General features: G+C 69.3%; 39 protein-coding genes (1 of these 39 running past the window's edge). 34 read left to right on the top strand and 5 right to left on the bottom strand.

The window, feature by feature from the left end; translation table 11 throughout:
• From E1269_RS09875 to E1269_RS09815, 13 genes are all read left to right on the top strand, one after another.
• Positions 1-899, top strand: partial view of an MFS transporter gene (locus E1269_RS09875; protein WP_131893890.1) — the 3' portion only. 337 nt of this gene lie to the left of the window's left edge; 899 of the gene's 1,236 nt are visible here — the last part of the coding sequence; the start codon falls outside the window, past its left edge; it ends in the stop codon at positions 897-899.
• A 111-nt stretch (positions 900-1,010) separates the two neighbouring features.
• A complete protein-coding gene (locus E1269_RS09870; protein WP_131893888.1) occupies positions 1,011-1,748 on the top strand; it encodes a FadR/GntR family transcriptional regulator in 738 nt (245 codons plus the stop codon).
• A complete protein-coding gene (locus E1269_RS09865) occupies positions 1,748-4,510 on the top strand; it encodes an alpha-L-rhamnosidase (RefSeq protein WP_131893886.1) in 2,763 nt (920 codons plus the stop codon). The genes E1269_RS09870 and E1269_RS09865 overlap by 1 nt, the downstream gene beginning before the upstream one ends.
• Positions 4,507-5,574, top strand: coding sequence for an ABC transporter permease (locus tag E1269_RS09860; RefSeq protein ID WP_131893884.1), 1,068 nt, complete (start codon positions 4,507-4,509; stop codon positions 5,572-5,574). Before E1269_RS09865 ends, E1269_RS09860 begins: the two co-directional genes overlap by 4 nt.
• Positions 5,571-6,449, top strand: a complete 879-nt coding sequence (locus E1269_RS09855; RefSeq protein WP_131893882.1) for an ABC transporter permease — start codon at positions 5,571-5,573, stop codon at positions 6,447-6,449. The genes E1269_RS09860 and E1269_RS09855 overlap by 4 nt, the downstream gene beginning before the upstream one ends.
• Complete coding sequence (locus E1269_RS09850) at positions 6,449-7,474, top strand: ABC transporter ATP-binding protein (RefSeq protein WP_131893880.1); 1,026 nt, start codon at positions 6,449-6,451, stop codon at positions 7,472-7,474. The genes E1269_RS09855 and E1269_RS09850 overlap by 1 nt, the downstream gene beginning before the upstream one ends.
• Positions 7,471-8,514 carry an ABC transporter ATP-binding protein gene (locus E1269_RS09845; protein ID WP_131893878.1) on the top strand — a complete coding sequence of 348 codons (1,044 nt, stop codon included), beginning with the start codon at positions 7,471-7,473 and terminating at the stop codon, positions 8,512-8,514. Before E1269_RS09850 ends, E1269_RS09845 begins: the two co-directional genes overlap by 4 nt.
• On the top strand, positions 8,511-10,106 hold the full coding sequence (locus E1269_RS09840; RefSeq protein ID WP_131893876.1) for an ABC transporter substrate-binding protein: 1,596 nt from the start codon (positions 8,511-8,513) through the stop codon (positions 10,104-10,106). The genes E1269_RS09845 and E1269_RS09840 overlap by 4 nt, the downstream gene beginning before the upstream one ends.
• Positions 10,107-10,148: 42 nt before the next feature.
• The gene (locus E1269_RS09835; RefSeq protein WP_131893874.1) at positions 10,149-10,976 is read left to right on the top strand and encodes an SDR family NAD(P)-dependent oxidoreductase; all 828 of its coding nucleotides are present in this window, start codon (positions 10,149-10,151) and stop codon (positions 10,974-10,976) included.
• The gene (locus tag E1269_RS09830) at positions 10,973-11,923 is read left to right on the top strand and encodes an NAD(P)-dependent oxidoreductase (protein ID WP_131893872.1); all 951 of its coding nucleotides are present in this window, start codon (positions 10,973-10,975) and stop codon (positions 11,921-11,923) included. Before E1269_RS09835 ends, E1269_RS09830 begins: the two co-directional genes overlap by 4 nt.
• On the top strand, positions 11,920-12,849 hold the full coding sequence (locus E1269_RS09825) for a zinc-dependent alcohol dehydrogenase (protein ID WP_131893870.1): 930 nt from the start codon (positions 11,920-11,922) through the stop codon (positions 12,847-12,849). The genes E1269_RS09830 and E1269_RS09825 overlap by 4 nt, the downstream gene beginning before the upstream one ends.
• 109 nt (positions 12,850-12,958) lie before the next feature.
• Positions 12,959-13,690 (top strand): MBL fold metallo-hydrolase, encoded by a 732-nt coding sequence (locus tag E1269_RS09820; protein ID WP_203433279.1) that lies wholly within the window; start codon positions 12,959-12,961, stop codon positions 13,688-13,690.
• Positions 13,683-15,254, top strand: a complete 1,572-nt coding sequence (locus tag E1269_RS09815; protein WP_131893866.1) for an AMP-binding protein — start codon at positions 13,683-13,685, stop codon at positions 15,252-15,254. The genes E1269_RS09820 and E1269_RS09815 overlap by 8 nt, the downstream gene beginning before the upstream one ends.
• A 30-nt stretch (positions 15,255-15,284) precedes the next feature.
• On the opposite strand, the gene E1269_RS09810 is transcribed toward E1269_RS09815, so the two are convergent.
• Positions 15,285-16,325 carry a phosphotransferase family protein gene (locus E1269_RS09810; protein ID WP_131893864.1) on the bottom strand — a complete coding sequence of 347 codons (1,041 nt, stop codon included), beginning with the start codon at positions 16,323-16,325 and terminating at the stop codon, positions 15,285-15,287.
• On the bottom strand, positions 16,322-17,512 hold the full coding sequence (locus E1269_RS09805; protein ID WP_131893862.1) for an acyl-CoA dehydrogenase family protein: 1,191 nt from the start codon (positions 17,510-17,512) through the stop codon (positions 16,322-16,324). The genes E1269_RS09810 and E1269_RS09805 overlap by 4 nt, the downstream gene beginning before the upstream one ends.
• A 129-nt stretch (positions 17,513-17,641) precedes the next feature.
• Between E1269_RS09805 and E1269_RS09800 the strand changes: the two genes are divergently transcribed.
• On the top strand, positions 17,642-18,220 hold the full coding sequence (locus E1269_RS09800) for a TetR/AcrR family transcriptional regulator (protein WP_131893860.1): 579 nt from the start codon (positions 17,642-17,644) through the stop codon (positions 18,218-18,220).
• Between the two features lie 123 nt (positions 18,221-18,343).
• Here E1269_RS09800 and E1269_RS09795 read toward each other — a convergent pair whose 3' ends face one another.
• Both E1269_RS09795 and E1269_RS09790 read right to left on the bottom strand, forming a co-directional pair.
• On the bottom strand, positions 18,344-19,423 hold the full coding sequence (locus E1269_RS09795; protein WP_131893858.1) for an enolase C-terminal domain-like protein: 1,080 nt from the start codon (positions 19,421-19,423) through the stop codon (positions 18,344-18,346).
• A 5-nt stretch (positions 19,424-19,428) separates the two neighbouring features.
• On the bottom strand, positions 19,429-20,256 hold the full coding sequence (locus tag E1269_RS09790; protein WP_131893856.1) for a FadR/GntR family transcriptional regulator: 828 nt from the start codon (positions 20,254-20,256) through the stop codon (positions 19,429-19,431).
• A 387-nt stretch (positions 20,257-20,643) separates the two neighbouring features.
• On the opposite strand from E1269_RS09790, the gene E1269_RS09785 reads away from it, so the two are divergent.
• The 18 genes from E1269_RS09785 to E1269_RS09695 all read left to right on the top strand — a co-directional run bounded on the left by E1269_RS09785 (position 20,644) and on the right by E1269_RS09695 (position 53,928).
• Positions 20,644-22,821 (top strand): alpha-L-fucosidase, encoded by a 2,178-nt coding sequence (locus tag E1269_RS09785; protein WP_162606325.1) that lies wholly within the window; start codon positions 20,644-20,646, stop codon positions 22,819-22,821.
• A 38-nt stretch (positions 22,822-22,859) separates the two neighbouring features.
• Positions 22,860-24,206, top strand: a complete 1,347-nt coding sequence (locus E1269_RS09780) for a sulfatase family protein (RefSeq protein ID WP_131893852.1) — start codon at positions 22,860-22,862, stop codon at positions 24,204-24,206.
• Entirely contained in the window at positions 24,203-25,549 is a 1,347-nt protein-coding gene (locus E1269_RS09775) for an ABC transporter substrate-binding protein (RefSeq protein ID WP_162606324.1), read from the top strand. Before E1269_RS09780 ends, E1269_RS09775 begins: the two co-directional genes overlap by 4 nt.
• A gap of 9 nt (positions 25,550-25,558) precedes the next feature.
• Positions 25,559-26,455, top strand: a complete 897-nt coding sequence (locus E1269_RS09770) for a carbohydrate ABC transporter permease (RefSeq protein WP_203433277.1) — start codon at positions 25,559-25,561, stop codon at positions 26,453-26,455.
• An 11-nt stretch (positions 26,456-26,466) separates the two neighbouring features.
• On the top strand, positions 26,467-27,411 hold the full coding sequence (locus tag E1269_RS09765; protein ID WP_203433275.1) for a carbohydrate ABC transporter permease: 945 nt from the start codon (positions 26,467-26,469) through the stop codon (positions 27,409-27,411).
• Positions 27,408-28,430: an alpha-L-fucosidase gene (locus E1269_RS09760; RefSeq protein WP_131893846.1), complete on the top strand. Its 1,023-nt coding sequence runs from the start codon at positions 27,408-27,410 to the stop codon at positions 28,428-28,430. The genes E1269_RS09765 and E1269_RS09760 overlap by 4 nt, the downstream gene beginning before the upstream one ends.
• Positions 28,431-28,438: 8 nt before the next feature.
• A complete protein-coding gene (locus E1269_RS09755) occupies positions 28,439-29,473 on the top strand; it encodes an enolase C-terminal domain-like protein (RefSeq protein WP_131893844.1) in 1,035 nt (344 codons plus the stop codon).
• A gap of 35 nt (positions 29,474-29,508) precedes the next feature.
• Complete coding sequence (locus E1269_RS09750) at positions 29,509-32,646, top strand: right-handed parallel beta-helix repeat-containing protein (protein ID WP_131893842.1); 3,138 nt, start codon at positions 29,509-29,511, stop codon at positions 32,644-32,646.
• A gap of 33 nt (positions 32,647-32,679) precedes the next feature.
• Positions 32,680-35,838, top strand: a complete 3,159-nt coding sequence (locus E1269_RS09740) for an Ig-like domain-containing protein (RefSeq protein WP_162606323.1) — start codon at positions 32,680-32,682, stop codon at positions 35,836-35,838.
• Positions 35,839-35,872: 34 nt separating this feature from the next.
• A complete protein-coding gene (locus tag E1269_RS09735; protein WP_131893836.1) occupies positions 35,873-38,107 on the top strand; it encodes an alpha-L-fucosidase in 2,235 nt (744 codons plus the stop codon).
• 16 nt (positions 38,108-38,123) lie between these two features.
• The gene (locus tag E1269_RS09730) at positions 38,124-41,204 is read left to right on the top strand and encodes a right-handed parallel beta-helix repeat-containing protein (RefSeq protein ID WP_131893834.1); all 3,081 of its coding nucleotides are present in this window, start codon (positions 38,124-38,126) and stop codon (positions 41,202-41,204) included.
• A 50-nt stretch (positions 41,205-41,254) separates the two neighbouring features.
• A complete protein-coding gene (locus E1269_RS09725) occupies positions 41,255-43,534 on the top strand; it encodes an alpha-L-fucosidase (protein ID WP_162606322.1) in 2,280 nt (759 codons plus the stop codon).
• Between the two features lie 57 nt (positions 43,535-43,591).
• Positions 43,592-44,878 (top strand): ABC transporter substrate-binding protein, encoded by a 1,287-nt coding sequence (locus E1269_RS09720; RefSeq protein ID WP_131893830.1) that lies wholly within the window; start codon positions 43,592-43,594, stop codon positions 44,876-44,878.
• Positions 44,879-44,908: 30 nt separating this feature from the next.
• Positions 44,909-45,826, top strand: a complete 918-nt coding sequence (locus tag E1269_RS09715) for a carbohydrate ABC transporter permease (protein WP_131893828.1) — start codon at positions 44,909-44,911, stop codon at positions 45,824-45,826.
• A 7-nt stretch (positions 45,827-45,833) separates the two neighbouring features.
• Positions 45,834-46,724: a carbohydrate ABC transporter permease gene (locus tag E1269_RS09710; RefSeq protein ID WP_239000841.1), complete on the top strand. Its 891-nt coding sequence runs from the start codon at positions 45,834-45,836 to the stop codon at positions 46,722-46,724.
• Between the two features lie 37 nt (positions 46,725-46,761).
• Complete coding sequence (locus E1269_RS09705; RefSeq protein ID WP_131893826.1) at positions 46,762-48,402, top strand: glycoside hydrolase family 26 protein; 1,641 nt, start codon at positions 46,762-46,764, stop codon at positions 48,400-48,402.
• 55 nt (positions 48,403-48,457) lie between these two features.
• Complete coding sequence (locus tag E1269_RS09700) at positions 48,458-50,674, top strand: alpha-L-fucosidase (RefSeq protein WP_131893824.1); 2,217 nt, start codon at positions 48,458-48,460, stop codon at positions 50,672-50,674.
• Between the two features lie 149 nt (positions 50,675-50,823).
• Positions 50,824-53,928: a hypothetical protein gene (locus tag E1269_RS09695; protein ID WP_131893822.1), complete on the top strand. Its 3,105-nt coding sequence runs from the start codon at positions 50,824-50,826 to the stop codon at positions 53,926-53,928.
• A 26-nt stretch (positions 53,929-53,954) separates the two neighbouring features.
• On the opposite strand, the gene E1269_RS33770 is transcribed toward E1269_RS09695, so the two are convergent.
• Positions 53,955-54,089 (bottom strand): hypothetical protein, encoded by a 135-nt coding sequence (locus E1269_RS33770; RefSeq protein ID WP_275264236.1) that lies wholly within the window; start codon positions 54,087-54,089, stop codon positions 53,955-53,957.
• Between the two features lie 551 nt (positions 54,090-54,640).
• Here E1269_RS33770 and E1269_RS09685 point away from each other — a divergent pair.
• Positions 54,641-57,007 carry a DUF6923 family protein gene (locus tag E1269_RS09685; RefSeq protein WP_131893818.1) on the top strand — a complete coding sequence of 789 codons (2,367 nt, stop codon included), beginning with the start codon at positions 54,641-54,643 and terminating at the stop codon, positions 57,005-57,007.
• Positions 57,008-57,110: 103 nt separating this feature from the next.
• On the top strand, positions 57,111-57,671 hold a 561-nt coding region (locus E1269_RS34185), incomplete at its 3' end, for an RCC1 domain-containing protein (protein WP_420810613.1).

The following is a 57,671-nucleotide window of genomic DNA, read 5'->3' as shown; positions in this document are numbered from 1 at the left end:
GGCAGATCCTGGTCCTGCTGGCACTAGTCGGGGCCGGCAGCGCCTTGTTCCAGCCGGGCGTCGCCAGCATCACCGCGCGCATAGCTCGCGACGTGCAGAAGGCGAACGCCACCCTCCGCATCTCGGAGTCCGTGACCGCCGTGATCGGCCCGTCGCTGGCTGGTCTGCTACTGGTGGTCTCCTCACCCGCGGTGGTAGTCGCACTCGACGCGTTGACCTACGCGTTGAGCGGCGCCTGCCTGCTCCGAATCCGCTCGGTTCCGATGGGTCCGGCCGGGCGGTATGGCGTGTCGTCGTTCCGAGCCGATCTCGTCGAAGGGTGGCGGGAGTTCCGAGCCAGGACCTGGCTGTGGAGCGTCATCGTCGTCTACATGCTCTGGCAGCTGGCCGGCGCCGGCCCGGCCACGACGCTCGGCTACAGCACGATCGTCACCGACCACGGATCACCGACGTTCGGCCTGGTCATGTCGGCCCTCGGGGCGGGCAGCGTCCTTGGAGGGATCGTCGCGATCAGGCTCCGCCCGCGATATCCGCTCCGGGCCGGCGCCTTCGCCGTGATCCTGTGGACGCTCATGCCGTTGAGTGTCGCGCTCGGCCTTCCACCGCCCCTCGTCGCCGGCTGCTACGCGGTGAGCGGCGTGGGCATGGCGTTCTGGATCGTCATGTTCCACACCAGCGTGCAGACGCACATCCCGCAGGACGTTCTCGGCCGGGTGCACGCGTACGACGCCGCCGGCTCACTGGTGATGAAACCGGTTGGGCAAGCCGTGGCGGGGCCGCTCGCGATCATCGCCGGCACGGTGCCACTGCTGTTCGTGTCAGCGGCCATGGCCCTCGTCACCTGCGCCCTGCTGCTGGCGATCCCGGCCGTGCGCGACCTACGGCGTGCGAGGCGCTGAGCCAGCCCTCCGGCAGGCGGTACCAGAAGTCATCACATGACTCGCTGGGTAGAGGCTCGTTCTACATCAAATCCTTGACACTCATCATACGACTTGCGAGGATCGGCCGCGATGAGGGACAACAAGCTCAAGCGGAGCCAGGCGATCGTCGACGAGTTCATGCGCCTGATCGCTACTGGCGAGCTGGTCGAAGCGGCCGCACTGCCGACCGAGCCCGAGTTGTGTGAGCGGTTCGGCGTCGGTCGCGGTACGGCGCGGGAGGCCATCCAGGCGCTTGCGGCAAAGGGATTGGTGACCGTACGGCACGGAAGTGGGACGGTCGTGGCTCCCCGGTGGAGGCACCACCAGCTCGACCCGGATTACCTCAGGGTCAAGGGGCACGGCCAGGATCTGGCCGAGTTCGTCGTCGAGGCGCGGGAAGCCCTCGAGCCGATGATCGCTCCACTGGCGGCGAAGCGTGCCACCGACGAGGACCTGGCCCGGCTGCGACAACTCGTCGAGGAGCTGGCGAACGTCGGCGAGGGCGACCCGGAAGTGCATGCGCGGGTCGACATCGCCTTTCACGCCACACTCGCCGCGGCCAGCGGCAACCCGGTTCTGACCGCCATGCACGATCTCATCACTCAGCTCGGCCTGCGGTACCGGCGGTCCTCGGTTCAGGTACCCGGAGCCGTCGAACGGGCCGTCATGTGGCACCGGCACATCCTGGAGGCGATCGAAGCCCGGGACCCGGGCGCGGCCGCGGACGCCATGCGCATGCACCTGCGTCAGGTCAGGTCCGAGATAGAGCACATCCCCGAGCGCCTTCTCGCACGCAGTGTGGACGGCGCGGAAGGAGAGGACGCCTGATGCGTTCAGCTCACCCGGATCGCGACTCGTCCGTCAGCATCTCTCTTCACCGGCCCGTCGCCGGGCACCGGCATGACCCACTGGGCATCCCGGCGGGTAACCCGTTGCTTTCCTGGTCGGTGGGCCAGGAAGGTGAGGCCGGGGTCGCCGGTGCCTTCGAGATACGCGTCGCCGAGTCCGAAGCGGCGCTGGCCGACTCTGACCGTCTCGTGTGGTCAGCTCGAGTCACGCGGCCTTGGGTCGTCTACGACGGGCCGGCGCTGTGCTCGCGGGACCGGCTGTACTGGCAGGTCCTCGCACGGGACGCCGACGGCGCGGTCGCCGCGACCGAGCCCGCCTCATTCGAGGTGGGCCTGGCCGGCGTGGGGGACTGGCGGGGCAGCTGGATCTCGGCCGTGCCGCACCGCTTCCGGCGGGAGAGCTGGGACCCCTGCCCGTACCTGCGCCGGGCGTTCACCCTCGACGGCAGGCCCGAACGGGCTCGGCTCTACGCCACCGCGCTCGGGCTCTACCGGATGTGGGTCAACGGCGCCGAGCTCACCTCCGACGCCTTTTTCCGGCCCGGTTGGACCGACTACCGCAGGCGGCTGTACCACCAGACCTTCGACTGCACACACCTTCTCCATGCCGGGGACAACGTCATCTGCGTCGTCGTCGCGAACGGCTGGTACGCGGGGCGGGTAGGCCTACACCGTGAGCCCGGCTTCTACGGTGACCGGCCGGCCTTCCGGGCCCAGCTGGAGGCCCACGGCCCGGACGACGCCGAGACCGTGGTCGCCACCGATCGGACCTGGCGGGTCGGATACGGTGCGGTGCTCGCCACCGACCTGATCCGCGGTGAGCTCCAGGACCGCCGGCAAGAGCCCGAGGGCTGGCACGACGCCGGCTTCGACGACGGCGACTGGAATGCGCCGGATGAGCGCGAGCACCCCGAGGACGTGGTCCTCGAACCCCAGCCACACGACTCCATCCGGGCCTGTCGAATCCACGAAGGCCGGCTCGTGCACGAGCACGGTCGCGGACCGGCGGTGTTCGACTTCGGCCAGAACGTCGTCGGCTGGACACGCGTCGACTCCCCGCTGGAGCCGTCGGTCGAGCTGATCGTCCGGCATGGCGAGATCCTCAGCCCGCACCGCAGGGTGTACAGCGAGAACCTGCGGGGTGCGTTCCAAGAGGACCGATACGCCGTGGGCCACCCCGGCCCGCACCGCCTGGAGCCGTCGTTCGCGCTGCACGGCTTCCGGTACGCCGAGGTGTGGGGGCTTCCCGAGGCTCCGGCGCCGGCCGCGCCCGTCGATCCGGCGGAGCCTCAGCGCGTCGGCTTCCGCCTGCATCCGGATACGCGAGTCGTCGCCGTCTCGGTGGAGACCGGGCACGACGCCGTTGGCACGTTCGAATGTTCCGACGAGCGGCTGAACGCGCTGGCACGCAGCATCGAATGGACAGTCCGGGACAACTTCCTCGAGGTCGCCACCGACTGCCCGCAGCGCGACGAACGCATGGGTTGGCTGGGCGACGCCGGGGTCATCGCGCCCACCGCGGCGTACATGTTCGACATCGGGGCGTTCCTGGCCAAGTTCGCCCAGGACGCGGCCGACGCGCAGACCAGTGACGGGGCCATCCCGTCGTACGTGCCACCGGTGCCTCCGGCTGAGCACATTCCCGGCGCGCCGGGGTGGTCCGACGGTTTCGTCCGCCTGGTGCACCTGCTCGTCGAGCGCTACGCGGACATCGCGTCCGCCGGCCGGCTGTATGACCACGTCCGCCGGTTCGTCGACCACGTCGACCGGCACAATCCGGACGGCATCAGGGTCAACGCGGTCGGAGCCGACTTCGGGGACTGGCTGTCGCTGCCTGAGCACGACGGGCACACCATACATCCGGGGTACGAGTACACCGGTGCTTACTCGACCAGCCCCAGGCGCGTGGTCGGCACGGCCCACAGCTATCGGACGTTCGTCGAGGCAGCGGAGATCGCCAGCCGGCTCGATCGGGATACCGACGCGGCACGATATGCCGCCCGCGCCGAGGAAATCCGAGAAGCGTACCGCTCGAGGTTCGTCGCGGCGGACGGGACGATCGAGGGCGACACCCAGGCGGTGTATGCCCAGGCCGTCGGCTACGGCCTGCTGCGGGACAAGGAGGCCGAGGCCGCGGTCGAGCACCTGTGCCGGCGGATCCGGCAGGTGGGGCACCTCACCACCGGCATCCACGGCACGGGCCACGTGCTCGGCGTGCTGGCGCGGCACGGCCGAGCCGATCTCGCCGTCGACCTGCTGACGCGTGCGGAGTACCCCGGCTGGCTGCACATGCTGGCCAACGGCGCAACCACCATCTGGGAGCGCTGGGACGGCATTCGCTCCGACGGGTCGGTGGCAACCTCGGAGATGAACTCGTTCAACCACTGCGCCCTTGGCGGCATCGGCACGTTCCTGTACGAATGCCTGGCCGGGCTGGACGCCTCCGCCGTCACCTGGGACGGGCGGGTGGACGTCCGCCCCGTCTACGCACCTCACCTGGACTGGGCACGGGCGTCGTACCGGAGCCCAGTCGGGACGATCGAGAGCGAGTGGCGGCGGGACGGCGCGACGATCCACCACCGGATCGTCGTCCCCGCGACGGCTACGGCTGTCGTCCAGGTGCCCGACGCGCTGACCGTCACACCCACCCCGGCCGCAGACGGGGCGGCCGCCGCGGCGAGCGGGACCGAGTTGGGCGCGGGCCGCCACCAGCTGGTCGTCGTCCCGGGAGCCGTCCGGTGACGCGCCGCGGAACTGAGGCTGCGCCCGGGCGTGGAGCCGGTAAGCCCGCCGGCAGACGCGCTCCGGTCACCACCGCCAGCCCACGTCCCGGCGCTCTGGTCCAGATCGTTCTGAAACTGCTCCGGCTGGTCGCGGTCCTGGTCGTCGTCGGCACCCTGGTGTTCCTGAGCATGGAACTGCTCCCCGGTGGCCCCGCGGAAGCCATGCTGGGCGTTTCCGCGACGCCGGACTCGATAGCCGCCCTCGAACGGCAGCTCGGCCTGGACCAGCGGCTCCTCGACCGCTACCTGAGCTGGCTGGGCGGCGTGCTGCGCGGCGATCTCGGGCAGTCCTTCCGCAACGGACAGGACGTCTCGACCATCGTGGCGGACCGGCTGTCCGTCACGATTGAGCTGGTTGTCGCCGGCCAGCTCATCGCCCTGCTCATGGCGCTGCCCCTGGCCATGATCTCGGCGAACCGGCGTGGCAGCGTGCTCGACCGCGGCGTCGGCCTCTTCGTGTTCTCCGTTCTCTCGACGCCGCACTTCGTCATCGGTGTCGTCCTCATCTGGCTGCTGTCGGTGAACCTCGGCTGGCTGCCCGCCACCGGCTACATGCCGATCTCCGCGGGCGTCGGAACGTATCTCTCCGGGATGATCATGCCCGCCGTCGCGCTCGCCGCGGCGCCGTTCGCGCAATACCAGCGGGTTCTGCGGGCCGACCTGATCGAGACGAACAATCGCGAGTTCATGCTGGTGGCCCGGGCCAAGGGGGTTTCCCCGCTGCGCACCTCCTTCCGACATGCGCTGCGCCCGAGCCTGCTCGGCCTGAGCACCGTCGTGGGCATCACCATCGGCACCTCGATCGGTTCGTCGGTGGTGGTGGAGACCTTGTTCGGCCTGCCGGGGCTCGGCGCGGAGCTGGTCAGTGCCGTGCAGGCCCGCGACTACCCGGAAGTGCAGGGCATCGTGCTCGTGGTCGCGGCCGCGTTCGTGGTGGTCAACGCCATCGTCGATGTCCTGTACTCCGTGATCGACCCGCGGCTGCGGCAACGCCGCCGGACTCGACGGGAGGCGCTGACATGACGACCACGACGACGGCGACTGGTGGCCGTCCGGCCGGCACCCCACGAGTCCGGAAGCGGCGCGCCGGCGGCGACTGGACCCACGTCGTGGCCCTGGCCTGGCTGGGCGTCCTGATCGTGGCGATGATCGCGCTGCCGCCGATCCTGGGCCTCGACCCGCTGGCGCTGGACTCCACGGCGCGTTTCTCGGGACCTTCCGGCGAGCACTGGCTCGGAACGGACGACCTCGGCCGTGATCTGCTGGCCCGGGCCTTGGACGGAGCCCAGGTCTCCTTGCTCGTGGGGCTTGGCTCGACGGCCATCGCCGCGCTCGTCGGGGTCCCGTTGGGGATGCTCGCCGGTTATCGGGGCCGGCTCGCCGACGCGGTGGTGTCGTTCCTGGTGGACGTCTTGCTGGGCTTCCCCGGCCTGGTTCTTGCCCTGGGCTTGGCCGCGTTCCTGGGACCGTCGGTGCCGAACGTGATGATCGCCATCGCGGTGCCGCTGGTCCCGGCGTTCGCCCGGCTCGCGCGGGCACAGACCATGTCGCTGCTCACGCGCGAGTTCATTGAGGCCAGCCGGGTGATCGGCACACCAACGCTGTCGATCATGAGACGAGACATCGTGCCCAACATCACCGAGCCCGTCCTCGCCTTCGCACTGGTCAACGTCGGACGGGCGATCCTGATCGAAGGCGGCCTGAGCTTCCTCGGGATCGGCGTGCCGCTGCCCCAGCCGACGTGGGGAACGATGATCAACGAGGGCCGCGTCTACCTGACCCAGAGTCCGGCGATCATCCTCGCGCCGTCGGTGTTCATGATGCTGACCATCCTCAGCATCAACCTGCTCGCCGACCGGTACCTCCTCGACCGCACGACCGTGGCGGGAGGTTCGTGATGACGGACACTGTGACCGTTCCGCTGCTCAGCGTCGAGAACCTGAAGGTCCGTTTCGCCACCCCGGAAGGGCTGGTCACCGCCGTCGACGGCGTCGACCTTCAGCTGGGGCACGGTGAACGGCTCGGCATCGTCGGTGAGTCCGGATCCGGGAAGAGCGTGCTCATCCGCACCATCATGGGCCTGTACCGGCCCGGCGATGCGTCCATCGAGGGCGACGTCGTCTTCGACGGACGTCGCGTCCTCACGATGACGCCACGGGAACGACGGCGGATCTGGGGCAGCGAGATCGGCATGATCTTCCAAGACCCGATGAACTCCCTGCATCCGATCACGCCGGTCGGAGCCCAGATCGCCGAAGCGTTGCGGCTGCACCGCGGCATGACCCGCAAGGAGGCGGCCGAACGGGCGGTCGAGCTGCTCGACCTGGTGAAGATCGCTGATCCGCGGCGGCGTAGCCGCCAGCGCGCGCATGAGCTGTCCGGTGGCATGCGGCAGCGAGTGATGATCGCCATGGCGATGGCGTGCGAACCGAAACTGCTGCTCGCCGACGAGCCGACGACGGCGCTCGACGTCACCGTGCAGGCCCGCATCCTGGAGCTCTTCGACTCGCTGTGCGGGGAGTTCGGGATAGGGCTGATCCTGGTCAGTCACGATCTCGGTGTCGTGGGCCGGCACACCGACCGGGTCGCCGTGATGTATGCCGGCCAGGTGGGGGAGACCGGGTCGGTGCGGCAGGTGCTCGAGCGGCCCACCATGCGCTACACCGGCGCGCTCCTGGACGCCGCGCCGCGCTGGGGCCGCGACCATCAGGTGCTGCCGACGCCGATCGGTGGCCAGCCACCGAACCTGCTGACTCTCGGGCCTGGATGCCACTTCGCGCCACGCTGCCCGGGCGCCACCGACCGGTGCCGGGAGGCGCGGCCCGCGCTCGTCGCCGTGCCCGGCCAGCCGGAGCACCGCGCGGCCTGCTGGCACCCGATCGATGCGCCCGACCCGGCCGAACGGGAGGTGACCGTGCGATGAACCAGCCCCACAGCGCGGACCACGACCCGGTGCTCGCTCTCCACCACGGCCGCGTGGTCTATCCGGGGCCGGCCGGCTCGGGGTTCGAGGCGATCCGGGATGTGTCGGTGACGCTGCACGCCGGTGAGATCCTCGGCCTCGTCGGAGAGTCCGGATCCGGGAAGTCGACCACCGCTCGGGCGATGCTCGGCCTCACCCACCTGACGTCGGGCAGCCTGACCTATCGCGGGCAGGCCGTGACCTGGGCGGACCGGCGGTTCCGGTCCCGGGTGCAGGCGATCTTCCAGAACCCCGCCGGATCGTTCAACCCCAAGCGGTCCCTGCTGGACTCCGTGGCCGAACCGCTTCGGGTCTGGAAGCGCGGCACCAAGGAGCAGCGCCGGAAGACGGCTCTCGACGCCTTGGGCCAGGTCGGAATCCCGCCCGAGGTGGCCGCCCGCCGGCCGAACCGGGTTTCCGGCGGTCAGTGCCAGCGCGCCGCGATCGCCCGGGCGATCGTCCTCGAACCCGAGGTCCTGATCTGCGACGAGCCGGTCTCCGCCCTCGACGTGTCGATCCAGGCGCAGATCCTCGAGCTGCTGGCCAGGCTTCGCGCCGAGCGGAACCTGGCGATGTTGTTCATCTCCCACGACCTGTCCGTGGTGTCCGCGCTGTGTGACCGGACCGCGGTCATGTACGCGGGGGAGATCGTCGAAGAGGCGCCGACGCTCACCATCGCCAACGCGCCGACGCACCCGTATGCGGCGATCCTCCATGATGCCGCCGCGGCGGTCACCCCAGGAGCGGCTGTCGGCGAGCCCCTTGTCCCGCGAGGCGCGGCAACCGTCGACGGGCGACATCTGGCCGGGTGCCGTTTCGAGGAGGTCTGCCCCCGCGCCACTCAGCTGTGTGTGACCGACCATCCGGAGCTCACCGGGGACGAGCACGCGGTGGCGTGTCACCACCCCATACCCGTCGCTCCGGCAGAGAACGACGTGTACGTCCGCTCGCATCCGTCCGGATCCGCGGAAGGAACGACACAAAGGAGTGCAAGGCCATGAGACGACGCATTCGGTCGACATCGGTGAGGCTCGCCGCGCTCGTCATCACCGCGGCCTTGGCCGCTTCGGCCTGTGGGTCGCCCAGTCCTGGCTCCGGCGGTCCGGCGCCGGACGACCAGGGCTCTGGTGAGAACGTCCTGGTGGCGAACATCGCCGAGGCCGTGACCACCCTCGACCCGGCGCGGGGCTCGGCCAACGGCATGGCCACCGTGGGGTATGCGATCTACGACACCTTGATGAAGGTGGAGAGTCTGGGCGACGAACCCACGCCGAACATCGCCGAATCGCTGGAGCCGAACGACGACTTCACCGTGTGGACGATGACGCTGCCCGCCGGGCTGAAGTTCAGCGACGGCACGGACTTCGACGCCGCGGCGGTGAAGTTCAACATGGACCGGCACCTCGACCCGGACGCCGGATCCACGGCCGCCGCGCTGCTGTCGTCGGTCGAATCGGTGACGGCGCCGGACGAGACCACCGTGGTGTTCACCCTGAAGTATCCGTTCTCGAACTTCCCCACGGTGTTGGCGTTCGACGGATCGGGCACCGCCGGCTACGTCGCGTCCCCCACCGCGCTGGAGGAGCACGGTGACGACTACACCGCCCATGCCGCGGGTGTTGGGCCCTTCAAGCTCGAGTCCTGGGCCCCCGGTGCCGACGTCGTTCTCGTGCGCAACCCCGAGTACTGGAACCGGGACGAGAAGGAGATCCAGCTCGACCAGGTGGTGCTGAAGAACATCCAGGACGAGCAGTCCCTCTACCAGGCCATCCAAGCCGGCGACATCGATCTCGGGTGGTTCGCCGAGCCCAGCATTCTCAAGGACGCCACCACGAACGACCGCGTGAAGTACACCATGGGCGTCGGGAGCGACCAGGAAAGCATCGCGCTCAACATGACGGCCCCGCCGTTCGACGACCCCCGCGCCCGGCAGGCGGTGTCCATGGCGATCAACCGCGAGGAGATCGTCGACCTGGTGATGGAGGGATTGGCCGAGGAGGCGTACAACCTCTTCCCGGAGTCCGACCCCTTCCACAACGACGCGTCGAACCCGCCATTCGACCTCGAGGCCGCCAAGGCGCTGGTCGCAGAGTACGAGGCCGACACCGGACGACCGCTCGAGTTCACCTACGACTGCCGGCCGGACATCCGCGCGACGTCGGTGATCGAGCGCCAGCTCAGCGCGGCCGGGATGAAGGTGAGCGTGCAGAACGTCAGCGGGGCGGATCGGCTCGCGGCGTACCTCGCCGGTGACTACCAGGCCGTGTGCTGGACGATGGCCGGCTTCCTGATGCCCGACGCTCTGCCGTACCGGTTCTTCCACTCCTCCGGTGACCTCAACTCGATGGGTTTCGACAACGCCGAGTTCGACTCGTACGTCGACCAGGCGCGGCAGGTGGCCGACCCGGCGAGGCGGAATGAGCTGTGGTCCGCCGCCGACGAGATCCTCGCCGCCGAGATGCCCTGGGTGTGGACGACGTCCACACCGATCGGATGGATCTACTCGCCGGACATCGAGAGCGTCGACTTCGACGAGCCGGAACGGCTGCGGTACAAGATCCCGATCTTCGAGAACATCTCGCTGAACAGATGACGGTCCAGCCGGCGAGGACCGGCGCAAGGAGGTCAGAGACTGATGGAATGGCGCGGTCGCGTCGGTGTCGTCAGCGGCGCCGCATCCGGGATCGGACGAGCCACGGCTCACGAGCTGGCGTCGCGTGGAGCTCATGTGGCGATGATCGATGTCGATCAGGCCGCTCTTGAGGAAGCCGGGGCGGTCATCCGTGACAGCGGCTACGACGTCACGACGGTGGCACTCGATGTCAGCGACCGGCCGGCCGTCGGTGCCGCCCTGGCGTCGGTGGCCCAGCGCCACGGACGCCTCGACACCGTCGTCAACTGTGCCGTCAACTTCCTGGCCCGCGGCGTCGACGTCACGCCCGACGAGTGGGACCGGGTGCTGCGGGTGAACGTCGGCGGCATCAGCAACGTGGTGCAGGAGGCACGGCCGTACCTGGCCGGCACCGAGGGCGCGGCGGTGGTGAACACGGCGAGCATCTCCGCCCACATCGCCCAGCCACGGCGGTGGACCTACAACACCTCGAAGGCGGCGATCGTGGGGCTCACCCGGTGCATGGCGATGGATCTCGCACCGGACGGTATCCGGGTCAACGTGGTCAGCCCAGGGTGGATCTGGACAGCCGAGGTGAGCAAGGCCGCCGACGGCGACCGGGAACGCTGGGAGCCGGTATGGGGCAGGTATCACCTGCTGCGCCGTCTGGGTGAACCAGAGGAGGTGGCGAAGGCCATCGTGTTCCTCTGCTCGTCCGAAGCCAGCTTCATCACCGGAACCGAGCTCATGGTGGATGGCGGCTACTCCGCCATGGGGCCCGAGGGTCTGGGCGAGACGTCGACGTTCGCCGGCAATGCCGCGCAGGTGACGGCAGACGGGAGCGGGGCATGACCGACGGCCACTGGGTGGTCATCACCGACACCAACCTCGGCGACGGCTCCCATGAACGTGCCGAACTCGGCGACGCGTTCACCGTGACACGCCACCACGTCACCACGGAGGATGAGGTCATCGAGGTCGGCCGGGGCGCCGACGCGCTCATGGTCCAATGGGCGCCTATCACCGGCCGCGTTCTGGAGAGCCTGCCCGGACTGCGGGCAGTGGTCCGCTACGGCATCGGCCTCGACAACGTCGACCTCGAAGCCGCCCGGCGGCTCGGCATCAAGGTCGGCAATGTCGATGACTACTGCATCGACGAGGTCGCCGACCACGCGGCCGCCGCCATCCACGCGCACAGCAGGCGGCTGGTCAGCGCCGCTCGGTCATTCGCCGAGCGTGGCTGGACCACCGAGGGCATCGCGGAGCCGGTGCCGTTGCGCGAGGACGTGGTCGGTCTGGCCGGTTTCGGCCGGATCGGCCGCGGAGTTGCCACCAGGCTGCGTGGGCTGGGGTTCCCGGTTCAGATGTGGGATCCGTTCGTCACCGACGTGCCCGCCGGCATCACCGTGGCCGAGTCACTTGAGGAGCTGGCCAACGCGGCGAACCACCTGAGTCTGCATCTCGCACTGACCCGCGAGACCGAGCACGTGGTCACCGGCGCCGTCCTCGATGCCCTGGGTCCGTCAGGACACCTGGTCAACACCGCGCGCGGGGGTTTGGTCGACGAGGCCGCCCTGCTGGCCGCTCTGGAGGCCGGCCAGGTCGGTTTCGCCTCCCTCGATGTGCTGGCCAGCGAGCCGCCGACGGGTGTATCGGCCCGGCTCGCAGCCCATCCTCGGGTTCTCGTCACACCGCATGTCGCCTACCTCTCGACGGGCTCGCTCCCACAACTACGGATCCGGGCGGCGCACAAGGTGCGGGAACTACTCGGCGCCGACGACCAAGGGGTGACGGCATGAAGGCCATGGTGTTCACCCGCCCGGAGACCGTCGAGATGCTGGACGTTCCACCGCCCGAGGCGGCACCCGGTGACGTCATCGTCGACGTCCGGGCCGTTGGCATCTGCGGGAGCGAGCTCCACGGTATCGGTCCGCAGACCCTGCGCAGGCCGCCCCTGATCATGGGGCATGAGCTCGGCGGCCTGGTGGGAAACCGGCGGGTGACGGTCAACCCGCTGCTCAGCTGCGGCGAGTGTGACAGGTGCGTCGCGGGTGAGGACAACCTGTGCCGTGACCGCGCCATCGTCGGCATCGATCGGCCAGGCGCCTTCGCCGAGGCCGTCGCGGTCCCGGAACGGGCGATCCACGAGATCGACCCTGCGATGACGTTCGAAACGGCGGCGATGGTCGAACCGCTGGCGAACGCCGTCCATGCCCTTGGCCTCGCCAACCCCGACCCGTCCGACCGAATCGCGGTCATCGGTGCCGGCGCCGTCGGCCTCATGTGCCTTCTCATCGCCCGGCGCCGCTTCGCCCGGGTCGACGTGTGCGATCTCGACGCCCACCGGCTGGAGACGGCGCGGCGGCTCGGGGCGTCGAGCACCGCAACGGCACTGCAGGGCGAGTACGACGTCGTGATCGACGCCGTCGGTGCCGAGGCCACCCACCGCGCCTCGCTCGACGTGCTTCGTCCAGGTGGCACGGCGGTGTGGATCGGACTGCAGAGCCGTGAGCCCGGCTTCGACGGGCAGGACATCGTCCGTGAGGAGAAGCGGGTCCTGGGTTCCTACTGCTACACGCGGGCCGATTTCGCCGCGGCCGTGAAACTGGCGGCCGAGCTGCCGCTGGACTGGTACACCCCGTTCCCTCTCGGCGAGGGGGTCGACATCTTCACCAAGCTCATGGCCGGCACCGCCGGCGCGGTCAAGGCGGTGCTCGTCCGCTGAGGCGACTGGCCGCCACGACGAAGATGCCAACGAAAGGGCGATGATGGGTTTCGAGATCAGGCTGCTGCATGTGGGTGACGGAGAGGTTCCGGGCCCCGAGGTGTACTGGATGTCGGACTGGGACCAGTGGTGCCGGCTGGCTTTCCAGGCCTTCCTCATTCAGGGCGGCGGCGTCAACGCGCTGGTGAGCACCGGTCCGGCGGAGGATCTCACGCCCATGAACAGCCAGTGGGCGTCGTTCCTCGGGGAGCGGGCGGCCATGCGGCGTGAGCCCGGCCAATGGCTGCCCGACCAGCTGCGCGCGTTGTCCGTGGAACCGGAGGAGATCACCCAAGTGATCCTCACTCCACTCCAGCTCTACACCACGTCCAACGTCGCACACTTCCCGAACGCGGAGATCTTTCTGGCCGAGCGGGGATGGACGCATTTCCACCGGACCAAGCGGCACCCACACGACGACCGCTGGAGCTCCATTCCGCCCGACGTCCTCACGTATCTGACCCACGACGCGTGGGACCGGGTACGGCTGCTCGCGGACGAAGACGAGATCGTCCCCGGGCTGCGGACCTGGTGGGCCGGAGCGCATCACCGCGCGAGCATCGTCGTCGAGGCGGACACGGAGTCCGGACTCGTCACCATCACCGACGCCTACTTCACCCGCCGCAACCTGGACCAGCGGCATCCCATCGGCATCTGCGAGAACATCTACGAGGCGTTGGACGTGTTCGACCGGGTGAGCGAGGTCGCCGACCACGCGCTGACCCTGTACGACCCGGATCAGCTGACGCGGTATCCGGGCCGGCTGATCGGCGGGAGCACCGCCGAGGTCAGTGGTGGCTGAGTTCACGTTCGAGCCACTGACCCCGACGGCGTTCCTGCGCCGGTCAGCGGTCGTCTTCGCGGGCCGTACCGCGGTCGTCGACGGCGACCGCGTCTTCACCTACGGGGAGCTCGCCGAACGGTCGAGGGCGCTGACCGGGCTACTGGACAGTCTCGGGGTGGGCGAAGGCGATCGAGTCGCGGCGCTGTGCGCCAACAGCCACGTGATGCTGGAGCTCCATGAGGGCGTTCCGCTCCGCGGAGCGGTACTCGTACCACTCAACACACGGCTGGCCGTGGACGAACTGTGCTACATCATCCGGCACTGCGGCGCCGCGGTGATCGTGGCCACCGCCGAGTTCGCCGAGGCCGCCCGCCGGATCGTGGATGCCGCCGGCGTTCGCGCGGTGATCGCCGGCGGTCCCGACGACGAGTACGAGCGGCGGCTGGCCGTGGCGACGCCCGCGCCGATCCCCATCGCCGACGAGACGACGCTCCTGGCCGTCAACTACACCAGCGGCACCACCGGGCCGCCGAAGGGCGTGATGTACCACCACCGGGGCGCCTACCTGCAAGCGCTGGCGATGGCGTTGCACAACGGCCTCGACCCGGCCAGCCGCTACCTGTGGACGTTGCCGATGTTCCACTGCCACGGCTGGAGCTTCCCATGGGCCGTCACCGCGGCCGGTGCCACGCATGTGTGCCTGCGCTCGATCGATCCCGACGCCATCTGGGGGCTCCTTCGCCGGCACCGCATCACGCACTTCAGTGCCGCACCGACGGTGCTGTCCATGATCGCGAACGCGCCGGAGGCCGCCGGCCCGGCGCTGGAATCGGCGGTGGCGGTGACCACGGGCGGCGCACCGCCGTCGCCCACGTTGCTGGCGCGGATGCGCGAGCTGAACATGGACGTGACGCACCTGTACGGGCTCACCGAGACCTTCGGGCCCATCGCCGTCAACCAGTGGAACCCGGACTGGGATGCGGCGTCACCGGATCAGCAAGCGGTGCTGCGGGCTCGGCAGGGCGTGCCGAACGTGATCGCGAGCCCGTTGCGGGTGGTGGACGAGCACGGCGCGGACGTGACCGCGGACGCGACGACGCTCGGGGAAGTGGCCGTGCGCGGCAACGACGTCATGCTGGGCTACTACCGCGACGACACCGCGACCCGCGAGGCCACGGTGGACGGCTGGCTGCGCACCGGCGATCTGGCCGTCCGGCACCCGGACGGCTACCTCGAGATCCGGGACCGCCGCAAGGACATCATCATCTCCGGAGGGGAGAACATCTCATCCGTCGAGGTGGAACGCGTTCTGGACAGCCACCCGGCCGTGCTGGAGAGCGCGGTGGTCGGCGTGGCTCATGACAGGTGGGGGGAGGTGCCGGTCGCGTTCGTCGACCTCAAGCCCGACCGGGCGGCTGACGAGGAGGACCTGATCCGTCACGTCCGCGGCCGGATCGCCGCGTTCAAGGCGCCCAAGCGCGTCGTGTTCGGTCCCCTGCCGAAGACGTCCACCGGCAAGACCCGCAAGAACCTGCTGCGCCAGCGGCTGGTGGCCGACGTGCTTCCGGATGCCGGGCACTGACCGGCCGCTGCCGCCAGCCGACGCGTACCCCTACCACGGCCAGGATCGCCCCAGCGCGCGCAGGCCGGCCGCGGCCAGCGGAGCCACCGCGTCGCCGACCGTGTCGAATCCCGTGCCGCGCGTCAGACCCTGGCGGTAGCGGGCGTGAATGCCCTCGGCGATGACAGCGATCTTGAAATAGCCGAGCGCGACGTAGAACGCCAGCCCGGCCAGATCCCGGCCGGTCGAGTCGGCGTAGCGCTGGGCGAGGTCTGCCGCGGCTGGGAGCCGCCGGCTGGTGGAGGCTGCCGAGCCGGCCAGGACCGGTTCGAACGCCGGGTCGGAGTAGACCAGGTGCAGGCCGAGGTCGGCAAGCGGATCGCCGAGCGTGGCCATCTCCCAGTCGACGATGGCCCGCACGACGGCCGGATCCCTCGGGTCCAGGATCGCGTTGTCGATACGGAAGTCGCCGTGCACGATCGACACGGCGCATTCCGTGGGGCAGGCGTCGGCCAGCCGCGCGTGGAGAGTGTCGACGTCGTCGAGCCGGCCGGTGCTGACCCGGTGCCACTGATCGTTCCAGCGCCGCACCTGGCGGCCGAGGTATCCCTGCGGGCGACCGAAATCGGCCAGCTCGACGCTCGCGGGCTCCACGGCGTGCAGACGCGCCAGAACGTCGACGAGTCCGAAAGCGCAGCGGTGAATGTCGGCCGATGGCAGCGCGTGCAGCTGCGCCTGAGTGCGCAGGACCGGGCCGTCCACGTACTCCACCACGGAGAACGGCACACCCAGCACGCCTGCGTCGGCGAATGCGACCGCCCGGGCAACCGGCACAGGGCTATCGCCCAGCGCGGACACGACCCGGTACTCGCGGTACATGTCGTGTGCGGACGGAGTGAGGCCACCAAGCGGGGGGCGGCGCAACACCCAGGCCGTCCGCCCATCGGTCAGCCGGTACGTCAGATTGGACCGGCCGCCTTGGAGCAGTCTGGCCGTGAGCCGGCCCCGGAAGCCAGGGACGCATTCGGTGAAGTACCGTTCCAAGGCCCGCGAGTCGAGGCCGTCGACGCCGCCGGACGGGGTGCCGCTCACCCGTTCGCCTTGTCGTTCCGGTGTACGACACGCCGGGCGATGGCCCACCGATGCGCCTCTGACGGGCCGTCGTAGATCCGGAATGGCCGCACCTCCCGCAGGAACCGGCTGAGCGGCAGGTCCCCGGAGATGCCGAGCGAGCCGCAGATCTGCACCGAGCGGTCGACCACCCGCCAGACGGCCTCGGCACAGAACGTCTTGGCGATGGCTGTGGACTGTGCGGCGGCGTGGCCGTCGTCCAACTCCCAGCACGCGCGCATGATCAGTCCACGCGACGCGGCGATGTCGATCTCGTTGTCGGCGATCATCTGCTGGACCATGCCCAGCTCGGCCTGGCGCGACCCGAACAGCCGCCGCTCGCCGGCCCGGTCCACCGCGACGTCCTGGGCGCGGCGGGCGATGCCGAGCCACCGCATGCAGTGCGTCATGCGGGCGGGTCCGAGGCGGACCTGCGCGTAGCGGAAGCCCTCGTCGACCTCGCCGAGCACGGCGTCGTCCGGTACGACGCAAGCGTCGAAGAGCAACTCGATGTGGCCGCCGAAGAGGCTTTCGTCCAGCGTGTCGATGTGCCGGATCATCGTCATGCCGGGAGTGCCGGCATCGACGAGGAACATGGTGGCACCGCCGGGATCTCCTGGCTCGCCTGATGTCCTGGCCATGCAGATGGTGAATCCCGCGCCGTCCGCGCCGGTGATGAACCACTTCCGTCCGTCGATGCGCCAGCCACCGGCGACGCGCTCGGCACGGGTGGTCAGCGCGCTCGGATCGGATCCGGCGCCCGGCGTCGGCTCGGTCATCGCGAAGCAGGAGCGGATCTCACCGGCCGCCAGCGGCCGTAGGTATCGTTCCTTCTGGCTCGTGTTCGCGACGGCGTCGAGAAGGTGCATGTTGCCCTCGTCCGGTGCGGCGATGTTCAGCGCCAAGGGACCCAGCAGCGAGTAGCCCGCCTCCTCGAACACCGCGGCACGGCCCCGCATGTCCAGTCCGTGGCCGCCGAACTCGGTGCCGGCGTGCGGGGCGAAGACGCCGGCATCCTTCGCCTCGCGTTGGAGTGCGGCCCGGGTCTCCTCGGACCGGACAACGCCCTGGTACCGCTCCTCGATGGGGATGACCACGTCACGGACGAACATCGCGGTGCGCTGGGCCAGGTCGGCGACGACCGGCTCCGGACTGAAGTCGACGGCCATGTCATCTCCATTCGGCTAATTGTAATTAGCCGCACCGTACGGGAGCTGGCCAGCGATGGCAAATGTGCCGTCCACTATGGTGTAGCAGAGAGCTAGACGGAATTAGCCGGCAACTCGGCAGGGAGGACCATGGCGGACTCGTCCCGAGCGGATGACATCAAAGCTGCCGCGCTGGAGTTGTTCACCAGGCTCGGATACCAGGCGACGACGATGGCGGACATCGGTGCCGCGGTGGGAATCCGCGGGCCGAGCCTGTACAAGCATGTGGCATCCAAGCAGGACCTGCTCGTACAGATCATGACCGGCACCATGACGGACCTGCTGTCCGCGCACCGCGCCGCCGTCGCCACCACCGGCGACCCCACGGAGCGGCTGCGCAGAGCCACTGAGGCGCACGTGCGCTACCACGCCAGACACCGGCTGGAGGCCTTCGTCGGAAACCGCGAGATCCGCAACCTGGTGGAGCCCCATCGGGGCACGGTGCTGGGCCTGCGCGCGGAGTATGAGAGCTGCTTTCGTGATGTTGTCGACGCCGGCATCAGAGTTGGGCACTTTCAGGTGGCCTCGGCACGCCTGGCCTCATACGCCATCCTTGACCTTGGGATCGGCCTGTCGTCCTGGTATCGAGAGGACGGCGAGCTCACCGAGGATGCAGTGGTCTGGCAGTACAGCGCATTCGCGCTCAGCATCGTCGGCGCTTCGACCTGAACCCGGCGGCCGGGGGTGGCAGGTGGGCGCCTGACGGTCCACCCGCCGCGGCGACGACACCAAGGCTGTGCACGCAGGCTGGTGCCGGGCCCGCGCACTCAGCGGGCTGCGGCACGAGTGAGATCAGGCCGGTGACAACGTCGTGTCACTGTGCCTGCCGGCTGCGACGTTGGCGTCGTACCCAATGCCCGGCGCGGATGGTGCCCGGACCATGCCGTCAGCGCCGACAGCGGCGTCCGGGATGATCGGGTTGCCCATGATCTGGCTCTCGTAATACGTGGTGTTCGGCACCGCCATGCACAGCTGCCGCTGCAGCAGGCCGGACCCGTGGACCTCTGCGTTCATCAGGTACGCCTCGGCCAGGTGGGCGATGCGTATGGCGCCGGTGAAGCCACCCTTGAGATGCGGGCTGGTGCGCACGTAGGTGGCGCTGCCGGACGCGATGAAGTCCGCTGTGTTCATGTGTGCGCCGTCGGCGGTCTCGCCAACGAGCAGCGGCACCCCGATGTTCTCGGCCAACCAGCGGTGGGCGGTGACGTTGAACTCCCGCATCGGCTCCTCGTACCAGAGGAAGCCGGCGTCGGCCAAGGCGCGCCCGACATGGACGGCGTCACCAAGATTGAACGCCGCGGAGCCGTCGTACATGAGCGGCAGATCGTCGCCTACATGTGCACGAAGCCGCGCGACCAGGTCGCCGTCGCGGCGGGCATCACCCCACGCGTGCACCTTGACGGCCTGGTAGCCGAGGTCGAGGCATTGGTCGACGACGTCGAGATACTCCTCCACCGATCCGTAGGTGACGGTGCTCGCATACGCCGGGATCGCCTCACGGAAGCCGCCGGCGAGCCGGTGCACCGGCAGGCCGGCCGCCTTGCCGGCAATGTCCCAGAGCGCGATGTCCACCAGTCCCAACGCGTAGATCGGAAACTCCTCGCGCCGGTCCAGCTCCCACATCCGCTGCCAGAGGTATTCGCGGGAGAGCGGGTCGGCGCCGACGATCTCGTCGCGGATGACCCGGTTCACCAGGTCGGCGACGATGACCCCCCGTCGCGTGTGCGCCTCACCGATCAGGCCGTCGTCGGTGCGTAGGCGTAAGACCCCGCCGGTGACCGGCGGCTCGGAACCGGGCAGGCCGTCACGCCAGCGAAAGACCGGTTGCGCCGGGAGCTCCACGAGGTCGACAGTCGCATCGACGATGCGCACGGGCGTCACCGGTCCTCGGCGTACGGGCTCTCCGGCAGGTCGCCGGGGGGTAGATCGACGCCGAGCACTCGCCGCCGAATCTCGTGCTGGAACTGCACCAGCGCGCCGTCGATGTGCTGAGCCATGGCGGCTCCAGCACGTTCGGCGTCGCCACTGGCGACGGCATCGGCGATGTCGGTGTGTTCCTTCGCTGCCACCACGAGGGAGCCACTCTGGCCGCCGCGCAGGCCGATGGTCAGCACCTGCCGCTTGAGCTGGGTGATCACACCGACCGTCGACTCGAAGAAGGTGTTGTTGGTGGCGGCCGCGACCGCGCGGTGGAACTCCTCGTCTGCTTGCCGGAACCGGTCGAAGTCGTCGTCCTCGGCGGCATCGGCGGACCGGCGGGCCGCCCCGCGGACGGCCCGCACCTGGTGCGGCGTGGCCCGGGAGGCGGCGAACTCGCTGGCAGCCACCTCGAGCGTCCGGCGCAGCTCGAAAAGCATGCGTACTTGATCCGGATCGGCGGGCAGGAACAGACTCCAGGAGTCCGGCGCGAATCGGCCCGTTGGCTCGGCGACATGGACGCCGGATCCCTTGCGAACGGTCAGCCTGCCCAGCGCCGACAGGATCTTCACGGCTTCACGAGTGACCGTGCGACTGATGTCGAGGGTGAGCGCGATGTCGCGCTCGGTGCCGACCCGGTCGCCGGGGCGCAGCTGCTGACTGGCGATGTGCTCCAGGATCCGTTCCGCCGCGATCTCGTAGCCGGGCCGGTAGGTGGTGCCAGTTTCGGCGGGGTCGTCGCCGAGTGGATGGCCGCCCCGGCCGGAAGGGCCGCGCTCGTCGTGCATCGTTACCTCTCGTCCCGGCTCCTGCCACCATCGAAGCGGCGGCGAGCCTGTTGGCACCCAGCCCACTGAACGTGGACAACCATCATATAAGACCTGCGGGCTTCACGCGAACAAATCCTATTTGTTGGGCAGTTGACAGAATGCCAACTACGACTGCACACTTCTGGCCATATGAGATGCGATCGCCACGCTCAATTAAGTGGTACTGATGGTGTCTCCTGTGCTGAACAACTGGTATTTGTTTGTCAGCTGGCCTGCGTTGACGCCGCCCGCCGAAGCGTGCGGGCTGCCGTCGTGCCACCACCGGAGGGGTAGCGCATGAGAAGCAGTACGCACCATCGGTCCATCGCCAGACGTCTACTCGGGACCGGAGCGAGCGTCGTGGCCATGGCGGTCCTTGCGGGATCGTTCCTGTCCGCGTCGGCGTCGGCGCAGGGGACCGGGGGTGCGGACCCCGGTCAGGTGAGCCCAGGAGAGGCGTACCAGGCGCTCGGCTTCGGGGTGTTCATGCATTACGGGCTGGCGACGTTCGTGGGCCAGACGCCCTGGAGCTACGACCCGCGGGACTACCCGGCAACGACGTACGCCCCCGAGGACTTCGACCCTGACCAGTGGATGGACGCCATCGTCGCGGCCGGCGCGAAGTACATCATCCTCACCACGAAGCACCATGACGGCTTCGCCATGTGGGACAGCGCGTACACCGAGTACGACGTCGCGAACAGCTCCGACCCCGAGACCGATGTGGTCGGCGAGGTGGTGAGCGCAGCCCGGGAGCGTGGTCTCGAGGTGGCGTTCTACTACTCGTGGTGGGACAAGATGGAGCCGGGCGGCAACGTCCTGTCCGGTGCGCCTCCGTCACCTGAGTACGTCGAGTTCGCCAAGAACCAGATGCGGGAGCTGCTGACGGAGTACGGGCCGGTGGTCGGGCTCTGGCTGGACATCCCGACCGGCGCCGACCTGAACGACCTGGCCGACTTCATCCACGGCGTGTCGCCCGAGACGGCGTTCATCCCGAACCTGCGCGAGGTCAGCGACGCCGAAGACGTGACGTCCTTCGAAGGACCCGGCATCGAGATGATGCCGTGCGACTACACCGGCCTGCCGGCGGAACAGGCCTACAACGTCGCCGGCGGACCCGGCTGGTGGGAGATGACCGCGGACGCGCAGCCCAGCGGCGACGTCGACGAGGCGGTGTCGACCCTCGCCTACGTCCGGTACCTCGGCGCGACACTGTCGCTGAACGTCTCGCCCGGGCCGACCGGCCAGTTCTCCCCGGCCAACGTCCGGCTGCTGGAGGGAATCGGCGACCGGCTGCGCGGCGGCGATCTGCTGGCCGGCGCCACCACCACGGCGGGCAGCGCCGCCGACGGTCATCCGGCCGGGGATGCCACCGACCTGGAGGCGAAGACCTACTGGGCGGTTCCGGCGGACGGCGAGTCCGCCTGGCTGCGGGTCGACCTGCCCGAGGTCATGACCATCGACCAGACGGCGGTGCAGTTCACCAGCGACGACGTGGCCGGTTACCGGATCGAGTACCGCGCCGCCGACGGGAGCTGGCGGACCGCACGGGAGGCCGGCACGCCGTCGATTCCGACACAGCACGACCAGTTCACCGGTGTGACGACCGACAGCCTGCGACTGGTGGTCGACGGTGCCTCCGACGGTGTCGGCGTCGCGGAGTTCAAGGCCTACGGCGGCATCGACGACACCGCCGACACCGTCGAATACGACGGCAGTTGGCAGGCCATGGACCGCCCAGCCACCGCGCCGGAGGTGCCACGGCTGCCGCCGAGCGTGCCCTTCGCCGGCGCGTTCAACCAGAGTGTGCACCGTTCCCGTGAGGCCGGCGACACCGCGACGTTCACGTTCACCGGGAACGCGGTCGAGCTGCGCGCCAGCGTCGGCCCCGACCAGGGGATCGCCACGGTTGGCATCGACGGCGCAGAGCCACAGGCCGTCGACCTCTACCGGGCGGAGGCCGGGCGGAACCAGACCGTGTTCGAGCAGGACGCTCTCGAGCCCGGCCCGCACACGCTGACGGTGGAGGTCACCGGAGAACGTAACGCCGCCTCGACCGGCTCCTGGGTCACGCTCGACGGGCTCATCCCGCTCGCCGCGTTGGCACCGTTCACGCCCGGTGCGCCGTTCGAGGTCCTCCCGGACGGCCGGCGCATCTACGACGACACCGGTGACCGGTGCACCGCCAACTCGCCGATCGAGTACAGCGGTCCGTGGCAGCACGGAGCGTGGAACGGCGCGTGGAACGCGACCCGGCACTTCGCCTACCAGCCGGCCACCGCCGAGCTCGCATTCGAGGGCACCGGTGTCGCGGTCATGGTGCAGACCCGTCCCGGGCACGGCATCGCGGCCATCTCGGTCGACGGCGGCGAGGAGGAACTGGTCGACACCTACAGCGACCCGGCGCAGGAACAGGTCGTGGTCTGGGAGAGGGACGGGCTCGAGCCAGGGCCGCACACCGTCACCCTGCGGGTCACCGGCACCAACGACCCGCCTGCGACCAACACGTGGGTCGGCCTCGACGCGATCATCGTCACCCCCTGACTCACTCCAGACCAACGACCGAGACAGGGAGACACAGCGTGCCGACAGGCCGTCCGAACATCGTCCTGATCTTCATGGACGACATGACGCACTGGGCGATCGGGGCACTGGGCAACAGCCAGGTGCTGACCCCGAACCTCGATCGCCTGGTGGAACGCGGCTGCGCGTTCAGCCATGCCGTGAACCAGGGGTCGTGGAGCCCGGCGGTGTGCATGCCCGCCCGGGCGATGCTCCTGACCGGGCGGAGCCTGTTCCACGCTCGCGCGGCGGTGGACGCCGAGGACTGCCCGATGCTGCTCGGCGAGGTCCTGGCCGCCGCGGGCTACCGCACGTTCTTCACCGGCAAGTGGCACAGCCCGGACGACTGGCTGCGCCGCGGCTACCAGGTGGTGGGACCGCACGCGACCGGCGGCATGCTGACCAGCCACTGGTTCAGCACCGCCGGCGGTGCGGTGCACAGCAGCGAGCGGTGGGTCGACGCGGCGCTTGACTTCCTCGCCGGGCACGACGGCCGGCCCGAACCCTTCTTCCTGCACCTGGCGATGCACGCGCCGCACGACCCGCGCCAGGCACCGGAGCGCTGGCTGCGGCGGTATCCAGCCGACGACGTCCGGTTGCCGCCGAACCTGCTGCCGGCCCACCCCTTCGACCAGGGCGACCGCCTCGTGCGCGACGAGCTCCTGGCGGGGTTCCCGCGCACTCCCGCCGAAGTGCGGGAGCACCGGCGCCAGTACTACGCGATCGTGTCGCACGCCGACGAGCAGATCGGCAGGCTGCTGGACGACCTGGACCGGCGTGGGCTGGCCGGCGACACCGTCGTCGTGTTCTCCGGCGACCACGGGCTGGCGCTGGGGGAGCACGGCCTGATGGGCAAGCAGTCGATGTACGACCACAGCGTCCGGGTGCCGCTGCTGGTCGCCGGCCCGGGCATCCCCCAGGGACTATGCGTCGACGACCTCGTCTACCAGGCGAGCATCTTCCCGACGCTGTGCCACCTCGCGGGGATCTCGGTCCCGGACTCCGTGGACTTCCAGAGTCTGGCGCCGGCTTTCCAGGGCCGCCCGGTCGGGCAGCGGGCGATCTTCGGCGCCTACCGCGACCTGCAGCGCCTGGTCCGGACCCGGCAGTGGGCCCTGGCCGCCTACCGGCCGGCCCGCCGCCTCCAGCTGTTCGACGTCCGACACGACCCGTGGCAGACCCGCGACCTGGCCGCCGACCCGGCCCATACCACCGTGCGAACCCTGCTGCTGGCGCTGCTTCGGCAGCTTCAGGACGAGCACGGCGACCAGGACGGCCACTGGACCCGGCACTGGACCGGAACCGGCTGCCCCATGAGCCCGCAGCGACCCGAGGCCGACCCCGTCTTACAGGAGCTGGATCGATGACCACCATCCTCACGAACGTCCGCGCCGAGCGACTCGGCGCGCGGCGCCGCCGGACGGCAGCGGCCGCGGCGGCCGGCGTGGCCCTCCTCGCCGCCGGCTGCGGCTCGAGCGGCACCTCGGAAACGCCGGAGCAGGACGACGGCCCGGCGACCCTCGTGGTATGGACCGACACCGTGCGGAAGGCCGGCTTCGAGTCCTACCAGGAGGCGCACCCGGAGGTGAGGCTGGACATCCAGGAGGTGGGCAACCCCGACGACATGGCCGCGAAGTTGCAGCTGGCCAACCGGGCCGGCGAAGGGTGGCCGGACATCATGTGGGCCGGCATCCCGGAGCTGGCCGCAGCTCTGTCCGCGGAGCCGTACGACTTCGCCGCCGACCTGTCCGACCACATCCCCAGCGACGTGATCGACAACTTCGCGCCGGGCTCGATGGAGCCGTGCACGGACGGCGACCGGATCATCTGCCTGCGCAACGACATCGCACCCAGCGTGCTCTGGTACGACCAGGACCTCATGGCCGAGTTCGGGTACGAGATTCCGACCACCTGGCAGGAGTTCGAGCAGCTCGGCCTGCAAATCGCCCAGGAGCACCCCGGCTACTCCGTCGGGTCCGCAGCCGGACCGGGTGACCTGGTGTACTTCTGGCCCTCCCGCTGCCCGGTGACGCAGATCGTGGACGACCACACCATCCGCACTGACCTCGGGGCGCCGACCTGCACGAGGGTCGCCGAGATGCTCGACAGGCTCATCGCCGCTGGCAGCATGAGCCCGCTGAACGCCACCGATCCGGAGTTCGTCCGCGAGTACGGGAAGCCCGGAAAGCTCGTCATGGCCTACGGGCCGATCTGGTACGGGCTCAACGTCTTCAAGGACCTCTACGGCGCCCCTGAGGGCAGGTTCGCCGTCGCGGCGCCGCTGCAATGGGAGGAAGACGGCCAGGTTTGGAACGGCAACGTCGGCGGCGGCACGTACATCGTCTCGCGCCACAGCAGCCACCTCGAGGCCGCTGCCGACCTGGTCGAATGGATGGCGACCGGCCCATATCAGGAGCAAGCCGAGACGGTCACGTTCCCGGCCTACCAGCCGCACCAGGCCGGCTGGATCCAGCGCAACACGCGCCTGTTCTCGGCCGCCGGGGGTGACGTGGCCGCCGTCCTCGACGAGGCGGTCGCCACGATCTGGCCCGACTACGGGCTGGTCCGCATCCCTGGTATCGGCTACGGCACGACGGTCGCGCCGGCTCTCGGGACCGGCCGGACGATCCTGGAGACGCTGCCCGAGTGGCAGCAGACGATCACCCAGGAGGCGCAGGCCGCCGGGTGGGATGTCGAGCAGGGCGAGTAGGGGACCGGCATGGCGGCCATGACGGTGGCGGCCGGCCGCACGGGTGGTGCCCGCGCCCAGGCCCGCGCCGGTTACCTGTTCTCCGGGTTGTACACCGTGCTGCTGGTCGGCTTCGGGCTCGTTCCTGCCGGCTACGCGGTGTACCTGGCCTTCAAGGGCGAGACCGGCGGCTTCACGCTCGATCACTTCGTGCAGGTGGCGCAGGACTTCCGCTACGTCGAGACCTTCCAGCACGTCGCCACGTACACCGTCGCCTTCTTGGTTCCGTCGCTGGTCATCTCCATCGGTTTCGCGCTGCTGTTGCAGCCGCGCCGGGCGGCGGTCGCCTCGTGGTTCCGGTTCCTCTATTACCTGCCGCAGGCCCTCACGGGCGCGGCGGGCGTGATCGTCTGGGTCTTCATGCTCACCCCGGCGGTCAGCCCGGTCCGGCCGCTGCTGACCGCCGCCGGCTACGACAACCTGTTCGAGGTCCTGTCGCCGGCGAACCTGCCGGTGGTTCTGGCGATCATCGCCGTCTGGACGTCGGCCAACGGCATCCTGCTCATGTACGCGGCTCTGTCGTCGATCCCGGTCGAGGTCACCGAGGCGGCACGGCTCGACGGCGCGAACAGCTGGCAGACGGCGATACACGTCAAGCTGCCCATGATCCGCAAGTGGGTCGCCTACACCGTGATCCTCAACGTCGCGGCGAGCACCCAGCTGTTCGTGGAGCCGCAGCTGATCGCCGGCGCCACCGGCGGCGGGGTGGGCGAGAACTGGTCTCCGCTGCAGCTGGCGTACACCTTCGCCTACACCTACGCCGACTTCGCCTCGGCGGCGGCGCTGTCGCTGCAGCTGCTGGTGATCTCCGTGCTGGCGGCCGTGTTGATCATCAAGCGGACGAGCCTGTTCCGGATGGAGATCTGACCATGCCGACCGTGCTCCGTACGCGACCGCGCTCGAGCGCGCCGGCGGACCCGGACGCGTCGCCGCGCCGGCATCGCCGTGCGGCCGGCCCAGAGCTGGCGCGGGCGTTCGCCTGGCTCGCGCTGATCGGCTGGGCGGTGTTCGCCGTCATGCCGATCGCCTGGCTGCTGCTGGCGGCCACCAAGGACCGCACCCAGCTGGCCACCGATCCGCCGTTCTCGTTCGGGTCCTGGCAGACGCTGACGTCCTCGTGGCAGGACCTGCGCCAGTTCAACGACGGCGCGATCGTCGACTGGATCTGGAACACCGTCATCTTGACGGCCGGTGGCGTGGCGCTGACCGTCGCGGCGACCATTCCGGCCGGCTACGCGCTCGGCGCCTGCAACTTCCGGCTGCGCAAGCCACTGCTGGTGCTGAGCCTGGTGCTCATGCTCATGCCGACGGCGGCGCTGGCGCTGCCGTTGTTCCTCCAGATGAGCGCGCTGGGTCTGGTGGGCGACCGGCTGGCGGTCATCCTGCCCATGTCGGTCTTCCCGTTCGGTGTCTATCTGGCGTTCATCTACTTCAGCACCACCATCAGCCGCGACACGTACGACGCGGCGCGGATGGACGGCTGCTCGGAATGGCAGGTGTTCTGGCGGATCGCGCTGCCGTTGTCGTGGCCGATCACCGCGCTGGTGACGTTCTTCGCCTTCTTCCGCAACTGGAACGACTTCTTCCTGCCGTTCATCATGCTCGGCAGCGACAAGTACCCGCTCCCGGTGGGGCTGGCCACCCTGGCCGAGGTGTCGCGGGTGCTGAACCCCGGTACCAGCGACGCCGTCTCGTCCGTCGGCGTCCCGGAGCTGATCCTCGCCACGATCATCACCATGGTCCCGGTGCTGGTCGCCGTGATCGTCGCCCAGCGCACGATCCTCAAAGGCGCGAGCCTGCTCGGCGGAGGGCTGCGCGGATGACGGGCGAGATGCGACCGGAGCAGGCGCAGCGTCCCGGGGCCAGGACTCATCCGAGCCTGCCGTGGTTCCGCCTCGCCAGGTTCGGCATGTTCGTGCACTGGGGCCTCTACGCGCTTGCAGCCGGTCGTTGGCGCGGGACGACGGTGCCCGGCATCGGCGAGTGGATCATGTGCCATGCCCGGATCCCGGCGACGGAGTACGCCACCTTGGCCGCCCGGTTCGACCCGAAGCACTTCGACCCGCAGGCCTGGGTCGCGCTGGCGAAGCGGGCCGGCCAGCGGTATGTCGTCCTGACGGCCAAGCACCACGACGGGTTCTGCCTCTGGCACACCAAGCTGACCGGGTACAACACGGTCGATGCCACGCCGTTCGGCCGCGACGTCGTCGCGGAGGTGGCCGACGAGTGCCGGCGGCAGGGCATGCCGTTCGGGGTGTACTACTCCCAGACCCAGGACTGGCACCACCCCGACGGCGACGGCAACGACTGGGACTACGCCGAAGCCGGCAAGGACTTCGACGGGTATGTCGAGCACTACGTCAAGCCGCAGGTCCGCGAACTGCTGACGGGGTACGGGCCGCTGTGCGTGGTGTGGTTCGACACTCCGCGGCGCATCACCCGCCGGCAGAGCCAGGAACTGGTCGACCTCGTCCACGAACTGCAGCCCGGATGTCTGGTGAACGGGCGCATCGGCAACGGCCTCGGCGACTACGCCACCGCCACCGACAACCACCTGCCCGACGATGTCGTCGACGGCGACTGGGAGACCCCCGTCTCGATCAACAACACGTGGGGTTACCGGTCCGACGACCACGACTGGAAGTCCGCGGCCCAGCTCATCAGCACGCTGGCGATGGCCGCCAGCCGAGGCGGGAACGTGCTGCTCAACGTCGGGCCTGACGGCGACGGCCGCATCCCGGAGCCGTCGGCGCGGCGGTTGGACGAGGTGGGCCGTTGGCTCGCCGAGCACCCGGCCGGCGCGGACGGCACCGACTCCGCCACCGCGGTGCAACGGGGATAGGGAGACAGATGACGAAGATCGTCGATGTTCGTGTGGAGCTGGTCCAGGAGCCGGTCGCGCCGTGCTTCCGGTGGCGCGACGGGCTGCCCGGATCGCCGCCGCCCGCGGGTGTGTCCGGCCGCCTGGTCGTGGTGACCGACGACGGCGTCGAGGGCGTCGCCACGATTCGGCAGGGGGTCATCGCGGCGGACGTGGTGGAGCGACGCATCGCCGCCGAGCTCCTCGGCCACGATCCGCTCGCGCGCGAGTGGCTGTGGCACCGGATGTGGGAGATCGACCGGATCGAGGAGCTGCCGCTGTACCTGCTGGGCCTGGCCGACGTCGCTCTGTGGGACATCGCCGCGAAGCTGGCCGACCTGCCGCTGTACCGGCTGTTGGGTGCCTTCCGCGACTCCATCCCCGCCTACGCCTCCACGGCGACCTATGGTGACGTGGCGGAGTACCTCGACGTGGCCGACCAGTGCCTGGAGTTGGGCTACCGAGCGATCAAGTTGCACGCCTGGGGCGACGTCCACCGCGACGTCGAGCTGTGCACCCGGCTGCGCGATCACGTGGGCGCCGGGGTGGAGCTCATGTACGACGGGTCGGCCGGCTTCGACCTGCCCGACGCCGTGCGCCTTGGCCGGGCGCTGTCCGAGCTGGATTACCTCTGGTACGAGGAGCCGATGCGGGAGTTCTCGGTCACCGCGTACCGGCGTCTGGCCGAGGCCGTTGACGTGCCGTTGATGGTGGCCGAGACCAGCGACGGCGCGCACATGAACACCGCCGACTTCATCGCCGCCGGTGCCGCGCAGTTCGTGCGCACGTCGGCCCGGCTGCGTGGTGGGATCACCGGTGCGATGCGCACCGCGCACCTGGCCGACGCGTTCCGCCTGCGCGCTGAGGTGCACGGCGGGGGACCGGTGAACGCCCACCTGTGCATGGCGATCTCCAACACCACGATGTACGAGGCCTTCGTACACGGCAACCCGGTGATTCCTGATCCGCTGGTCCGCCCGGACGGCACCGTCGCGGCACCGACGGCGCCTGGCGCCGGCACCTGATCTGCACGTTCCTCGATCTCCCGGAGGTTGGCTCGATGTCCCGCTTGACGACGACCCTGCTGGCCGGCATCGCGATCACGCTGGCGAGCATGCATGTCCCTGCCGACGCCGCGGTCACCGACCCTTCCCGGCAGGAGGCCGGCGCACCGCGGGAGCCGGCGTACACCTTCTACGTCTCGCCCGATGGCGACGATCGCGACGCCGGCAGTGTGACGCGGCCGTTGCGGACGTTGGCCGGCGCCCGTGATGCGGTCAGCGAGTTCAAACAGCGTCACCCGAAGGGGGACATCACCGTCTATCTCCGCGGTGGCCGGTATCAGCTGGACCAGACGGTCGTGTTCGGGCCGGAGGACTCGGGCAACGCCGAGCAGACCATCACCTACGCCGCGTATCCGGGAGAGCGGCCGGTGTTCAGCTCCGGTGAGCTGATCGACGGGTGGCGGCCGGTGGCGGATCCACCGGCCGGGCTGTCGGCGGCGGCGGCCGAGCACGTCTGGGTGGCGGATGTGCCCACGGGGTGGCTGTTCAAGACGTTGTTCGACGGCGAGCGAATGGTGCCGCGCGCGAAGGGTCCGGCCTTCGCCCCGACCGTCCGGATACCGGTGGGACAAGCGCCGGAGTCCAGCTACTGGCAGCTGCCGTATCCCGAAGGCGCGATGAAGAACTGGCCGAACGTCACCGATGTCGAGATCGAGATCATCCCGACCGTGACGTGGATGCGGAACATCCTGCCGCTGGCGTCGGTGGACGAGGAGAAGAACGTCGCCACGATGCAGGTGCCCGGGCGTTACCCGTTGGGACAGGTCTGGAACACCAGCGAGTCGGTGTGGGTGGAGAACGTGGTCGACGTGCTGGACGAGCCGGGCGAGTGGGCGGTGAACTCGCACACGGGGAAGGTCTACTACTGGCCCGTCAGCGGCACGCCGGGCGAGGTGCGCGCGCCCCGGTTGACAGAACTGGTGCTGGTCGAAGGCGACATCGACTATGACGGGCCGGCCGATACGCCGGTGACCGACCTGGCGTTCCGCGGCCTGACATTCACCCAGGGCGAGCGTGACACCTATCCGGCCGGTTACCGCGGCTACGAGATGCAGCATGCCTGGGACCTGCAGGACCGTGGCAACGCTCTGGTCCGGCTCCGCGGTGTTGAGGACAGCGTGGTGGAGAGCTCGGAGTTCTACAACACCGGCCATAATGCCATCCGCTGCGATCTGCATTGCCGGCACAACACGTTCTCGGACAACCTCGTTCACCATGTCGGCGCATCGGGAATCATCCTCGCCGGCTACGGCGCGGGCACCAAGGACGTCAACCGCGACAATGTCGTGGAGAACAACCATATCCATCACGTCGGCCTGCTCTACCCGCACGGAATGGGACTGTGGGCCTGGCAGAGCGGTCACAACCGCCTCGCGCACAATCTCATCCACGACACGCCCTATACGGGCCTCACGGTGAGCGGCCGTATCAGCTTCGCGCGCGACCGGCCCATCGCCGAGGCGACCGCCACCGTCCGATGGGACGAGATCGAGGCCGTGACCGACGCGCCGGACGAAGGCTGGACCGTGGGCGACTACGACTCCTACGAGCCGTTCTTGTACGGTCGCGACAACGTCGTGGAGTACAACGACATATCCACGGTGATGACCACCCTGCACGACGGCAACGCCATCTACGTCACCGGACAGGCCCGCGGCAACGTCGTCCGGCGGAACTATCTTCACGACATCGAATCGCCGAACCAGGGCTACGCCCTGCGCGCCGACGATGCGCAGTTCGGGACGCTGTTCACGGAGAACGTCATCGACACCCTCGCGCACATGGGTGGCATTGTTCTCAAAGGCCAGAACGACATCGTCAACAACATCGTCGCGGGCCTCGGGCAGCCCGAGGCCTACCTGGCTGTCGCCCTCGGGCCCGTCGCCGGGTCCCGGCTGCGGCACAACGTCTACTTCTCCACCGAGTCCGGCCAGAACATCCTGCGAGAAGGACCCTCCTATCGAGGGCCGGAGCCCCACCTGACCGAGACCGTCAGCGAGTTCAACACGTACTACTCCACGGCAGACCCGAACTGGGGTCCGGACTTCGTCGACGGGTATCGGCAGCTGGGCTACGAGCTGACCAGCCTCACCACGGATCCGCGGTTCTACGACGCCGACGAGGGTGACTTCCGAATGCGCCCAGGGTCGCTCACCGCGGCAATGGGATTCGACCAGATCGACATGTCGCGGATGGGCCTGACCGCCGCGTACCCGTTCAGGGAGAGCGACGAGCTGGATCGGCTGTTCGTCCGGACAGGGGACCAGTTCGCGTCGGTGCGCATGCGTGATCGAGAGCGTGCCGTACTGCGCGTCAGCGGGCGAACCAGAACCGGCTACGTTGCGGACCTCACCGACACGACACTCGCGTTCACCAGCAGCGACCCGACGGTCGCGACCGTCGACGACAGGGGTGTCGTGACCGCGGTCGCCGACGGCACGGCTGAGGTCACGGTCACCGCGACCACGGATGGCGTCCAGAAGACCAGCATCGCCGTGATCGTCGGCGTGGACACCACCACCCTCGAGACGCTGCTGGACCACGCCGAGGCGCTGCAGGCCAGCACGACCGCCGGCGCCGACATCGGTCAGTACCCGCAACAGGCCAAGGACGCTCTCGCCGAGCTCATCGACTCCGCCCGCGCCGTCATCGCCGACGATGCCGGCCAGAGGCGGGTCGACGACGAATCCCGGCAGCTCCGGCAAGGCATCCGCACCTTCGAAGAGTCGGTGGTGATCGCCGAGGTCGTCACGGTCAACGACGATGACCCGACGATCGCCTACACCGGTGCCTGGAACCACCTGCAGAACCGCAGCCCCGACTACAACCAGGACATCCACGTCAGCACCCAGGACGGCGCCTCGGCACAGTTCACCTTCACCGGTCCACAGGTGGAGATCATCGGCCCGAAGACACCGAACAACGGCCGCGCGGAGGTCTACCTCGACGGCGCGCTCGTCGACACCATCCAGCCGGTGGCTGAGACCTACCTTGCCCAGCAGGTGATCTTCACAGCGGCAGAGCTGGGTCCTGGCCAGCACACCGTCACCATCACGAAGGCCGACGGGACGTATCTGCAGCTCGACGCCTTCCGCCACTACGCGCCGGCGACGTCGCCCGGCTCTGGCACCTGACCCGCACGTCCCTCAGTCCCCGGAGGTGGCTCGATGTCCCGCTTCGTGACGATCCTGCTGATCGGCCTTGCCGTCGCGCTGCCGAGCGCCGGCCCCGCGGGTGCTGGGCCGGCGGGTGCCGGGCCGGCGGGTGCCGGGCCGGCGGGTGCCGGGCCGGCGGAGGAGCCGGTGCGCACCTTCTACGTCGCGCCCGGCGGCAGCGACGCGAACGACGGCACCGTCGACAACCCGCTCGGCAGCCTCGCCGGCGCGCGCGACGCGGTGCGGGCGTTCAAGGCCGCCAACCCGGTCGGCGACATCCTCGTGTATCTGCGCGGCGGCACCTACACCCTCGACGAGACGGTGGTGTTCGGGACCGCGGACTCCGGCGGCGCCGAGCAGACCATCACCTACGCCGCCTACCCCGGGGAGCGGCCGGTCATCTCGTCCGGCCAAGCGATCGACGGGTGGCGTCGGCTGGCGGAGCCACCCGCAGAGCTCCCGGCCGCCGCCGCCGACCACGTCTGGGTGGCGGACCTGCCGCCAGGACGGTCGTTCAAGTCCCTCTACGATGGCGGGACGATGGTGCCCCGGGCTCGGGGCGCGTCGTTCGCACCGACGGCGGAGGGGACGCCGCAGGAGCTGCGCTTCCCCGCCGGCGCGCTGCGGAACTGGCCGAATCTGAGCGACGTCGAGCTGGTCATCTCACCACGCCACTGGATGGTCAACATCCTGCCGCTGGCGTCGGTCGACGAGGTGGGCAACGTGGCGACCACCGCGGTGCCGGGACGCTATCAGTTGGGCGCGAACCGGCAGGCCCGGTCGGCCTCGATCGAGAACGTGATCGACGTGCTCGACACTCCCGGCGAATGGGTGCTGAACTCGCAGACCGGCACGGTCTACTACTGGCCGGCCGACGGCAGGCCCGGCGATGTGCGCGCGCCGCTGCTGACCGAGCTGGTGCTGGTCGAGGGCGACATCGACTACGACGGCCCCGAGGACACGCCGGTGACCCACCTGGTGTTCCGCGGCCTGACGTTCACCCAGGCCGACCGCGACACCTACCCCGCGCACTACCTCGGCCGTGACCTGCAGCATGCCTGGGATCTGCAGGACCGCGGCAACGCGCTGATCCGGTTCCGCGGCGTGGCACACAGCGCGGTCGAGGACTCGATCTTCACCCAGAGTGGACAGAACGCGATCCGGTGCGACCTCACCTGTCACCACAACCGGTTCTCCGGGAACCTCGTGCACGACGTCGGCGCGTCCGGGATCATCCTGGCCGGCTACGGCGGCGGTACCAAGGACGCCAACCACCACAACCTGGTCGAGAACAACGAGGTCCGCGACGTGGGTCGCCTCTACCCGCACGGCATCGCGATCTGGGCCTGGCAGAGCGGGAGCAACCGCATCGCCCACAACCTGGTCCACCACGTGCCCTACACCGGCATCGCCGTCAGCGGCCGGATCCGGTTCGACCCCACCCAGCCGACCGCCGAGGCAGCCGGCACCATCCGGTGGGACGAGATCGGGGCGGTCACCGACGTGCCACCCACCGGCTGGGAGGTCACCGACTACTTCTCCTACGAGCCGTTCCTGTACGGACGCGACAACGTCGTCGAGTACAACGACATCTCGCAGGTCATGACCACCTTCCACGACGGCAACGCCATCTACGTGTCCGGCGCGGCGCTCGGTAACGTCGTGCGGCGCAACTACATCCACGACATCGACTCGCCGAACATCGAATACGCCTACCGCACCGACGACCACCAGTACGGCACGCTGTTCACCGAGAACGTCATCGCCGGCCTCGCGCACGGCGGCGGGCTGGCACACAAGCAGCGCAACGACATGACGAACAACGTCATCGCCGAGCTCGCCGACCCACCCGCGTACCTGCGGCTCATCCTGCCGCCGGCAACCGGGTCGAAGCTGCGGCACAACGTCTACTACTCCACCCAGGCCGGCCAGCGGATCCTGCAGGAAGGGCCGTCGTACCGCCCGCCCGTGCCGCGGCTGACCGACACCGACAGCGACTTCAACACGTACTACTCCACGGCCGACGCCAGCTGGGGGCCGGACTTCCTGCGGCCCTACCAGTCGGCCGGCTTCGAGCTGAACAGCCTGTCCGCCGACCCGATGTTCTACGACCCCGCGCAGGACGACTTCCGCATGCGGCCCGGGTCGCTGGTCGCGGCGACGGGCTTCACCCAGCTCGACCCCGCAGCTCCCGGGCTGACGGCCGACTTCCCGCACGCACCGGCCACCGACCCGCTGGAGCGGCTGTTCGTCCGAGCCGGTGAGCAGTTCAGCGCGATCCGGCTGGGCCACAGCGGCAGCGTCCCGCTCCAGGTCAGCGGGCGCACCGAGAACGGCTACGTCGCCGACCTCGCGAGGGCGCCGGTGAACTACAGCTCCAGTGACCCGGACGTCGCCACGGTGGACGACGACGGTGTGGTGCACGCGGTCGCCGCGGGCAGCGCCGAGATCGCCGTCTCCGCCACGCTCGACGGTGCGGACGCGGCCACGAGCATCGTCGTGACCGTCGGCGTGGACAACGCGGCGCTACGGGCCCTGGCCGACCACGGCGAGGCACTGCTGGCCGCCGCCGAACCCGGAACCGGACCGGGTGAGTACCCGCAGCAGGCCATCGACACACTGGCGAGCCGAGTGGCGAGCGCCCGCAGCCTGCTCGACGACGCCGATGCCGCCCAGTCTCGGATCGACGCCGAGGCACGCAAGCTGAACCGCGACCTCGAGGCGTTCAAGGAGCGGGCCGCGACCGGCTGCGAGAACGTCCTGCCCGACGGCCGAATCGTCTACGACGACAGCGGCGGCCAATGCCCCGAGGGCGCCCGGATCACCTACTCCGGGGCGTGGGCGTCGGGTGCCTGGGACGGGGCGTACGGCGGCACGCGGCACTACTCGAACGCACGGGGCGCGGCCGCTGAGTTGACGTTCCAGGGCACCGGAGTCGCGTTGATGACCCAGCTGCGTCCCGGGCATGGCATCGCGTTGGTGTCGGTGGACGGCGGTCCGGCCGAGGAGGTCGACACCTACAGCGCCACGGCGCAGGAGCGGGTGCTGGCGTGGGAGCGGTCCGAGCTGCCGGCGGGGGAGCACACGGTGCGGGTCGAGGTCAGCGGGGACGCCGACCCGGCGGCGTCGAACGCCTGGGTGGTGATCGACGCCGTCGTCGTCACCCCCTGAACCGCCCCGGTTTCCCCGACATGCAGGAGGAGACATGGCCAGACAACGGAGTCCACGAACGAGGTGGCGGCTGGGTCTCGCCGCGGTGCTGGCTGCTGCGGCACTGCCACCGGCTGCAGCGGCCGATCCCGGCGGCGATTCGCCGGGCGCGGCGTACGTGTCCATGGGCTACGGCGTATTCATGCATTACGGGCTCGCGACCTTCGTCGGCCGCACTCCGTGGGACTACGACCCGCAGGACGTTCCGCCGACCGTGTACGACCCGCCGGACTTCGACCCTGACCAGTGGATGGACGCCATCGCGGCGTCCGGCGCGACCTACGTCCTGCTCACCACCAAGCACCACGACGGCTTCGTGATGTGGCCAAGTGAGTACACCGACTACGGCGTCCACCACAGTTCCGACCCTGAGACCGACGTCGTCGGAGAGGTCGTCGACGCCGCGCGTGACCATGGTCTGAAGGTGGCGCTCTACTACTCGTGGCTGGACAAGATGGAACCCGGTGGGTTCGTCACCCAGAATCCGGACCGCATCACCGAGTCCCCGGAGTACCTGGCCTACGCCAAGAACCAGATCACCGAACTGCTCACCGGCTACGGCCCGATCGAGGCGCTGTGGCTCGACATCGCGCCCATCGATGACGAACAGCTTCCCGAGCTGGCCGACCACGTGCACACGGTCTCCCCGGACACCGCCTTCCTTCCCAACTTCCCGAACAACCTGGCCACGCCGGAAGCCGCGGACGTCCGCCCGTTCCTCGGACCGGACGAGATCGTGCCCTGCGGGTACCAGGAGCCGGCGGAGCAGGCCTACAACGTGTCCGGTGGCCCGGAGTGGTGGCAGGCGTCCGACCGACCCCCGCGGGCCGACACGGACGAGGTCGTCTCCATGGTGTCCTACACCCGGTTCCTGGGTGCCACCCTGTCCTTGAACGTCTCGCCCGGCCCGACCGGTCAGCTGCCATCGGCCAGTGTCCGGCTGCTGGAGGCGATCGGGGACCGGCTGCGGGGGGACGACATCCTCGCCGACGCGGCCACCACGGCCAGCGGTGAGACCGACGCCCATCCCGCCAGCCATGCCACGGATCTGCTGGCCCAGACGCACTGGCAGGCTCCGGCCACCGGTGACGCATGGCTGCAGGTCGACCTCGCCGAACCCATGACAATCGACCACACGGCCGTCCAGTTCACCGCCGGGACCGCGGTGTCCGGTTACGAGATCCAATACCAGGACGCGGACGGATCGTGGCGGACGGCCTGGACTGGCGGCATGCCCTCGTACCCGACTCAGACCGACGAATTCCGCGCCGTCACGACGGCGAGCCTGCGGCTGGTGCTCGAGGGGGCGGCCGACGACGCCGGAGTGGTGGAGTTCAAGGCGTACGGGGGCGTAGACGACACAGCTGACACGGTCCGTTATGACGGCAGCTGGCAGGCCCTGGCTCGTCCGGCCCACCTGCAGGCGGTACCCCGGCTGCCGCCGAGCGTGCCGTTCGCCGGCGCGTTCAACGACAGCATCCATCGGTCCCGGTACGCCGGCGACGTCGCGACCATCGCCTTCTCCGGGACTGGTGTCCAGGTCCATGCCAGCACCGGGCCTGACCAAGGCACGGCGCTGGTCAGCGTGGATGGCGGCGAACCGGAGCTGGTGGATCTGTACCGGCCAGAAGCCGGACGCGATCAGATCGTCTATCGGCGCGACGTCCTCGACCCGGGGCAGCACACCCTGACCGTCGAGGTCACCGGGCAGCATCACGACGAGGCGACCGACTCCTGGGTCGGTCTCGACCGATTCGTCCCGTTGGCTGTCCCTGCGCCGTTCGACCCCGGTGGACCGTACGAGGTTCTCCCCGACGGGCGCCTCGTCTTCGACGACTCGGGCAACCGGTGCAGCAACGACAGCGCGATCACTTACACCGGCAGCTGGGAGCCCGGTGGCGCGAGCGATGGCTACAACGGCACCCGGCACGTCTCCCGCACGGCCGGTTCCGCTGCTGAGCTGACGTTCGAGGGGACCGGCGTGGCGGTGCTGGCGCAGACCCGGCCGGGGCACGGGATCGCCGCCATCTCCGTCGACGGCGGCGAACCGCACCTTGTCGACACCTACAGTCCGACGCGCCAGGACCAGGTCGTCGTCTGGGAGACCACGGGCCTGGCGCCCGGCGCGCACACGGTCCGGATCGAGGTCACCGGAACGAAGAACCCGGCCGCCACGAACACCTGGATCGGCCTGGACGCCTTCATCGTCACCCCCGAGCCAGCCCTATGACCGCGGAGGTAGGGACATGCGAACTCTGAGACTGGCACTCGCCGCAGTGCTGGCAGCAACTCTGGGCGCGGGCTCGGCCGGGCCGGCCGGCGGCGTCCAGGGGGACGGGGCGACCCAGGTCTACGTCTCGCCCGACGGCGACGACGCGGGCACCGGTTCGGCCGATCAGCCGTTCCAGAGCCTCGAACGGGCCCGGGACGCGGTGCGGGAGCTGATCGCCGGCGGCATGACCGGTGACGTCGTGGTGCGGCTGGGCGGCGGCACATATTACCTGGACGAACCGTTGCGGCTGGACGAGCGCGACTCCGGCCGGGACGGGCACCAGGTGGTCTACACCAACGAGCCGGGGGAGCGGCCCGTCGTCGTGGGCGGCCGCCCGATCAATGGCTGGCATCCACACACGCGGGACGTCTGGCGGGCGCACGTGCCCGAGGTAGCTGCCGGCGACTGGACGTTCAATCAGTTGTTCGTCGGCGGCGAGCGTGCGACCCTGGCCCGCTCGCCCAACAGCGGCTACTACCGGGCGGGCTCGCCCAATCCGGTGATCGCCCCGGAGGACCGGCAGCTGCGGTTCCGCTACACGCAGGCAGAGGCCGGCGTCGTGGACAGCATCGCCGATCCGCGGTCGGTGCAGGTGTACGTCTACGGCACCCGCGACTGGTTCTCCAACACGATCCGGCTGGAGTCCATCGACCGGGACGATCGGGTCGCCACCCTGACCTCCGAGGCGCTCCAGGCCCTCAACCAGGGCAGCCACTACCGGCTGGAGGGCTTCGCCGAGGCGCTGGACCAGCCCGGCGAATGGTACCTGGACCGCGACGAGGGCTACGTCTACTACTGGCCCGCCGACACCAGTGTCCCGCTGAACCGGCAGACCATCGTGGCGCCGACCGTGCAGGATGTCTTCGTTCTGCGTGGCACGAGCCCGGACCAGCGCGTCCACGACGTCGTCGTCGAGGGCCTCGGCTTCGACGGTTCCGGGTTCACCGACTACTTCATGGAGACGGAGGAGGCGTCGTCGGACGAGACCGCGACCGGGCGCGGGCGGGTCTGGAACCGGCCGGCCGAACGGAACCGGCACGGGACGGTCCGGCTGGAGAACAGCGAGAACGTCGTCCTGCGTGATCTGGAGATCAAGAACGCTGGGTTCAGCGGCATCTCCATCGACCAGTACTCGCGTGGTGTCACGGTCACCGGCAACGAGATCCATGAGTACGGCTACCACGGGGTCATCCTGACCGGCGTCCGAGCGGGGATCGTCGACGACGAGGGTGCCCAGGTCTACGACAACCGCGACCACACCATCGTCGACAACCACATCCACCACGGCGGGCGGTTGGTCGGGCACGGCAGCGGGATCTTCATCAACCAGAGTGGCGACAACCTGATCAGCCACAATCACGTGCACGACCAGGCCCGCTACGGCATCGGTGGGAAGGGCCTGATCGGCAGCGAGATGGCCGACCACCTCCCGGACACCTACGACGGTCCGGAGATCACGTGGGAGAACCACTTCGACCTGCTCACCTCACGCGACAACGTCATCTCCTTCAACCACATCCACAACGTGCTGCAGCAGACCGAGGACGGCGGCGCCATCTCGTTCAAGGGCGTCGGCACGGGAACGGTTGTGGACAACAACTACATCCACCACGTGGAAGGCGTGCCGGGCGTGCACGCCTCGCTGCTGTACGAAGGGATCTACCTCGACGACGACACGAGCTACGCCCTGATCGAGAACAACATCGTGCACGACGTGAACGGTCCCGGCTCCAACCTGACCATCTACGCCAAAGGGTTCGGCAACCGGATCACCAACAACGTCCTCGTGACGTCGACCACCGGCACCAGCACTGTCGGCATCATCTCCGGGCAGTGGCTGAACGTCCCGGTGCGGGAACACCAGTGGGATCACAACATCATCTACGCGGCACATGGGCCGCTGAACCTGTACCAGTTCGCCGGCGGCTGGTTCCCGGCCACGGACCCACCGTGGGTGCAGGCGTCGGATCACAACCTGTTCTACTCACCGACCGGCGAGTACGTCGTCACCAACATCCCCGGCGACGACACGTTGGCGAACTGGCGGACGCTGCTGGACGGGCGCTACGACCAGAACTCCGTCACCGCCGACCCGCTGTTCGTCGACCCGGAGAACCACGACTACCGGCTGCAGCCGAACTCACCCGCACTCGACCTCGGCTTCCAGCCGATCGACACCGAAAAGATCGGGCTCACCGACGACTTCGGCCGGGTCCAGGGCCTGGCGGTGGCCGCCAATGATCCGGACCGGGTGGACCTGGCATGGCAGCCGGTCGACGCCGCCGCTTCGTACCGGGTGGCGGTGAGCACCAGGTACGAAGGCCCCTTCCGAACCGTCGGCGAAACCTCCGACGGCGAGTTCCGCCACCAGCCCACACCCGCCGAGCGGAGCCGTCCGCTCTACGTCGTGGTCTCCGCGGTGGTCGACGGTGTGCCGGCCGGACATTCGGCGGTGCTGACCGTCCCACCGCCGGTGAGCTGGGACACCGTGGTGGACGAGGACTTCGACGACGAGCCGGTCGGCCAGCCACCCGCCGGGTGGGAGGTCGATGCGACCGGTGGATCGGTCAGCGTCGAGCTCACGCCGGACGGCGACGGTCACAGCTTGCGCCTGGTGGACGACGTCACCGGGGTGGACGGGCTGAGCGCGACCCTCCGGTTCGAGGCATCGAGCAGCAGGTTCCGGTACACCGTCCGTGCCCGGGCCGATCAGGCCGACGGCGCGTTCCTGCCGCGGCTCACCGACCCGGCGGGCGTGTTGGCGACCGAGGTCGGGTTCGCCGGAAACGGCGCACTGCGCTACTGGCGGCAGCGCGACCCGAACGCCTACACCGACATCGGTCCGTTCGAGCCGGGCCGCTGGTACACCTTCACCCTCGACGCGGACGTCGGCCACCAGAGTTACGACCTGTTCGTCGACGGGGCTCAGGTCGTCGACGACGCCGCGTTCATGAACCCGGTCGGGTCGATCGACCGGCTGGTGCTGCCGGCCCGCTCCCAGACCGGCACCTACCACGTCGACTTCGTCACCATCCAGCACGCCCGACAGGGATGAACGTGACCTGCGGCAACGTGCCAGGACGCATCCCGATCACGAGGAGAAACATGACCGACGGACGACACCATCGAGACACACGCACCCGCCGGCTCCGCCGCGGCGCCCTGGCCGTGCTGTCGGCCGGTGCCCTGACGGCCGGACTGATGCCGCAGGCGGTGGCCGAGCCAATCGCGAGCACGACGGTGCAGACACCCGGCGAGGCCTACGAGGCCATGGGGTTCGGCGTCTTCATGCACTACGGTCTGGCGACGTTCGTCGGCCAGACGCCGTGGAACTACCAGCCGGAGGATGTACCGGCGACGACGTACGACCCCGCGAACCTCGACGTGGACCAGTGGATGGACGCGGTCGCGGCCGCGGGCGCCAGCTACGTGATCTTCACCGCGAAGCATCACGACGGTTTCACGCTGTGGCCCAGCGACTACACCGACTACGGAGTGCAGACCAGCTCCGACCCGCGAACGGATGTGGTGGGCGAAGTTGTCGATGCGGCCCGCGAGCGCGGCCTCGAGGTCGTCATGTACTACTCCTGGTACGACCGGCTCCAGCCGGGCGGCGACGTGCGGCCGGAGAACTCCGACCGCACGACGGACTCGCCGGAGTACATGCAGTACGTGAAGAACCAGCTCACCGAACTGCTGACCGAGTACGGGCCCATCGCCGGGATCTGGATGGACATCGCGCCGATGGACGACGTGCAGCTGCCCGAGCTGTCCGACTTCGTCCACTCGGTGTCCCCGGGCACGGCGTTCGTGCCGAACTTCCCCAACGCCCAGGTGGAGTTCGACGCCGCCGACGTCCGCACCTTCGAGGGCCCCTACGAGATGATGCCGTGCGACTACGCCGACCCCAAGCCGACCGAGCAGGCATACACGGTCGCCGCCGGCCCCGGGTGGTGGCAGGTCTCCGACGACGCCCTGCCGACGCGCGACACCGATGCCGTCTACGCCGTGCTCTCGTCGACGAACGCGCTCGGGGCGACGTTCTCGCTCAACGTCTCGCCCGGTCCGAGCGGTCAGCTCCCGGCCGGCGGGGTCCGGCTGCTGGAAGCGCTCGGCGACCGCCGTCGCGGCGACGACCTGCTGGCCGGCGCCGCCACCACGGCCGGCGGCGAGACCGGCGACCACCCGGCCGCACACGCCACGGACCTGCAGGCCAAGACCCATTGGCAGGTACCAGCGGACGGCGAGTCCGCCTGGCTCCAGGTGAACCTGGGCCAAGAGCTGACGATCGACCGAACGGCGCTGCAGGTCACCGCGGCGGACGCCGTCGCCGGCTACCGGATCGAGTACCGCGACGCCGACGGCAGCTGGCGCACGGCACACACCGGCGGCGCACCGGCGTATCCGACCCAACGAGACGAGTTCCCCGCCGTCACCACCGACAGTCTGCGTCTGGTCGTGGCGGATGCGACCGACGGCGCCGGCGTGATCGAGTTCAAGGCTTACGGCGGCTTGGACGACACTGCTGACGCCGTCCGCTACGACGGCACCGGCTGGCAGGCACAGGCGCGTCCCGCGGATGCGCCCCAGGTGCCCAGGCTGCCATCGAGTGTGCCCTTCGCCGGTGCGTTCAACACCAGCATCCACCGCTCCCGCACGGCGGGTGACACCGCGACGATCGAGTTCAGCGGCACCGGCGCGGAGCTTCGCGCCGGCGTCGGCCCGGACCACGGCATCGCCCGGGTCAGCATCGACGGCGGCGAACCGCAGACCGTCGACCTCTACCGCGCCGAGGCCGCCCGCGACGTGGCGGTGCTCGAGCGGCGCGACCTCGCTCCGGGCGAGCACACCCTCACCATCGACGTGACCGGCGACCGGCACCCGGACTCCACCGGCGCCTGGGTGACACTGGACCGGCTCGTCCCACTGGTGCTGCCGGTGGCCGACGACGAGGACCGCCCGCCGTACGACGAGCTGCCCGATGGCCGGCGGATCTACGACGACGGCGGCGACCGGTGCGGCGCGGACCTGCCGATCGAGTACGTCGACACCTGGGAAGCCGGCACGTGGGCCGGCGCGTACGCCGACACCCGCCACTACTCGCGCACGCCCGGCGCCTACGCGGAGCTGACGTTCGAGGGCACCGGGGTGGCGGTGATGGCGCAGCAGCGGCCCGGTCACGGCATCGCCGCGATCTCGGTCGACGGCGGACCGGCCGAGCTGGTCGACACCTACAGCGCCACCGCCCGGGAGCAGGTGATCGTCTGGGCGGCGAGTGGGTTGGAACCCGGCCAGCACACCGTCCGCGTCACCGTCACCGGCGACCGCAACCCGGCAGCGACGAACAGCTGGGTCGGACTCGACGCCATCGTCGTCACGCCCTGACCCACTCGAGCCCGGCCACACGTCGTCGCGGCGTGTGCCCACAGCGAAAGGTTCGCCATGCGTAGTTCGAGAACGGCGGCGCGGTTCACCGTGCTGCTCGCGGCCACGGCCCTGGTCACCAGCTGTGGCGGCGAGGACGACGGCGCCACGTCCGGTGACCTGGCCGGAGAGTCTCCCGAACCCGGGACGACCCTCTCCATCTGGACCTTCGGCGCCACCGGGCTGGAGGAGCAGATGGAGGCATGGGCCGCGGACCGGGGCGTGGAGCTGGAGTTCAAGACGGGCGAGCTGGATCCGCACCACGAGCAGCTGCTGACCGCGCTGGTTTCCGGGTCGGTACCGGACGTCGCCGTCATCGAGATCGGCTACAGCGCGACGTTCAAGGCCAGTCCCGACAGCTTCGTCGACCTGCGCGACCACGGCGCCGACGAGTTGGCCGACGACTACCTGGACTGGCGGTGGCAGAACGGCGTGGCGGCCGACGGCACGGTCATCGGCCTGCCGACCGACGTCGGCGGGATGGCGCTGGCCTACCGGACGGACCTGTTCCAGGCAGCCGGCCTGCCCACCGAGCCGGAGCAGGTGGCCGCGCTCTGGCCGTCATGGGACGAGTTCCTGGCGGTGGCCGAGCAGTACACCGCGGACACCGGTCAGGCGTTCCTCGACGACAGCGGTGTGCTGTTCGAGACCGTCGCCAAACAAGGCAGTGAGGTGTTCTACGACACCGACGGCGAGCCGATCTACGACACCAACCCGCAGGTCGAGCGGGCCTGGGAGGTGGCGACCGCGGCGGCTCGGGCCGGTGTGACGGCCGATCTCGCTGCGTTCTCACCGGAGTGGAACACCGGCATGGCCCAAGGCAAGTACGCCGTGCAGCTCGCGCCGGCGTGGATGCTCAACTACATCCAGGGTCAGGCGCCGGACACCGCCGGGCGCTGGAACGTCACCACGCTTCCCGAAGGTGGCGGCAACTGGGGCGGCTCGCAGCTGGCGATCCCGGCGAACGCCGAACACCCCGACCTCGCCTACGACTTGATCACGACCGTCCTCTCGCCGGAGTCGCAGCTGGAGGTCTTCCAAGCCAGCGGCAACTTCCCGTCGACGCCGTCCCTCTACGGGACGCCCGAGATGCGAGAGTTCACGTCCGAGTTCTTCTCCGGCGCTCCCTTGGGGCAGATCTACACCGCGTCGGTGGAGGCGCTGGAACCGGTGGTCGAGGGTGAGGACCAGCGGCTCATCCTGCGCGAGTTCGGCAATGGGGTCGACCGCGTCGAGAAGGGCGACGAGGAACCCGGCGAGGCGTGGGCGTCCACGCTCGATGCCATCGCGCTCGAGATCGACTGAGCGGCACACCGGAGATGGAGAGGAGCCACCATGCCGACCGGAACCGGGGCGGGCGCGCTGCGCCGGCGGCTGCCCGGGCGCACGGTGCCCTACCTCTACATCGCACCGTTCTTCGTCGTGTTCGGCGTCTTCGGGCTGTTCCCCATCGTCTACACGGGGTGGGTGTCGCTGCACGAGTGGAACCCGATCGGCACGCACGCGTGGCTCGGTCTGCGGAACTACACCGACCTGATGGCCGACCCCAGGTTCTGGAACGCCACCGTCAACACCTTCTCCATCTGGATCATCTCCACGGTGCCGCAGCTCGCGGTGGCACTGGTTCTGGCGGCCGTCCTCAACGGCCCGATGCTGCGGTTGCGCACTGGGTTCCGGATGGCGGTGCTGGTGCCGAACATCACCTCCGTCGTCGCCGTCGGGATCATCTTCACCCAGCTGTTCGGGCGGGACTTCGGCCTGGTCAACTGGCTGTTCGACACGGTGGGGCTGGATCGGGTCGATTGGCCGGCCGGCCGGCTCTCCAGTCACCTGGCCATCGCCTCCATGGTGATGTGGCGCTGGACGGGCTACAACGCGCTGATCTACCTGGCCGCCATGCAGTCGATCCCGCGCAGCCTCTACGAGGTGGCCGAGCTCGACGGTGCCGGCCGGGTGCGCCAGTTCCTCCACATCACCGTGCCGCAGCTGCGCCCGACGATCATCTTCACGGTCATCGTGTCGACGATCGGCGGACTGCAGGTCTTCGCCGAGCCGCTGGTGTTCGGCGGGCAGGCCGGCACCGACGGGGGACAGTCACGGCAGTTTCAGACGCTGACACTGTTCCTGTACGAGCAGGGCTTCCGCGACCTCGACTTCGGCTACGCCTCGGCGATCGCGTGGGCGCTGTTCGTGATGATCCTGGTCCTCTCGGTGGTCAACTACCGCCTCAGCCGTCGCATCTCCACAGGGTGAGCGGGCCGTGACGACGACTCTCCGGCAGGATCGCGCCGCGGCCGGGACGCCACCCGGTCCGCGACGGCCGCGCGGGGCCGGCCGGCCATCCTGGTTCACGTACCTGGTGCTGGCGGTAACGGTGCTGGTGGCGGTTTTCCCGTTCTACTGGATGTTCGTCGTGGCCTCGAACGACTCGTCCGCGGTCAACGACGTGCCACCGGCCCTGGTGCCCGGCGGGAACTTCCTGGACCACATGAGCGAGGTTTTCGCCCGGGTACCGTTCGGCCGGGCGCTGGCCAACTCGTTCATGGTCGCGACCTGCGTCGCCACCGGGCAGGTGTTCTTCTCCGCGCTGGCCGGCTACGCGTTCGCCAAGCTGCGCTTCCACGGCCGCAACCTACTGTTCGTGCTGGTGATCGGCACCATGATGGTGCCGCTCCAGCTGGGCGTGGTGCCGCAGTTCCTGCTGATCAACGAGCTGGGGTGGGTCAACGACCTGCGGGCGCTGATCGTCCCCGGCATCGTCACGGCGTTCGGCGTCTTCTGGATGCGCCAGGCGATCGACAATGCCGTACCCGACGAGCTGGTCCAGGCAGCCGCCGTCGACGGCGCGGGCACGTTCCGGACGTTCTGGAGCATCGTGCTGCCTTCGATCCGTCCGGCGGCGGCCGTGCTCGGGCTCTTCGCGTTCATGTTCGCCTGGAACGACTTCTTCTGGCCGCTGATCGTCTTGAACTCGCCGCGGAGCTTCACCGTCCAGGTCGCGCTGCGGCAGCTGCAGAGCCAGGCCTACGTCACCGACTACGGGGTCCAGATGGCCGGCATAGTCATCGCGACGGTGCCGCTGCTGCTCGTCTTCGTCCTGCCCGGCCGGCAGATCGTCGGCGGGATCATGGAGGGGGCTCTGAAGTCGTGATCACCTATCGCGGTCCAACGATGAGGAGGAGCCCCTCATGCATCGTGGCATTCGTTACGTGGCGACCGGCATCGTCGCCACGGCGCTGTTGATCCCCGCACCCACACCAGAGTCCGCCGACGCGGCGCCGCGCGACCGGTTCGACGCCGTCAACGTGCCCAGCAACGAGAAGGTGCTGTTCCTCATGGGACAGGACAGCGGGACGCTGTCGGACTTCAAAGCCGACGTCCTCGACGTCGACGAGACGTATCCGCGGCCCGACGGCGTCACGCTCTACACGAACCTGGTCGGCTCGCCGCTGGCCGGGATCTACCAACCGGTCGACTTCGGAACCGGACGCACTTACTTCCCGGAGACCCTCGCGGAGTACGACGGAGCCTTGGCGGTCGGGCTCTACCTGAAGGACTGCTCGCTCACGCCGCTGAAGGCGATCGCCGGCGACCCGGACGTTCCGCCGGATGTCATCCAGCAGTACCAGGCCTGGACCGATGAGCTGATCGAGTGGCTCCGCGACACCAACCGCGACGTCTACCTGCGCATCGGTTACGAGTTCGACGGCGAGTGGAACTGCTACCAGCCGGCGGAGTACAAGGCGGCGTTCCGTCACATCGCCGAGCGCATCGACGCGCTGGGCGCCGGCCGGGTCGCCACGGTGTGGCAGAGCGCGGCGTGGCCGGTGCAGGTGCCTGGGCCCTACGACCCGACCGCGGCCGGGCACTGGAACCTCTGGTACCCCGGTGACGACGCCGTCGACTGGGTCGGCATCTCGACCTTCTACGGGGAGAGCTACGACGCGTACCAGCTGGCCTGTCTGCCCGACGCCCAGCTGGCCGCCGCACCACGGGTGGTCCAGGACTCCGTTCTCGACTTCGCCCGGGCGCGGAACAAGCCGGTGATGATCGCGGAAGCGGCGCCGCAAGCGTACGACCTGGGCGAGTCGACGGCGGGCTGCATCTTCGCCTCCGGTGAGCCGTGGGACTCGCGCGTCCCCGTCAGCGTCGACACGATCTGGAGCACGTGGTTCGCCGAATTCTTCGCCTACATCCAGGACAACCGCGACGTCATCCGGGCCGTGTCGTACATCAACACCGACTGGGACAGCCAGCAGCACTGGCAATGCACGGCGCAGCGGTGCCCGAACGGGTACTGGGGTGACAGCCGGCTGCAGGCGAATCCGGAGATCCTGGCGAGGGTCCGGACGGTGCTGCGGGAGCGGATGTGGGCGCCGGCCCGCCGGCGGCCCGGCCCGACCGTGGACATGCGACCACGCTCGGGGGTGCTGGAAGCGGAGTACGAGCCGGTGCCGGCCGGCTGGTCCGACGCGGCCGGCTATGGCGGGTTCGCGCTGCCCGAGCCGTCGCCGACGCGCAACCGGCACGTGATGCTGGCCAACTACCAGCGGTGGGAGCCGCCGTTGGTCCAGTTCCCGCGTGTCGGACGGGCGTCCACCGTGACCGTGCGCTACGCCGCCGTCGACACCGTCGACGACCGCGGACCACTGCGCTACACCCTGCTCGTCGACGGTGAGCCGGTCGGCTCGCGCGAGCTCGTCGATACCGGCGGGCCACCGGCCTATGTCGAGGACGTCTGGAACGTGGTGGTCCCGAACAAGGCCACGGTGACGGTGCTACTCGACGGCAACATCATGTGGGTCGACCGCATCGAGATCACCCGCTGACCGGCCGGTCGCGCGGCCACATCACATCCGAGCTGACCGAACCCGGGAGGTTCTCATGGCACGACATTTCCGCTTCGCGCTCGGAGGCGTGCTGTGCGCGGCCGTGATCGGCGTCGCGTCCGGTGCGGCCGGGCCCGGCCATGCGGCCGATGCTCCGGCCGTCCCGGACTACGCGCCGACGCCGGAGTCCCTGTCTCGGCACGATTCGCCGCAGTGGTTCGACGACGCGAAGATCGGCTACATGATCCATTGGGGGCCGTACTCGGTTCCCGCGTTCGGGGCTGCGGGTCACTACGCCGAGTGGTATTGGAACCAGCTGGGCAACGCCGGCACACCGACGTACAACCACCACCGCGAGTTCTACGGCGAGGACTTCTCCTACGACGACTTCATCGAGCAGTGGGACCCCGACGAGTTCGACCCGCGGCAGTGGCTGAGCCTGTTCGTCGAAGGCGGCGGGAAGTACTTCGTCGTCACCAGCAAGCACCACGACGGCGTGGCGTTGTGGGACACCGACACCACCGACCGCGACACGGTGGCGCTGGGGCCGCACCGGGATTTGATTTCCGAGCTGATCGCGGCGGCGCGGGACTACCCGCTGAAGAAGGGGCTGTACTACTCGCTGCCGGAGTGGTTCCACCCGCAGCAGCCGCCCTATTTGTACTGGCCGGGCGGGCCGCCGCGCCATCCCTACACCGGTAAGGAGATCCCATACACCGGCTACACGCCGTTGGACGACTACGTCATGAACCACCAGTATCCGCAGATGCTGGAGCTTGTCGACCGGTTCGACCCTGACATCTTCTGGTGCGACATCGGCGGGCCGAACAACAGCAACGAGTTCATGGCCTACTACTTCAACCAGGCGAAGAACCGCGACGAGCCGAAGGATGTGACGGTCAACAACCGCTGCGGCAACGGCACCTACGACTACTTCACCAGAGACAACTTGCAAGAGCCGCGGATCAGAAAGGACAAGTGGGAGAGCCCGCGCACGCTAGGCACGTCGTACGGCTACAACGCCGAGGAGGCGACCGAGGACCTGGCCACACCGAACCAGCTGATCGACGACTTGGCCGACGTCGTGAGCAAGAACGGCAACCTGATGATCAACTTAGGTCCGCGCGCGGACGGCTCCATACCCGAGATCCAAGCCGATCGGGTCCGCGCCGTCGGGGACTGGCTGGAGATCAACGGCGAGGCCATCTACGGCAGCACGTACTGGAGTTACGCCGAGGACGAGAACAGCAACGTCCCGGTCCGTTACACCCTGCAGGACGACGCCCTCTACGTCACGGCGCTGGAATGGCCGGGAGAGCAGCTGACGCTGTCCGGTGACCTGCCACTCGCGAGCAACAGCACCGTCACGCTGCTCGGCTCCGACGGCGCCGCACTGCCGTGGCGTCGGGACGGTGACGTGGTCTCCGTACCGATGCCCATGGAGGGCGCGGCCGCAACGGCGAGCGAGCACGCCTACACGTTCAAGATCGCCGCGCGCGGCACGGGTCCTTTGCTGCGGACCGAAGTGGCGATCCCTCCGGTCGTCGCGGACGAGTCGTTCACGGCCGAGGTGACCGTGACGAACCCGGCATCGGCGCGCTCGCTCGCCGGCCGCATCGGCCTGGACGTACCCACCGGCTGGTCGGCGGTGCCGGAGCAGGCCATCGTCACGCCCATCTCGCCGGGGGAGTCGCGCAACGTCGAGTTCACGGTGTCACCGCCGCCGGACGTGGCTGCGGGACGGTACTCGGTGCGGTCGGTGGCGTCATTCGGACGGCTTTCCTACCCGGCGGAGGGTTCGGTCCTGGCCGGGTACGAGAACGCCGCGGCCGGGAGAACCGCGACGCAGAAAAGTCTGTATCGGGGTAGCCAGGGGCTGCCGGAACTGGCGGTGGACGGCAACACAGACGGCAGCTGGTACAACGGCTCGGTCAGTCACACGGCCCAGCCGGAGTCCCAAGCCTGGTGGCAGGTCGACCTGGGGTCCGTCCGGACCATCGGCGAGATCGCGGTCTGGAATCGGACCGATTGTTGTGCCAACCGCCTGACGGACTACTACGTGTTCGTCTCCGACGAGCCGTTTGCGAGCCAATCGGTCGCCGAGATCCTGGCCCAGCCCGGTGTGACGGCCCACCACCAGCCACAGACTGCGGGGACTCCGACACACATCCCGGTCGACCGTGCGGGTCGATACGTGCGGGTCCAGCTCGCCTCGCCGACCAACCCGCTCTCGCTGGCCGAGGTCCAGGTATTCGCGCCCCGGCGGCTATGACCGCCGGGCATCCATCCGCCGCAGATCGATCCGGTCCGCCAGCCACTGAACACGTCAAGAAGGGCATGACCATGCACTCGATGTTCTGCCGATCACCTCGGCGCGGCCGAATGAACCTGCTCCGGCGGTCGGCGCTTGCGGTCGCGGCCGTGACCACAGCCGGTGCGGCCGTCGTCGCGGGAGGTGGCGCCGATCCAGCGACCGCCGCCCGGGGCGTCGGCGAGTCCGAGCCGGTAGAGTTGTACGTCACACCCAACCTGGTGGACGGCGCCGACTGCAGCGGATCCCTGCCGTGCTCTCTGGAACGGGCGCAGCAGGAGCAACGCCGCCACACCGCAGCCGATGCCGGCGCCGGGCGCGACGTCATCGTGTACCTGCACGGCGGCACCTATCGCATCGCCGAGCCGTTGACGTTCGACGCACGGGACTCCGGTACGAGTGAGCACAGTGTCGTATGGCGGAACTATCCGGGTGAGTCGCCCGTGCTGAGCGGCGGCACACCGATCACCGGCTGGACGCCGGGGCCCGACGGCGTCTGGAGCGCCGACGCGGGCGGACTGAACTTCCTCCAGCTGTATGCGACCGGGCAGCGGTTCACCCGCGCCCGCACTCCGAACCTGGGCAGCTTCGTCCAGGGGCAGCCGTTCACGCTCGAGGGCACCAACACCACCCAGGTGCGGGTCCCGGCCGACACGCTGGCCGACTGGGATCTCCAGCAGCTGGAACGAGCCCAGGTGATCGTGCACTTCGCCTGGAGGCAGTGGCGTTACCGGATCGAGTCGACCTCGGCGGACGACACGGGCAACCGCTGGGTGGTGGCGCGGCAGCCGGAAGGTTCCACCGGTGCCACGGGCGGGGAGATACCGGTCGCGACCACCACGACACGGCGGGGCTCGGTGTCGCCGGTCTACTTCGAGAACGCCCGCGAGTTCCTCGACCAGGCCGGCGAGTGGTACCTGGACACCACGGCCGACACCGTCTACCTCAAGCCGCCGGACGGCGCCAACCCGAACACGCTCGGCGTGGTCGCTCCTGTCACCGAGCAGCTGCTCGACATCGACGGCGCGTCGCACCTGCAGTTCTACGGGCTGCAGTTCGCGCACAGCACCTGGTTGCTGCCGGACCAGCAGGGCAACCTGCAGCGCCAGGGCGGCTTTCACCTGGAGCACGAGCCGCTGGGCTACGCGGACGGATTCCCGGTGTGGTACGTCAACCCGGGCGCGGTGAACGTGCGAAACGCCTCGCACATCAGCTTCCGCCGCAACGCCTTCCGCTTCCTCGGCGCGAACGGCATCGTCTTCGGCCCGGCCACGCACGACGACGAGATCGTCGGCAACATGTTCACCCACGTCGCCGACACCGCGGTCTTCATCGGCTCTCAGCACGACCCGATTGCCGAGCCGGACCAGGAGAACCGGAACGAGACCGTCTCCAACAACTACTTCGCCCACATGGGGGAGGACTACGCCACCGACAGCGCGGTGACCGCGACGTTCCCGAACGGCCTCACCGTGTCCAACAACCTCATCCGCGACGTCAAGAACATCGCCATCAACGTCGGTTCGGTCTTCAACATCGGCGACGACGTGCTGTCGCTGCGGAACGTGCAGATCACCGGCAACCGCATCGACGCGAGCTGCACGATCTCCGCGGACTGCGGCGCGATCCACAGCAAGAACAACTACTACTACGACCTGTCCGGGCCGAACCCCGTCCCGCGGTCGACCATCGACGGGAACTACATCACGAACGTCAACGAGAACCCCGCCCAGCCCGGCGAGTCCAGGGTCCGCGGCATCTACGCCGACGACCACACGAGCAACCTGCTGGTGTCGAACAACGAGTGGCACAACGTCGACGAGCCGATCCGGCTGCACACGACCGGCGGGCTGAACAACGACCTGGTCGACAACGGCGTGGGCAACCAGGACGTCATCCGTGCCGCTGGGCTGGAGCCCGCGTATCTCGACCTGCCGACTCTGGACCCGGACACCGACAGCGTCGGCGGCACCGGAGGGCCAGGGTCGGTGACGGTCGCCGAGGCCTCGACGGTCGCGCCGGTCGAGCTACGCCAGCTCGGCGACGGCATGGCCACGGTCACCGTCACGAACCCCGGCGACCGGCCGTTGCGGGACCTCGGTGTGGAGGTCGTCGCATACGACCAGGTGAACCTCACCCAGGTCACCGGTCAGCTGGTGGAGCCGGCGGCGAACCGGCACCGGCCACTGGCGGCGGGGGAGACCCGCACTCTGCGGTGGCGCTTCGACGTGCCGCTGGGTACCACCGCGGGCGAGTACGACCTGCTCGCCCGGGTCTCCTACACCACACTCGACCGGCACTGGGGCGAAGCCGCGGCGATTGCGGCGACGTCGGTCCTGCCGGCGGTCACTCTGACGGCAGAGCCCGCTGACGTCGTGATCGGCGCGGGCGGCCGGGCCGACTTGAGCGTGCGGATCACCAGTCACGTCGACACACCGCTCACCGTCGGACTGTCGGGCGCCAGCGAGCCCGACGGCGTGCGGTTGGAGCCGTCGTCGGCGGAGTTCCCGCTACCGGCAGGTGGCAGTCGCGCCATGACGGTCGGGCTGGTCGGCGAGCGCCCCGGACCCGCCGTCGTCGACATCGGCCTGACCGCTCGGACCGCGGACGGCGTGCCCGCCGACGTCGCCGCGGTCAGCGTGCCGGTCAACGTCGCGTACGGCTCGCTGGCCGGCGCTTTCGACAACGTCGGAATCACCGACGACGCCAACCCGGACGCCGGGTCGTGGGGGCGGAACGGCCGTAGCTACTCGGCCCAGGCGCTGGCCGACGCGGGCATAGTGCCGGGCGGACCCGTCATCGTGGACGAGGCCGTCTTCACCTGGCCGGACGTGCCGCCCGGAGTGCCGGACAACGTACAGGCCAACGGTCAGCTCATCGCCATGGCGGGTGCGGGCAGCCGGCTCGCGGTTCTCGGCACCTCTGACGGGCGCGAGCACGAGGGTACCGGTACGGTCCACTACAGCGACGGCACCAGCAGCTCGTTCGACCTGCGCTTCCAGCACTGGGCGTACCCGGACCTGGAGCCCGATCCGGTGGTCGTCATGCCCTACATCAACCGGGCCGGGGTCGGTCGCGAGGACCGGCCGGTTGGCCTCTACGCCCAGTCGGTGCCGATCGACCCGGCGAAGGAGGTGACGGCGGTCGAGCTGCCGGCCATCAGCGCGCCCGGCAGCCACGGCATGCACGTCTTCGCGCTGGCGCTGGCTCCGTAGCAGCCGGGCGAGATCGCCCGTGAGGTTCACTGCTGCATGTCGAGATCGAAAGCGGCCACGATCGCCGCTGCCATGGCCTGTTCCTGCGCCGGGGTGAGGTACCCCACGAGACGGCCCAGGCCGCGTGCGGGGATCGTGACGACGTTGTCGAGTGAGATCACCGACGCTCGATCAAGGCCGTTACGCCCATCGACGCTTACCTCGGTGGACAGGCCCCGGATCGTGGACGTGCGGGTTCACCGTGACCGATTGACGTGTGGCCCGTGTTCGTCGATCCCGTGACGGTCACCAGGCATGGGCTGCTGAGCGTGAGCCCAACCATGACTGCTTGGTGAGCAGGTGAGTCTCGGCGCCAGCTCGCGCTGTTGGCCTCGGCGCCGAGAATCACAGCTTTGCGCCACCCTCGACGCGCCATCCAGCGGTCGCTCAAGTGTGATATAAACGCCGGCGACGCTAATCAAATCCTATTTGGAGCTTCCTAATGTCCGATATGGCGCGACGTCCACGCCGTCGGCTCTCCGTGCGCCGGCGGCCGACCAGGAGGGCACGGCCTGCTGTAACATCCGCTGTCTTAGCCATCGGTACGCTCACCGCAGGGCTGATGGCACCGGTCGCCGGAGCGGCTGCCGCTCCGGAAACACTTGACTTATCAGAGAATCTGACCGCTGCAGGCCAGCCGGCATTCATCTGCAGCGCGGCGGCGGACGGTTATGTGTTCGAGCGGCGTCCCGCGGATGTACGGGCGGTCGACGTCGCCACTGGCGAGTCCGAGGTCGTCGCCGAAGACATCTGGGAACACCGCACCAACGCGCTCGGCTACAACCCGGTCGACAACTACATCTACGGTTCGTTCGACACCGACGAGGACGGGTCCTGGGAGTTCGGCCGCGTGGGCTCGGACTTCTCCGTCGAGCTGCTTGGCCTGCCCGAGGGCTGGGCCGAAGGCCCGGGCGAACCGTGGGACGAGTCGTTCGACCGGGTGGTCGCCGACTTCACCCCGGACGGGCACTACTGGGCGATGCTGCGGCTGGACTCCGGGGCGTCGTGGGCCGAGGTGGACCTGGACCCCGCCTCGCCGGACCACATGTCCGTGGCCAGTTCGGGCGACTTCGATGTCCCGGACGGCTGGGACCCTGGCGCGGACTGGGCGTACAACGTCGACGACGGCAAGTTCTACATGGTCGCGAATCGCACCGACGAGCACACCGAGTGGGGCCTGCTTGCCTTCGACCCGGCCGCGCACACGATGTCGGTGGCGGCCGAGATCGGCCAGTTGGTGGGTGAGAACGGTCCTCTCTCGGGCGGAACCAACACCACGCTGTTCGGCGCGATGTACTCCGACGCCGACGGCTACATCTACGCCGCGCACAGCGCGACCGGCCAGATCTGGCGGGTCGACATGGCCAGCGGCGAGGCCGTGTTCCACGGCCGTGCCGCCGGCGACGTCACCAACACCGACGGCGCGCGCTGCACCACGCCCGAGCCCGAGGAGCCGGCGCAGCCGTTCGCCTGCGGTCCCGGAGCGCCCGGCTACCTGTTCCAGGGATCTCCGGCACGCGTCTCCTCCGTCGACCTGGTGACGGGCGAGTCACAGGAGGTGGCCGAGGACTTCTGGCCCGAGCGTACGAACGGGTTCGGCTACAACCCTCTGGACGACTACCTCTACGGCTCGTTCCGCGTCGGTGACGGCGACGGATGGGAGTTCGGCCGCGTGGGCGCGGACTTCTCGGTCGAACTGCTCGGGCTCCCCGACGGGTGGCCGGAGACGTGGAACACCTCGAACCAGGTGATCGTCGGGGAGTTCACCGATGACGGTCACTACTGGGGGATGCTGCGCGGAGAGACGTCCAGCTCATGGGTCGAGATCGACCTGAATCCGGACTCCGACACCTACTTCACGGTGGTCGACGACGGTGTCGTCGACCACCCGGAGGGGTGGTTGCCCGGCTCGGACTGGGCGATCGACGTCGGTGACGGCAACCTCTACACGCTGGGTCACGGCACCGACGAGGCGACCGAGTGGGCGCTCATGCGGTTCGACACCACGCAGCACACCCTCGCGGTGACCGCGGAGCTCGGTCAGCTCGACGACGGCGACGGGCCGTTGACCGGCGACTCGGTAGGCGCCATCTATGCCGACGCCGACGGCTTCGCCTACGCCTCGCACAACAGCACCGGCGAGATCTGGCGACTCGACCTCAGCGGCGGTACGGCGGAGTTCTTCGCTCACGGCCCGGGTGAGGTCTCGACCAACGACGGCGCGCGGTGCGCCGAGTCCGGGTTGCCGGTCGACTTCGGCGACGCGCCGGACTCGTACGGAACGACGGTGGCCTCCGACGGAGCCCGGCATTCCCAGCTCGACGGGCTGACCCTCGGCTCGATCTGGGACGCGGAGACTGATGCGGCCGACGACCCGGCAGCTCTGGATGGTGCCAACGACGACGCACGCGGTGACGCCGACGAGGACGCCGTGGCCGGACCGATCGAGCTCAGCTCCGCTGCTCGCAGCAGCACCAGCGTCCCGGTCACGGTGACGAACACCACGACCGAACCGGCGACCCTGGCCGGTTGGGTCGATCTCGACGGCGACGGCACCTTCGGCTCGGACGAGCTGCGTACCGCTGCCGTGCCGGCGGAGTCCGGCACCGCGACGTACGAGCTGGCCTGGGACGGCACAGGGGAGCTGGCGTCGGACTCGTACGCCCGGTTCCGCCTGTTCGCCGGCGAGGTCGAGGAGGCTGACGTGCTGCCCACCGGGTCCGCGGCCGGCGGTGAGGTCGAGGACCACGCGGTGATACCGGCCTCCGACGACGGTGACGAGGACGGCACCGACGATGGTGACGAGGACGGCACCGACGGCGGGACCGACGACGGCGGGACCGAGGACGGCGGGGCCGAGGACGGCGGGGCCGAGGACGGCGGCACCGAGGGCGGCACGGACGACGGTGACGGCGAGCTGCCCGACACCGGCGCCGGCGTCGGCGGCACGGTCGTGCTGATGGTCGCGCTACTCATGCTCGGCAGCCTTGCCTGGGTCTTCAGGCGTCGTTGGTTGCTGGGCTCGGGTGAATCGGTCTGATGTGACGCGGCGGGCGTGGCCGGGTGGGTGTCGGCCACGCCCGCCGCGATGGCGTATGACAACACAACGGTCCGGGTGCGGCCGGTGAGATGGGACAAGTGCGATGGTTGGGCGTAGGTTGGCCGGTGCCGGCGGGGGCAACGGTGGTGGTCGGTTCGGCAGGGCTGTCCGGCTGATGATGGCCGGGTTGCTCGTGGCCGGGATGACGGGTGCTGTCATCAGTGGAACTTCGCTCCCGGCGGACGCCGCGCAGCGACAGTCGTGGGCGATGGTCTCAGTTGGAACCGGGTTCTCGTGCGGGATCAGCGCCGAGAGCGCGGCGTTCTGCTGGGGAACCGGGTCGAGCGGTGAGCTGGGTGACGGCGGCGAGACAGGGGCCAGGCGGGTGTCGCCGCGGCCGGTGGTGACCCCGGCGGGGGTGGAGGGCTGGTCCACGCTCACGGCCGGTCAGTTTCATGCGTGCGGGGTGTCCACAGACGGTGCGGCATTCTGCTGGGGCGAGGACGACTTCGGTCAGCTGGGCAACGGCCCAGGGGTGACGGAAAATCAGGTGTCGCCGTCGCCGGTGGTGACCCCGGCGGGGGTGGGGGGCTGGTCCACGCTCACGGCCGCTGCCAACCACACCTGCGGGGTGTCCACGGACGGTGCGGCGTTCTGCTGGGGC

Source organism: Jiangella asiatica, from assembly GCF_004349065.1.
GTDB lineage: Bacteria > Actinomycetota > Actinomycetes > Jiangellales > Jiangellaceae > Jiangella > Jiangella asiatica.
The sequence above is the reverse complement of the archived record's forward strand: the minus strand, read 5'-3'. Positions and strand labels throughout refer to the sequence as shown.

Excerpts from the sequence above, each read along its gene's own strand:
- E1269_RS09870 (WP_131893888.1), top strand. The coding sequence starts at position 1,011 with ATGAGGGACAACAAGCTCAAGCGGAGCCAGGCGATCGTCGACGAGTTC.
- E1269_RS09865 (WP_131893886.1), top strand. The coding sequence starts at position 1,748 with ATGCGTTCAGCTCACCCGGATCGCGACTCGTCCGTCAGCATCTCTCTT.
- E1269_RS09855 (WP_131893882.1), top strand. The coding sequence starts at position 5,571 with ATGACGACCACGACGACGGCGACTGGTGGCCGTCCGGCCGGCACCCCA.
- E1269_RS09850 (WP_131893880.1), top strand. The coding sequence starts at position 6,449 with ATGACGGACACTGTGACCGTTCCGCTGCTCAGCGTCGAGAACCTGAAG.
- E1269_RS09845 (WP_131893878.1), top strand. The coding sequence starts at position 7,471 with ATGAACCAGCCCCACAGCGCGGACCACGACCCGGTGCTCGCTCTCCAC.
- E1269_RS09840 (WP_131893876.1), top strand. The coding sequence starts at position 8,511 with ATGAGACGACGCATTCGGTCGACATCGGTGAGGCTCGCCGCGCTCGTC.
- E1269_RS09835 (WP_131893874.1), top strand. The coding sequence starts at position 10,149 with ATGGAATGGCGCGGTCGCGTCGGTGTCGTCAGCGGCGCCGCATCCGGG.
- E1269_RS09830 (WP_131893872.1), top strand. The coding sequence starts at position 10,973 with ATGACCGACGGCCACTGGGTGGTCATCACCGACACCAACCTCGGCGAC.
- E1269_RS09825 (WP_131893870.1), top strand. The coding sequence starts at position 11,920 with ATGAAGGCCATGGTGTTCACCCGCCCGGAGACCGTCGAGATGCTGGAC.
- E1269_RS09820 (WP_203433279.1), top strand. The coding sequence starts at position 12,959 with ATGTCGGACTGGGACCAGTGGTGCCGGCTGGCTTTCCAGGCCTTCCTC.
- E1269_RS09805 (WP_131893862.1), bottom strand. The coding sequence starts at position 17,512 with ATGGCCGTCGACTTCAGTCCGGAGCCGGTCGTCGCCGACCTGGCCCAG.
- E1269_RS09800 (WP_131893860.1), top strand. The coding sequence starts at position 17,642 with ATGGCGGACTCGTCCCGAGCGGATGACATCAAAGCTGCCGCGCTGGAG.
- E1269_RS09790 (WP_131893856.1), bottom strand. The coding sequence starts at position 20,256 with ATGCACGACGAGCGCGGCCCTTCCGGCCGGGGCGGCCATCCACTCGGC.
- E1269_RS09785 (WP_162606325.1), top strand. The coding sequence starts at position 20,644 with ATGGCGGTCCTTGCGGGATCGTTCCTGTCCGCGTCGGCGTCGGCGCAG.
- E1269_RS09775 (WP_162606324.1), top strand. The coding sequence starts at position 24,203 with ATGACCACCATCCTCACGAACGTCCGCGCCGAGCGACTCGGCGCGCGG.
- E1269_RS09770 (WP_203433277.1), top strand. The coding sequence starts at position 25,559 with ATGGCGGCCATGACGGTGGCGGCCGGCCGCACGGGTGGTGCCCGCGCC.
- E1269_RS09760 (WP_131893846.1), top strand. The coding sequence starts at position 27,408 with ATGACGGGCGAGATGCGACCGGAGCAGGCGCAGCGTCCCGGGGCCAGG.
- E1269_RS09755 (WP_131893844.1), top strand. The coding sequence starts at position 28,439 with ATGACGAAGATCGTCGATGTTCGTGTGGAGCTGGTCCAGGAGCCGGTC.
- E1269_RS09750 (WP_131893842.1), top strand. The coding sequence starts at position 29,509 with ATGTCCCGCTTGACGACGACCCTGCTGGCCGGCATCGCGATCACGCTG.
- E1269_RS09740 (WP_162606323.1), top strand. The coding sequence starts at position 32,680 with ATGTCCCGCTTCGTGACGATCCTGCTGATCGGCCTTGCCGTCGCGCTG.
- E1269_RS09735 (WP_131893836.1), top strand. The coding sequence starts at position 35,873 with ATGGCCAGACAACGGAGTCCACGAACGAGGTGGCGGCTGGGTCTCGCC.
- E1269_RS09730 (WP_131893834.1), top strand. The coding sequence starts at position 38,124 with ATGCGAACTCTGAGACTGGCACTCGCCGCAGTGCTGGCAGCAACTCTG.
- E1269_RS09725 (WP_162606322.1), top strand. The coding sequence starts at position 41,255 with ATGACCGACGGACGACACCATCGAGACACACGCACCCGCCGGCTCCGC.
- E1269_RS09720 (WP_131893830.1), top strand. The coding sequence starts at position 43,592 with ATGCGTAGTTCGAGAACGGCGGCGCGGTTCACCGTGCTGCTCGCGGCC.
- E1269_RS09715 (WP_131893828.1), top strand. The coding sequence starts at position 44,909 with ATGCCGACCGGAACCGGGGCGGGCGCGCTGCGCCGGCGGCTGCCCGGG.
- E1269_RS09705 (WP_131893826.1), top strand. The coding sequence starts at position 46,762 with ATGCATCGTGGCATTCGTTACGTGGCGACCGGCATCGTCGCCACGGCG.
- E1269_RS09700 (WP_131893824.1), top strand. The coding sequence starts at position 48,458 with ATGGCACGACATTTCCGCTTCGCGCTCGGAGGCGTGCTGTGCGCGGCC.